Annotated in this window: 45 protein-coding genes and 1 riboswitch (2 of these 46 running past the window's edge); of the genes, 31 read left to right on the top strand and 14 right to left on the bottom strand. The window is 44.8% G+C overall.

Annotated elements, in window-relative coordinates; all coding sequences use genetic code 11:
- On the top strand, positions 1 to 1008 hold the 3' portion of the coding sequence (locus ASD24_RS26530; protein WP_056702339.1) for a putative polysaccharide biosynthesis protein. The gene continues 621 nt to the left of window position 1, outside the view; the window shows 1008 of its 1629 coding nt (coding positions 622-1629); its start codon lies off the left edge, out of view; its stop codon occupies positions 1006 to 1008.
- Between the two features lie 204 nt (positions 1009 to 1212).
- Here ASD24_RS26530 and ASD24_RS26535 read toward each other — a convergent pair whose 3' ends face one another.
- Positions 1213 to 2484 carry a DUF2515 family protein gene (locus ASD24_RS26535; RefSeq protein WP_056702341.1) on the bottom strand — a complete coding sequence of 424 codons (1272 nt, stop codon included), beginning with the start codon at positions 2482 to 2484 and terminating at the stop codon, positions 1213 to 1215.
- A gap of 116 nt (positions 2485 to 2600) precedes the next feature.
- Here ASD24_RS26535 and ASD24_RS26540 point away from each other — a divergent pair, with 116 nt between their 5' ends.
- From ASD24_RS26540 to ASD24_RS26565, 6 genes are all read left to right on the top strand, one after another.
- Positions 2601 to 2945 (top strand): thioredoxin family protein, encoded by a 345-nt coding sequence (locus tag ASD24_RS26540; protein WP_056702342.1) that lies wholly within the window; start codon positions 2601 to 2603, stop codon positions 2943 to 2945.
- 408 nt (positions 2946 to 3353) lie between these two features.
- Entirely contained in the window at positions 3354 to 4241 is an 888-nt protein-coding gene (locus ASD24_RS26545; protein WP_235540913.1) for a COX15/CtaA family protein, read from the top strand.
- A gap of 218 nt (positions 4242 to 4459) precedes the next feature.
- The gene (locus ASD24_RS26550; protein ID WP_056702346.1) at positions 4460 to 5200 is read left to right on the top strand and encodes a Cthe_2314 family HEPN domain-containing protein; all 741 of its coding nucleotides are present in this window, start codon (positions 4460 to 4462) and stop codon (positions 5198 to 5200) included.
- Between the two features lie 140 nt (positions 5201 to 5340).
- Positions 5341 to 5483, top strand: a riboswitch (SAM riboswitch).
- 125 nt (positions 5484 to 5608) lie between these two features.
- Positions 5609 to 6646 (top strand): methionine ABC transporter ATP-binding protein, encoded by a 1038-nt coding sequence (locus ASD24_RS26555; protein ID WP_056702348.1) that lies wholly within the window; start codon positions 5609 to 5611, stop codon positions 6644 to 6646.
- Between the two features lies 1 nt (position 6647).
- Complete coding sequence (locus tag ASD24_RS26560) at positions 6648 to 7307, top strand: methionine ABC transporter permease (protein ID WP_082560583.1); 660 nt, start codon at positions 6648 to 6650, stop codon at positions 7305 to 7307.
- Positions 7308 to 7389: 82 nt separating this feature from the next.
- Positions 7390 to 8226 (top strand): MetQ/NlpA family ABC transporter substrate-binding protein, encoded by an 837-nt coding sequence (locus tag ASD24_RS26565; protein WP_056702353.1) that lies wholly within the window; start codon positions 7390 to 7392, stop codon positions 8224 to 8226.
- 154 nt (positions 8227 to 8380) lie between these two features.
- Here the strand turns inward: ASD24_RS26565 and ASD24_RS26570 are convergent, their stop codons facing one another.
- Complete coding sequence (locus ASD24_RS26570) at positions 8381 to 9382, bottom strand: DUF2167 domain-containing protein (protein WP_056702355.1); 1002 nt, start codon at positions 9380 to 9382, stop codon at positions 8381 to 8383.
- Between the two features lie 321 nt (positions 9383 to 9703).
- Between ASD24_RS26570 and ASD24_RS26575 the strand changes: the two genes are divergently transcribed.
- Positions 9704 to 10468: an SDR family oxidoreductase gene (locus tag ASD24_RS26575; RefSeq protein WP_056702357.1), complete on the top strand. Its 765-nt coding sequence runs from the start codon at positions 9704 to 9706 to the stop codon at positions 10466 to 10468.
- Positions 10469 to 10597: 129 nt separating this feature from the next.
- Here the strand turns inward: ASD24_RS26575 and ASD24_RS26580 are convergent, their stop codons facing one another.
- Positions 10598 to 10843, bottom strand: a complete 246-nt coding sequence (locus tag ASD24_RS26580; RefSeq protein ID WP_053783253.1) for a NifU family protein — start codon at positions 10841 to 10843, stop codon at positions 10598 to 10600.
- Between the two features lie 80 nt (positions 10844 to 10923).
- Between ASD24_RS26580 and ASD24_RS26585 the strand changes: the two genes are divergently transcribed.
- The gene (locus ASD24_RS26585) at positions 10924 to 11178 is read left to right on the top strand and encodes a YuzB family protein (RefSeq protein WP_056702359.1); all 255 of its coding nucleotides are present in this window, start codon (positions 10924 to 10926) and stop codon (positions 11176 to 11178) included.
- Here the strand turns inward: ASD24_RS26585 and ASD24_RS26590 are convergent.
- Together ASD24_RS26590 and mqnE are read right to left on the bottom strand one after the other, a co-directional pair.
- Positions 11175 to 12236, bottom strand: a complete 1062-nt coding sequence (locus ASD24_RS26590; RefSeq protein ID WP_056702361.1) for an NAD(P)/FAD-dependent oxidoreductase — start codon at positions 12234 to 12236, stop codon at positions 11175 to 11177. The genes ASD24_RS26585 and ASD24_RS26590 overlap by 4 nt on opposite strands.
- Positions 12237 to 12534: 298 nt before the next feature.
- A complete protein-coding gene (mqnE, locus tag ASD24_RS26595; RefSeq protein WP_056702363.1) occupies positions 12535 to 13641 on the bottom strand; it encodes an aminofutalosine synthase MqnE in 1107 nt (368 codons plus the stop codon).
- 560 nt (positions 13642 to 14201) lie between these two features.
- On the opposite strand from mqnE, the gene ASD24_RS26600 reads away from it, so the two are divergent.
- Entirely contained in the window at positions 14202 to 14558 is a 357-nt protein-coding gene (locus tag ASD24_RS26600; RefSeq protein WP_056702365.1) for a HesB/IscA family protein, read from the top strand.
- Positions 14559 to 14669: 111 nt separating this feature from the next.
- Here ASD24_RS26600 and ASD24_RS26605 read toward each other — a convergent pair whose 3' ends face one another.
- Positions 14670 to 14987, bottom strand: a complete 318-nt coding sequence (locus ASD24_RS26605) for a hypothetical protein (protein ID WP_056702368.1) — start codon at positions 14985 to 14987, stop codon at positions 14670 to 14672.
- A gap of 255 nt (positions 14988 to 15242) precedes the next feature.
- Between ASD24_RS26605 and ASD24_RS26610 the strand changes: the two genes are divergently transcribed.
- The 3 genes from ASD24_RS26610 to ASD24_RS26620 all read left to right on the top strand — a co-directional run bounded on the left by ASD24_RS26610 (position 15243) and on the right by ASD24_RS26620 (position 18841).
- Positions 15243 to 15884 carry an NAD(P)-dependent oxidoreductase gene (locus ASD24_RS26610; RefSeq protein ID WP_056702370.1) on the top strand — a complete coding sequence of 214 codons (642 nt, stop codon included), beginning with the start codon at positions 15243 to 15245 and terminating at the stop codon, positions 15882 to 15884.
- Between the two features lie 333 nt (positions 15885 to 16217).
- The gene (locus ASD24_RS26615) at positions 16218 to 17915 is read left to right on the top strand and encodes a histidine kinase (protein ID WP_235540892.1); all 1698 of its coding nucleotides are present in this window, start codon (positions 16218 to 16220) and stop codon (positions 17913 to 17915) included.
- Positions 17912 to 18841, top strand: coding sequence for a response regulator (locus ASD24_RS26620; RefSeq protein WP_056702374.1), 930 nt, complete (start codon positions 17912 to 17914; stop codon positions 18839 to 18841). The genes ASD24_RS26615 and ASD24_RS26620 overlap by 4 nt, the downstream gene beginning before the upstream one ends.
- Before the next feature lie 350 nt (positions 18842 to 19191).
- Here the strand turns inward: ASD24_RS26620 and ASD24_RS26625 are convergent, their stop codons facing one another.
- Together ASD24_RS26625 and ASD24_RS26630 are read right to left on the bottom strand one after the other, a co-directional pair.
- A complete protein-coding gene (locus tag ASD24_RS26625) occupies positions 19192 to 20172 on the bottom strand; it encodes a glycoside hydrolase family 53 protein (protein ID WP_235540915.1) in 981 nt (326 codons plus the stop codon).
- Between the two features lie 501 nt (positions 20173 to 20673).
- Positions 20674 to 20901 (bottom strand): hypothetical protein, encoded by a 228-nt coding sequence (locus ASD24_RS26630; RefSeq protein WP_056702379.1) that lies wholly within the window; start codon positions 20899 to 20901, stop codon positions 20674 to 20676.
- A 247-nt stretch (positions 20902 to 21148) separates the two neighbouring features.
- Here ASD24_RS26630 and ppk1 point away from each other — a divergent pair, with 247 nt between their 5' ends.
- The gene (ppk1, locus tag ASD24_RS26635; protein WP_056702382.1) at positions 21149 to 23230 is read left to right on the top strand and encodes a polyphosphate kinase 1; all 2082 of its coding nucleotides are present in this window, start codon (positions 21149 to 21151) and stop codon (positions 23228 to 23230) included.
- Here the strand turns inward: ppk1 and ASD24_RS26640 are convergent.
- Together ASD24_RS26640 and ASD24_RS26645 are read right to left on the bottom strand one after the other, a co-directional pair.
- Complete coding sequence (locus ASD24_RS26640; protein ID WP_056702385.1) at positions 23190 to 24716, bottom strand: Ppx/GppA phosphatase family protein; 1527 nt, start codon at positions 24714 to 24716, stop codon at positions 23190 to 23192. The two genes, ppk1 and ASD24_RS26640, sit on opposite strands and share 41 nt — an antisense overlap.
- A 26-nt stretch (positions 24717 to 24742) precedes the next feature.
- Entirely contained in the window at positions 24743 to 24997 is a 255-nt protein-coding gene (locus ASD24_RS26645) for a hypothetical protein (protein WP_056702393.1), read from the bottom strand.
- Positions 24998 to 25455: 458 nt separating this feature from the next.
- Here ASD24_RS26645 and ASD24_RS26650 point away from each other — a divergent pair, with 458 nt between their 5' ends.
- Both ASD24_RS26650 and ASD24_RS26655 read left to right on the top strand, forming a co-directional pair.
- Positions 25456 to 26115: a YheC/YheD family protein gene (locus ASD24_RS26650; protein ID WP_056702396.1), complete on the top strand. Its 660-nt coding sequence runs from the start codon at positions 25456 to 25458 to the stop codon at positions 26113 to 26115.
- A 351-nt stretch (positions 26116 to 26466) separates the two neighbouring features.
- On the top strand, positions 26467 to 26610 hold the full coding sequence (locus tag ASD24_RS26655; RefSeq protein ID WP_024632651.1) for a sporulation histidine kinase inhibitor Sda: 144 nt from the start codon (positions 26467 to 26469) through the stop codon (positions 26608 to 26610).
- Between the two features lie 22 nt (positions 26611 to 26632).
- Here ASD24_RS26655 and ASD24_RS30085 read toward each other — a convergent pair whose 3' ends face one another.
- Entirely contained in the window at positions 26633 to 26884 is a 252-nt protein-coding gene (locus tag ASD24_RS30085) for a hypothetical protein (protein ID WP_082560585.1), read from the bottom strand.
- Positions 26885 to 27035: 151 nt separating this feature from the next.
- Positions 27036 to 28037: an NAD(P)/FAD-dependent oxidoreductase gene (locus ASD24_RS26660; RefSeq protein ID WP_056702399.1), complete on the bottom strand. Its 1002-nt coding sequence runs from the start codon at positions 28035 to 28037 to the stop codon at positions 27036 to 27038.
- Positions 28038 to 28605: 568 nt separating this feature from the next.
- On the opposite strand from ASD24_RS26660, the gene ASD24_RS26665 reads away from it, so the two are divergent.
- Both ASD24_RS26665 and ASD24_RS26670 read left to right on the top strand, forming a co-directional pair.
- The gene (locus tag ASD24_RS26665; RefSeq protein ID WP_056702401.1) at positions 28606 to 29799 is read left to right on the top strand and encodes an NAD(P)/FAD-dependent oxidoreductase; all 1194 of its coding nucleotides are present in this window, start codon (positions 28606 to 28608) and stop codon (positions 29797 to 29799) included.
- On the top strand, positions 29796 to 30044 hold the full coding sequence (locus tag ASD24_RS26670; RefSeq protein WP_056702403.1) for a hypothetical protein: 249 nt from the start codon (positions 29796 to 29798) through the stop codon (positions 30042 to 30044). The genes ASD24_RS26665 and ASD24_RS26670 overlap by 4 nt, the downstream gene beginning before the upstream one ends.
- Positions 30045 to 30132: 88 nt before the next feature.
- Here the strand turns inward: ASD24_RS26670 and hemQ are convergent, their stop codons facing one another.
- Positions 30133 to 30879 (bottom strand): hydrogen peroxide-dependent heme synthase, encoded by a 747-nt coding sequence (gene hemQ, locus ASD24_RS26675; protein ID WP_056702405.1) that lies wholly within the window; start codon positions 30877 to 30879, stop codon positions 30133 to 30135.
- 266 nt (positions 30880 to 31145) lie between these two features.
- Between hemQ and ASD24_RS26680 the strand changes: the two genes are divergently transcribed.
- Together ASD24_RS26680 and ASD24_RS26685 are read left to right on the top strand one after the other, a co-directional pair.
- Positions 31146 to 31439, top strand: a complete 294-nt coding sequence (locus tag ASD24_RS26680; protein ID WP_056702407.1) for a YuiB family protein — start codon at positions 31146 to 31148, stop codon at positions 31437 to 31439.
- Between the two features lie 413 nt (positions 31440 to 31852).
- On the top strand, positions 31853 to 33388 hold the full coding sequence (locus ASD24_RS26685; RefSeq protein WP_056702409.1) for a hypothetical protein: 1536 nt from the start codon (positions 31853 to 31855) through the stop codon (positions 33386 to 33388).
- Positions 33389 to 33543: 155 nt separating this feature from the next.
- Here ASD24_RS26685 and ASD24_RS26690 read toward each other — a convergent pair whose 3' ends face one another.
- Positions 33544 to 36300 (bottom strand): endo-beta-N-acetylglucosaminidase, encoded by a 2757-nt coding sequence (locus tag ASD24_RS26690; protein ID WP_056702412.1) that lies wholly within the window; start codon positions 36298 to 36300, stop codon positions 33544 to 33546.
- Positions 36301 to 36513: 213 nt separating this feature from the next.
- Here ASD24_RS26690 and ASD24_RS26695 point away from each other — a divergent pair, with 213 nt between their 5' ends.
- The 11 genes from ASD24_RS26695 to dnaI form a co-directional block, all read left to right on the top strand.
- Positions 36514 to 38343 (top strand): sensor histidine kinase, encoded by a 1830-nt coding sequence (locus tag ASD24_RS26695; RefSeq protein WP_056702415.1) that lies wholly within the window; start codon positions 36514 to 36516, stop codon positions 38341 to 38343.
- Between the two features lies 1 nt (position 38344).
- Complete coding sequence (locus ASD24_RS26700; RefSeq protein WP_056702418.1) at positions 38345 to 39862, top strand: response regulator transcription factor; 1518 nt, start codon at positions 38345 to 38347, stop codon at positions 39860 to 39862.
- 280 nt (positions 39863 to 40142) lie between these two features.
- Entirely contained in the window at positions 40143 to 41615 is a 1473-nt protein-coding gene (locus tag ASD24_RS26705; protein WP_056702420.1) for an ABC transporter substrate-binding protein, read from the top strand.
- A gap of 78 nt (positions 41616 to 41693) precedes the next feature.
- Positions 41694 to 42623, top strand: a complete 930-nt coding sequence (locus ASD24_RS26710; RefSeq protein ID WP_056702423.1) for an ABC transporter permease — start codon at positions 41694 to 41696, stop codon at positions 42621 to 42623.
- A gap of 24 nt (positions 42624 to 42647) precedes the next feature.
- Complete coding sequence (locus tag ASD24_RS26715) at positions 42648 to 43568, top strand: carbohydrate ABC transporter permease (protein WP_056702430.1); 921 nt, start codon at positions 42648 to 42650, stop codon at positions 43566 to 43568.
- A gap of 33 nt (positions 43569 to 43601) precedes the next feature.
- The gene (locus tag ASD24_RS26720) at positions 43602 to 45920 is read left to right on the top strand and encodes a glycoside hydrolase family 3 N-terminal domain-containing protein (protein WP_200956204.1); all 2319 of its coding nucleotides are present in this window, start codon (positions 43602 to 43604) and stop codon (positions 45918 to 45920) included.
- A gap of 3 nt (positions 45921 to 45923) precedes the next feature.
- Positions 45924 to 49031, top strand: coding sequence for an alpha-mannosidase (locus ASD24_RS26725; protein WP_056702432.1), 3108 nt, complete (start codon positions 45924 to 45926; stop codon positions 49029 to 49031).
- A gap of 255 nt (positions 49032 to 49286) precedes the next feature.
- A complete protein-coding gene (locus ASD24_RS26730; RefSeq protein ID WP_056702434.1) occupies positions 49287 to 50606 on the top strand; it encodes a glycoside hydrolase family 125 protein in 1320 nt (439 codons plus the stop codon).
- Positions 50607 to 50617: 11 nt separating this feature from the next.
- A complete protein-coding gene (locus ASD24_RS26735) occupies positions 50618 to 53776 on the top strand; it encodes a beta-galactosidase (protein ID WP_056702870.1) in 3159 nt (1052 codons plus the stop codon).
- A 4-nt stretch (positions 53777 to 53780) separates the two neighbouring features.
- Positions 53781 to 56645 (top strand): alpha-mannosidase, encoded by a 2865-nt coding sequence (locus ASD24_RS26740; protein ID WP_082560586.1) that lies wholly within the window; start codon positions 53781 to 53783, stop codon positions 56643 to 56645.
- A 223-nt stretch (positions 56646 to 56868) separates the two neighbouring features.
- Positions 56869 to 57671: the 5' portion of a primosomal protein DnaI gene (dnaI, locus tag ASD24_RS26745; RefSeq protein ID WP_056702437.1), read on the top strand. 148 nt of this gene lie beyond the right edge of the window; the window shows 803 of its 951 coding nt (coding positions 1-803); its start codon is at positions 56869 to 56871; its stop codon lies off the right edge, out of view.

The raw sequence follows: 57671 nt of genomic DNA on the forward strand, positions 1-57671 counted from the left end.
TTCACTTTGAAATTACGTCGCAAAGATCGTGAAGCCCAGTTTGAAATGGAGCGAGTTCAGCAATTGCCGATGCGCGGCATTTACTCAGATATCTTCAAGCTGTCTATTCCGATTGTTCTATCATCGCTGGCGGTTCCTGCAATTAACTTCATTGACTCATCCCTTGTCGTTCCATTGCTAAGTGGTCGTAATGGATTAGAAGAAGCGACAGCCGTGCTTGCGATCTTGGGTGCAAAGGCGCAAAGTATTGCGGGTATTCCGCCGATTCTAGCCATCGCTTTGAGTCAATCATTGGTGCCGGTTATCTCGGCAGCATTCGCTCGTAAGGATGAGACCCATCTGAAGAATCAGATTACGCTGGCATTGCGTATTTCGATTCTGACAGGTATGCCTATTGTTATTGCGCTCTGTACTGCGGCGTATTCTGTGAACGGATTATTATTTAGTTCATTGGATGGAACACCGATTATTGCGTTGCTTACCTTCGGTACCATATTCCAGATCACGATGATGACAACAAACTCCATCTTGCTGGGCGTAGGTAAACCACGAATTACGATGATCAGTGTAGCTATAGGGGTAGTCATCAAATTGGTGGCGAGTCTGATTCTTGCACCGATCTTTGGCATTTATGGCATCATTATTGCTACAGCGCTATGTTTCTTAGTGATTACGTATCTGAATCTCCGAGTGCTGAGAAAAATAGTAACCTTCTCGATCATGGGTGATCGTTGGAAAGGGTTCCTGTTGACTGTATTGCTTGCTGCAGGTGCTGGCTTCGGCACAAACTGGTTAGGAAATATGGTCTTTGGCTCATTCTTACCATCCCGTGTATCGTTCCTGATGACCTGCTTGGTTGTTGGTGCACTGGTTGTTGTTATCTATCTTGTACTCTTGATTGTGCTGCGTGTGCTGCGTAAGGATGAACTGGGAAGTTACCCACGTATTTTGCAAAAGGTTTTACGTCCACTGATGCGTCTGCAACGTGGAGTAGAGCAACAAGGGTAACCGATGGTGGTAACCGGTCATATGCCCTAAACTTAAGGGCATGCCTTTATCCAATATCTAAGCGTTGCATATAAGCCTGTTCGCTGTATTTATTCAGTGGACAGGCTTTTTGGTATGTGTACCAGATATGCTCGAAGGAAGAGAAAGCAAGCTCTGGATATAGATTGCTTTGCTATGTTGTTTCTTAATAAGATGTGATGAGACTTAATGTAATAAAGTTTTGGCATCATGAGCTGCCGCAGTTTTGAGCAACCCATATCGGTGTTCGTGACTCATCTCGAATAGCCATGGTCGACGTGGTGCGGTTAGATGGCCAAGGCAATCCCTACTCTGGAGCCAGTCCTGTCTTGTAATCGGTTCATAGGGTGTGTCTTGCCACACAGCGAGTAACTCAGGGCTGTATAGTCGCTGACCCTCTGGCAGCCATTCCAGCTCCAATAATTCCTTGCTATAAAACTCATTCTTTCCAGCATGCTCCTCGTGGGCTGTGAACAAGCCTGGCCAATATTCGGCACGCGATCCGCGATGGGGTACGGCACGGGCGAATTCTAGTACTTGCGTCAATACTTGCTGGGTACCGAACAGCATAGCATACAGGCTTTTTCCAAACATAATACGTTCATCAAGCTTGCCGAAATGTTCAATGACTCGACCCGTAAGTCCTTTGCCACGTCCGAGTGGAAATACGATATGATTAAGCCCAGCCAGGTTATGCAGATGAAAGGCAGGCTTGGACAGCACTTCTTTTTTGAAATAAGGATGCTGCACAACCCGGCTCTCAATATAGTTCTGCTCATTAATAATTAATGCCACACTAAGCAACGAGCTGCATCGTTCCAGCCAAAATCGTTCCCAAAAGGGAGTCATAAAGACGGAGATATGGAAATAGGGCAGGAGGTGAAAACAACTTCGTCCCAGTCTACGGCTGTTCATGTACAACAATAATTGAGGATAGGCATCTTGGAAGATAAGCGCATTACAACGCTCCAGCATGCGATACATATGTTCTCGATCGGTTTGACTTTGCAGGTTGTGCATTAGACCACTCTGTAGATCGGTCATATGGTATCCACCGTTGCGTGAAACCATATGAGCCAGCAGCGCCCAATGAAGCTCAGGATACTGTTCATAACATTCCAGATAGGCTGCTGTGCGGGTAATATTGCTTCGATTATGCTCTGCCGTCAGTCTATGGATTTCTTCTAAAATAATGCAGTCCTCTTCACATACAATCGCACTCCGGGCATGTCTAGCAGCAGCCGATTCCGTTCCAGACAATAATCGTTCAACTTCTTCTTGCAAGGATTGGGCGACATCAGATTGCCAAGCCAAATCACGTAAAGGATGACGTAGTTGATTGGAGGCTTGCCACGCCGCCTGTTTGCCACGCCAGACTTCCCTCGCCGCACCAGGAATGGAACGCACAATGTGAAAAAAGGACTCCAGTGGAGGCGAATCTGTTTTGTGAGTATGCATTGCTCGTCATCCTTTCTCATGATTGCTCTAACCTCAGTATGTACTGAATATTTGACTTCCACTCGGCAATTTGCTTCACTTAGGGTAAGACAAGGAAAAGAAAGGAAGATGTGATCATGGAACAAATAACTTCCAAACCTGAATTTGATGTAGCGATTCAATCTCCGAGATTGACCGTAGCTGTATTTAAAGCTGATTGGTGTGGAGATTGTAAATACATCGATCCATTTATGCCTGAGGTAGAGGACAAGTATGCTCATGAGCTTACACTGGTTGAGGTTGATGTTGATCAAGTGGGGACAGTTAGCGAAGAACAAAACATCCTCGGCATACCGAGTTTTGTGGCGTATACAGATGGACGCGAGCTGGTTCGTTATGTGAATAAGCTTCGTAAATCTAGAGAAGAGATTGAGCAGTTTCTTGATCGTGCTGTTGAAGTGTATAAAACTATCCACAAATAACACAATCCATTTTAAAGGTTACATATGTTAACAGCCACTTTTCCATCATCAGAGAGGTGGCTGTTGGTATGTTCGTTAAAGTTCAGGAGAACACTATTAAGATGTGGGTATGAACCTATACATACAGTATTCATACAAATTGCAGAAGCATGAAATAAACGCTTGTGTCTAAAATTTGAACTAAAATGACCTTCTGGTCATTTTTTAAACAGACGTTAACATTTTGTCACAAAGCGCGGCGTCAATGACACTTTTATCCGGTATAATGAGTTTAGTTGTGAATTACGTGTCAAAGTACTGAATCAAGCGAGAAACGATGTTTTTCGCCATCTTAAACCAACAGCAGGTGAGAAAAAATTGAAGCATTTAACCTTGTTTAAGTGGTTAACCGTATTAACTTGTCTTGTAATGTTCCTGGCGACATTCGGTGGGGGCATTGTTACTAAGACGGAATCCGGATTAGGTTGTGGCACAGAGTGGCCTTTGTGTAACGGAAAGCTTGTTCCAGCACATACGGTAGCATCCCTAATTGAATACTCACATCGTGCCGTAAGCGCATTGGCAGGTCTGCTGTCGATTGCCTCTTTTGTAGCATTTTTACGGTTTGGTAAGTCTCGCCGAGATCTACAATTGTTCTCATTACTAACGCTCATTTTTGTTATTGTCCAGGGAATCATGGGAGCCTTTGCCGTGGTGTTCTCCCAATCTTCCGCCGTTATGGCGCTGCACTTTGGATTCTCGATCATAGCCTTCGCAAGTTCTCTAATGATGGCGCTGGGAATAAGGCAGGAGGCGCGTCACGGAGGACTGGAAAGATTGAATAATTACCCTCGGGTAACCAAAGGCTTCCGTAATCTGGTCTGGTTTTCCACTGTTTACACGTATCTCGTTGTGTACACAGGTGCGTTCGTGAGCCATACCGACTCAGCGGGAGGCTGTTCTGGTTTCCCATTATGTAATGGACAGGTTGTTCCCGAGTTGTCCGGAGGGGTAGCTGTAGCATTCGCTCACCGTTTGGCTGCATTATCCTTGGTTATTGTCATCGCGATTTTGGGTCATTATGCATATCGCAAACACCCGGATAACACCGAACTTCGGAGATTAGGTGTTATCGCTGTAGTGCTCATCTTGCTCCAAGTTTTGATTGGATTCGTGATGATGCTTACGATCGGGCGCCCAGAAGTGTACATGTTCGTTGCGCTTGCTCACATGTTGGATATTGCCATACTGTTCGGAGTTCTAACATACATGAGTTTCCTTGTATACAAGCTGCATCGTCCAGTTAATCGTTTCTAAATCAAGTATACAGATTCAAGATATAAGAAGTTATATCGTTACAACGTACAGAGTCTGCCTTTCAATGATGTAGATCATTGGAGAGGTGGACTTTGTTTGATGTTAGGCATGACAGGGCAACCTAAGCGAAGCAGCATTCATGCATTTACTCTGATCCCGATTTTGTTTAACATGATTAAGCATCCCATGATCAGCAGAATGCAAAGAGGAGGCTGTATATGCTGCGAACGTTGCTAGGCGAACCGCCGCGCCAAAATGAGGGTATTTTGGAGGAAGCTATTGACTCAATGGTGGAGACTTTGGAGTTACTGCAACGACAACTGGAGAAGAACCAAGACCCATCGCATGATTATAGGAAGTTATATGTATGGACGCAGGGGTTAATTTCTTCGTTGGATGAACTGGAGCAGAGTTGCTTTGCAGCATCTCATTTTCGGAAAAAGGTAAAAGCAGGTTCTACAGAAGACATGACCAGTGAAGAAAAGGCGGAATACGCACGGTATGTTTATTTTTACAAGGATGGATTCATTCGTTGCTTTGCCATTTTGGACAAGACAGGAACGGTGCTGAATGAACTGTTTCAGCTCAATACAACCAAAGTAAAAACGCATTTCTCTTATTTTACCGTGTTGCGACAGTTTGGATATGCGAAGCAGCATTCGGAACTAGCTGTTAAGCTGACTGAGATCAAGGATGTATACCGAGAGCCAATGAGCAAATTACGTAAACGCAGAAACATGGAGATTCATTACATGAATTCTGAGATGCAAGATGATTTGTGGCAACTGCATCAGACGTTACAGGGGAAAGTGAAGCTGGAGGACTTGGATCAGCATTTGAATGAATTGCGTCAAGGATTAGATATGGTGTGTATTACTTTGAAGGCGTCTTATGGATACATTAATAAAATGTGGTATCAACAAGGTTTTAGAGAGCTTACTAACGGGTTAAAAGCATAATATTTACCTTTGACAAATCGGAATACTTGGATTATACTGAGTTCCTAATAGGACATTAAATGTAACATGTTTCAACATGAATTATCTGAACAGTATAACTGCGGAATTACACGAACTTATACAATCTTACAATATCATATTTCTTATCGAGAGCGGCGGAGGGACAGGCCCGATGAAGCCCGGCAACCGATTTATAACGACAATGGCAAACGTGTCATTCTTTATAGATGTTAGGTGCTAATTCCTACAAAATGGCGTTAAGCGCGATTTTGGCAGATGAGAAGGTATATTCTTTCAAGCGAAGAACCCTTTCAGTTTCTGCAAAGGGTTCTTTTTTTATTGCATGAATGGGAGTTTTCCTCTCTTTCGGGTAAAGATAGGTGTAGGCAGTGGGAAGGAGAGTATTACTTGATTGAATTAAAGGGAATAACCAAAACATATGGTAGGGGCGCAAAGGCGACGACTGCGCTTGCGGATCTGAATCTGAATGTACGCAAAGGCGAGATCTTTGGAGTCATTGGGCATTCCGGTGCTGGTAAAAGTACATTGATTCGATGTATCAATCTATTGGAGCGACCTACTGAAGGTGAAGTGTGGGTTAATGGAGTGAACTTGACCAGTCTGAGCAAGTCGGAATTGCAGCGTCAGCGGGGTAAGATCGGCATGATCTTTCAGCATTTCAACCTTCTCTCATCTGCTACGGTCTACGACAATGTTGCATTTCCACTGAAATTGGTCAATACGCCCAAAGCGGAGATCGACCGTAAGGTAAAGGAAATGCTCACCTTGGTCGGACTTGAACAGCATAGCAACAAGTATCCTGCACAATTGTCAGGAGGACAGAAGCAACGGGTTGGCATTGCACGTGCACTCGCCAGTGATCCAGATGTCCTGCTCTGTGATGAAGCGACGTCTGCTCTTGATCCACAGACAACAAGTTCTATTCTAAAGCTGCTTCTTGATATTAACCAGAAGTATGAATTAACGATTGTGCTGATCACCCATGAAATGCACGTAATCCAGAGTATCTGTGATCAGGTTGCAGTTATTCATCAGGGCGGCATCGTTGAACAGGGGCCAGTTACGGAAGTATTCCTCAAGCCGCAGCATGCCATCACACGAGATTTCATGCAACAAGGTCAGGCGACTGATTTATTGTTACTTGAAGAGGAAGGTTTGGCAAGCTCAGAGAATAGCCGTAAGAATGGCGAACAATCACAGTTGGTGAAGATTTCGTTCTTGGGGCAGAAGACGTATGAAGCTATTCTGTCACGAACCGTTCGCAAAACCGGCGTTGATTTCGCGATTCTGCAAGGAACAATCTCTACGATCAAACAAGTCCCTTATGGACAGCTTATCGTTCGTTTCGAGGGAGATTCTGCTGCGATTAGCTCAACTACCCGTGAATTAGTTGAGCAGGGACTTGATGTGGAGGTGCTTCGTTAACATGGATTTTTCAACTGTACATTGGGAAGAGGTCGGCAAAGCGTCTATTGAGACACTGCAGATTCTTCTTGTATCAGGTCTGTTTACTGTAATTATCGGCTTACCATTAGGTGTGCTACTCTTCATGACGGCAAGATCCCAATCGGCAAAATCAATTCTCGTTTACTCGATTCTGTCGGTTATTGTCAATATATTGCGATCTGTTCCATTCATCATTCTAATTGTTGCTCTACTTCCCGTTACTCGCGCACTTGTTGGGACGGCTACAGGTGTACTAGGGACAATCCCACCACTTGTCATTGCAGCAGCACCTTACTTCGCGAGGATTGTGGAGACGACTTTACGTGAGGTAGATCGTGGTGTTATAGAAGCTGCACAAGCGATGGGAGCCTCTACAGGGCAGATTGTAAGACGTGTTCTGCTACCAGAGGCACTGCCCGGTTTGCTTGCAGGTATAACCATTACCATTGTTACGTTGGTTTCCTATACGGCGATGGCAGGTATGGTTGGTGGTGGTGGCCTTGGAACACTGGCGATCAACTATGGTTACTATCGTTATCAGACAGAAGTCATGCTTGTCGCGGTAGTATTGATTGTTATTTTAGTACAGGTACTTCAGATGTTTGGAGATCGTCTAGTTAAATTGTTCACCAGGAAATAACACATAGACAGCATGACTCGCTCTTATCAAATTGGATAAGGATGCTGCATGCAAAAAAATTATTAGAGAAGGGGTTTTACAAATGAAAAAATGGTCATTTGCTCTACTAAGTATTATGCTGATTGCAGTACTAGCAGCATGCGGAAACAACAAGGATGCAGATAGCGGTGCAGACAATTCTGCTGGCGCACCACGTACCGTTGAACTGAAAGTGGGAGCATCCCCTACACCTCATGCTGAAATTCTAGAAAGTATCAAGCCTGAACTTGAAGCAGCAGGCATTCGTTTGCAAGTTGTAACATTTAATGATTACGTTCAACCGAATCAACAACTGGCTGACAAACAATTGGATGCTAACTTCTTCCAACACCAACCTTATCTAGATGCAGAAAATGCAGCACGTGGCTTTAATCTCGTTACTGTAACTCCTGTACACGTAGAGCCTTTTGGTGGTTACTCCAAAAAGATCAAATCACTGGATGAATTGAAAGACGGCGCAAAAGTTGCAATCCCGAATGACCCATCCAATGGTGGCCGTGCATTGTTGTTGCTTGCAAAAGAAGGTCTGATTACGCTTAAAGACAATACAAACATCTCGTCAACACTGCAAGACATTACTGAAAATCCGAAAAACTTGGAGATCATTGAGTTGGATGCAGCGATGATGCCTCGTCAACTGGATGAAGCAGATCTGGTATTCATTAATGCCAACTATGCACTGGAAGCGAATCTGAATCCAGAAAAAGATGCTCTTCTAATCGAGGATCTGCAAGGTAACCCTTATGCTAACATTCTTGTAGCTCGTGAAGATAATAAAGACGCAGATGCTATTAAGAAACTGGCAGAAGCTCTGAATTCCGAAGCAGTAAAAACATTCATCAAAGAGCGTTACCAAGGTGCAGTTGAACCTGCATTTTAAGGGATAACTTAACGAACGAAACATAGAGAGTCGAGCACGTATATCATTGATGTTGAATGATATTACCGAGTGCCGTTTAAAACAGAAAAGCCCTACACCTTATAAACAAGGATGTAGGGCTTTTGCGTGTGATACATTAGTGTGGGTGGAGCGATTAGCGCTTATTCGGGTCATTCTCTGAATGATCGGCAGTGGATGAATGGGTGTGCTCAATGGATTCCTGCCCAGCGGCATGCTGTTGATATGCCTGTTCAGCAGGAGAAGGAGAGATTTCATCCGTAGGATGCTCACCATCATTTTTTTTGCGTCTAGTCAGCTTATTACGTAGCCATCCGAATGCACCAACGACTAGAGCGACGATCACAAACCATCCTTTTTTGAGCAACAATAACAATCCTACTTTTTTGGCAACAGCAACTCCTGCACCACCAAGGATCAGGCTGGTAAGACCGAGTTCTGATTTTTTGTCGATAGAAGCATCAAATTCTTCATACTTGTTCCCCGCAGTGACGGTAAGATTGGAGAGAACACTGTCCTCAAACAGTCTTCGGTTTTCCTCGAAGTTAGCACTGTCGGTAACTAAAATAACTCCGATATAGCCTTCACGTGTCAGTACATTCACATTGTAATTAACGAGGGCTTCCTGCTGAGCATCCTTCAGACCAATGGAGTACAGCAGATGGTGTTTGGAACTATCATATGTCGGTTCAATGTCCCACCCAGTAATAAACAGTTGGTTATCAGGAGTGGTTCGCTCATTCTGTTCCTCTGTACCTCGTTTGTAACTGTCTAGGAGCTCTTCAGCATCGAGATTGTCCTTGTCACTGTCGTCAATATGTCCAGGGTCGTTGTACTCGAAGATCACGTACCAGTTCGAATTCTCGCCGGCTCCATAGATACTACCGATCTCTGTCCCGTTCGGGAAGGATTCAGTGTCTTCCATGAAACGTTGCGTGTTGGCTGCATCTAAAAAGGTAAGTCCTTCAACCAGTTTTAGGGAGGCTTTGTTGTCGAGAACGACATCGCGTGGTCCGTCTAACCATTGATAATCTTCGATGGTGCTGTCACTTTCTGCTGAGGCTATGATGGAGAAGGGGGCTTGTAATGTAAATACCAGCAGTATTGCGATAAGGGATGCTACACATTTTTTCATCATTACTATAAGTCCTTTCAGAGGTGCCATGTAATGCTTATATTTACATGATCATATGTATTGTGTCATTACTTTCACAGAAAGAAACGACTTATAGACATTACCATAGGCACCCTTAACAGACAAGGTATATATGGTTATTTAGGGGGTATTTTACTTCTTAAGACCTAATTGATATCAAAGTAAAGGCTGGGAATATAAGTATTTAGTCTGAGGTTTACACTTTTTTGCAAATAAGATGGGCAAGAGAAAATATGCAAGTTGTGAGGGGATGATAAATCTTTTATACTAATGAATGACTGCTCTTTGAAGAGGGGGATGGACGTGAAGGGGAAGATTGCCCTCATAACGGGAAGTGCCAAAGGCCTTGGAAAAATGACAGCCCTCAGTCTGGCCGATCAGGGATGTCATATTGCCCTGAATTACGTGAATAGCCGACTCGAAGCAGAGGAGCTTCAGGCGCAGATTATAGCCAAAGGCGTTAATTGTATTGCAATCCAGGCTGACATTTCGAAGACCGAAGAGATTACATTTTTGGTTAAACAAGTGGAAGAACAGCTCGGCAGCATTGATATCCTTGTGAATAATGCAGGGCCATTTGTCCGTGAGCGCCGTTTGTTTGCCGAATATGCAGAAGCGGAAATACAAATGTTAGTACAGGGTAATTTGCTTGGACCCATGCTGCTTGATCAGTATGTGCTGCCAGAGATGCGCCGTAAGCAGTGGGGACGCATAATCCATTTTGGATTCAGTCATGCCGGAGAAGCTAGATCATGGCCTCATCGAGCTGTATATGCGGCCGCGAAGGTGGGCTTGGTTTCTTTTACCAAAACATTAGCTGTTGAAGAAGCACCTTACGGAATAACCGTGAATATGGTATGTCCTGGTGATATTCGCGGCGCCAATAAAGAGAAAACAATAGATGAGATTGCCGGGATTAGGGACGAGGAAACACCAAGAGGACGTCCTGGCAGTGGAGAAGATATTGCACGTGTCATTACGTACCTCTGCTTAGACCATTCGGATTTTATTACAGGTAACATAATGGATGTGTCTGGAGGACTTGATCCGATTCGTCCAACGATCTAGAGAACAATGAGATATGAAGCGGTAGAGCTAAGAATGTGAACTATACTAAGTAAGAAATAGACACAAAAAAAGAGCCCTCCGCTTCAAGTGAAGCGAAAGGCTCTTGAGGTTTATTTCGTGAAGGATTGATTAGAATACTTGTACGACTTCTTGTACACCCTCAACTTCTTCAAGAAGGGCGCGTTCAATCCCGGCTTTTAAGGTAATGGTGGAGCTTGGGCAACTGCCGCAGGCACCGACCAGTTTCAGCTTAATGATGCCATCCTCCACGTCGACCAGTTCCACGTCACCGCCATCGCGTTGCAGGAACGGACGAAGTTTATCAAGCACATCAGATACCTCATCATACATGGTGCTTTGTGCGTTTTCGCTCATATTGTTCAACTCCTTTCCTCTATATATTATATTACAAATGACCATAAATTAAAATGGTCAAACAAAGCAGGTGAACTGAAATGAGACCAATTATTGAATTTTGTGCTAACAATATGCATTTTGGCACCGATGAAATCATGGATCAACTGGAGGAGAATCCAGATTATGATGTGATTGAATACGGCTGCCTCAGCAATTGTGGCCAATGTTACATGACTCCTTTTGCACTGGTGAATGGCGAATTAGTCATTACCGACAAGGTCGAAGATCTGTACAATGCCATCTTAGCCAAAATTGCTGAAGCCGATGCTTGGAGTGAGCTGGATCTCGATTAACCGAGATGACGCTTGGACATCCAGAGCACACCGCTTTTCAAAATACGAGGCACACGTCCCATCATGGACGTTTTGCCCATCAGCCCAAAACCAGCCTTCTTACCGAGCGCACCTAACGTGCCGCGAAGCTTAAGAGGGTGTGGATTGGGCTTTTCACCTTTCCAAAGGGCATGCTGAATATGAGCGATCTGTTCACCCTGTACTTCTGCTGCTTGACCGCTTGGAGCGTAAGGTACGCTAGCGCAGTCACCAACAACATAGACATCTGTATATTCAGGAATTTGATAATATTCGTTAAGAACAACACGGCCTTGGGGGTCTTTAGTGACATCCAAGTCTTGTACAACTTTGACCGGCTGGATTCCTGCAGTCCATACTACGGCGTCCGTCAAAATTTCTTCATCCCGATTATAAATTCCATCTGCTTCAAGACGGGAAATGGCAATATGTCCACGGGTCTCGACCTGATGTTCGCCAAACCATTCATGAACATATGCAGATAGACGTTGTGGGAAGGCGGACAATACACGTTCACCACGGTCGAGGATGCTGATATTCAGATCGGGTCTGCTCTCACGAAGCTCTGCGGCTATCTCTACACCACTTAGACCGCCACCAACGATGTGTACTTGTCCATAAGCTTTTACTTCGCTGAGACGAAGATACGTTTCTCTTGTTTTGCTGAAGCTCTGAATGGTGCAGCTAAATTCCTCTGCTCCTGGTGTGTTATGGAAACGGTCGGTACAACCTAAACCAATCACCAGTTTGTCATATTCCAAAGGGTCTTGGCCTTCAAATTCAATCTGACGCTGTTCCAGATCAATCGCCGTTACTTCTCCATAACGGTACGTAACTTTTTCGTGAACTGGAAATTGGATGCGCAGGTCGTAATCGGATACGGTGCCTGCTGCGAGTGCGTAATATTCAGTCTTTAGTCCTTGAAAAGGGCTGCGATCCACCAATACGATTTGTGTGTCTGCTGGAATTTTACCTTCAAGAAGTTCTTTGATAATCGTGAGGCCACCATAACCGCCTCCGAGAACGACGAAATTTTTCATGACTCGGCTTCCTTTCTGCATCAGTCCCGTTAAGCGGGGCTGCAACCTGTGGAGCAGCTATGCTTCCATAGCTGCTCCATTGTTTTTATTTTGATAATTAGAAAATATGCATTTCAAATTACAGATATCGTGCAGCACGATTGTACCGTGGGTACAACCCTGGAGATTACTTCAGGAATGGAGATATAGTCGAAAATGCTGACCTAGACAACGAATTGTTGGGAAGAAGCAGCCGAGCTATATCCTACCTGAATGCGATTCAATGCTTGGATTTGGCTGAGAAAAGTAAAATGAGATATTACTCGTATACTTGAATTTCATTATAGAATGTATCACGTTCAACAGGGATGCGCCCAGCACCCTTAACTAACCAGATCAGCTCTTTACGAGTTAATCCCTCTGGTGTGAGTGCACCTGCAGCATGGCTGATCTTCTCGCGTACAATTGTACCGTGAACATCGGAAGCACCGAAGCTGAGAGCCACTTGTGTTAATTGTGGACCAATATTAATGAAGTACGCTTTAACATGGTCGATGTTATCGAGCATCAGACGGCTGATCGCAATGGTCTTGAGGTCTTCGTAAGCAGAGTTACGACGCATGATGCTTGCGCTTTTGCTCTTAGGCTGCATGGAGAGCGGGATAAACACCATAAAACCATTTGTCTCATCTTGAAGCTCACGAATTTGAACCATGTGATTCACACGATCCTCGTAGGATTCAATGGATCCGTACAGCATGGTCGTATGAGTACGCATGCCTAGGTTATGAGCAGTGCGGTGTACTTCGAGATAGCGATCAACATTGGCTTTGTCTACACGCATTTTTTTGCGATACTCATCAGACAGAATTTCCGCGCCGCCACCAGTCAGTGATTTCAGACCTGCTTTTTGCAGCTCTTGCAGAACTTCCTTAATGCTCAGACCACTGATGCGAGTGAAGAAATCGATCTCTGCAGCTGTGTAAGCTTTTAGCGTGACATCCGGATATTTTTCGTTTAAAGCACGCAAAGAGTCGACATAATATTGAAAAGGAACATGATTATTATGCCCGCCTACGATATGAAACTCACGTACGCCTGGATGAATATGTTCTTCCACATAATCAATCATTTCCTGACCGGACAACGTATAAGAGCCTTCTTCACCTTGGTCTTTACGGAAATTACAGAATGCGCAGCGAGCTTCGCATACGTTGGTGAAATAAAGGCTCATGTTCTCGATGAAATATACTTTCTTACCGTTCTTCCGCAGGTTGGCTTCGTTAGCCAGTTGACCCAGCGTGAGCAAGTCATCTGTCTCATACAGATAGACACCGTCTTCCACGCTCAATCTTACGCCATTTTGAACCTTCTCGACGATCTCGGCCATTCTTTTGTCTGTAAATGGTGTAACTAATGTAGACATTTGTTATTCCTCCTGTTCTTAACCGGATTAAGTAGTATAGGACTGTTTGCAGGGCTACATCAGTATAATGAAGCTTGAAACCACTAACTGGATGGATGCAAAAGCTCACATAGAAAAAACGCGGTCAACTACCGCCTTCTATTGTTAAACTAACTCTTATTTACCCGGTGCAGCATATGCTGCATTGTGCAATGACTTATTTGTTCGAGAAAAAGGAGTCTAATGACTCTATATGCATTGGGGACTGCGTTGCAGTCTCGAAATGTGAAAAAAATTACAACTCCAATTATGACCATCATCTGAATAAGTCATGACAAAATATCGACATTTCAGAGCGACCACCTATCCATTATAAACCTCGTGTCCCGGGGGTTCAATACACTGGGAAGAAAAAGGAGTTCAGGAGGAACGCGGAAACGGGCAAACTTCACTTGAGGCCCTTGACGGGGTGGAGTATAATTTAGGAAGAGTTAATGTAAAGTTGTTCAAAAAGTTCGCTTACGATTACGAAGGATGTCTTTTTGAACATGATTATATATGAAAAAGGAGAGTGACCTGGCATGATTAACATCAGCGAAACGGCTGCTGACCGATTGAAAGAAATGCTTGCACAGCAAGAGACACCTGGCATGTTCCTGCGTCTTGGCGTAGCACCGGGGGGTTGTACCGGATTTTCGTACGCCATGGGCTTTGACGATAAAGAATCCGATGAGGATCTCTATATGGATATTCAGGATATGAAGGTTGTCGTGGAGAAAGAGAACCTGAAATATTTGAATGGTCTCGAAATTGATTTTGAAGAGTCTGGCATGACCGGCGGATTTACCATTCATAACCCGAATGCAGTAGCAACATGTGGCTGTGGATCTTCTTTCCGTACACGTGAAGAAGCGGGCGTACCGGATAAAGATTGCTAAGATTTAGCTAGATCATACCTCTATGGCGTAGTTCAACTGCGCCATGGAGGTTTTTTTGTGTGCAAAAAAAACGATGCCCCTTAGGACATCGATATACGTACACTAATTTTTTTACTCGCCAGAAACAGCATGCTCAAGTTCTTGGATAAAGAGTTCCTCGACAACCGCCTCGATATAGTCTTCATTCTCTTCAGCCGCCTCCAAAATATCTGATGAAAATAAAACGAAGGAAAAGTCTCCAACTGTAACCTCCCAGGTGTGAGGCGAAGTTTCTTCCCTGCGGTCAACCGTTGCTTGAGTACCTGTCTGAATTAATCGCTCAATCAAATGATTGAGGGTTGTATCTATCTTTTGAATAAGTGCTTCAGTGGAAATAGCGGAACGATTCGCCTGTCTTAATATCATGGCGACTTGATCTTCAAAGCTCATATCACTCAGCTCCTTCTCAACAAGCTGTTGCTCGACGTAGGTAAAGTTAATTAGTAATCACAGACACGTATATTCGACATACTAAAGACAATCCCTTCTTCTATATATAGAAAGCAATGCTTCGAGGAAGTGAGCAACGAACAATATTTTTCTGTTCAACTAATGAAATTTAAGGTGTTGACAAGATTAGTTGTAACAACTATAGTTACATTATAAGTTTTAGGAAATCAACACATAGCCGAAGGAGAGATTATGATGAAAATTGGAATTATCGGTGCAACGGGTAAAGCAGGAAGTGTAATTTTGAAAGAAGCAGTAGACAGAGGGCATGAAGTCACAGCAATCGTTCGTAATGCAGCGAAAGTGGAAGATAAGTCCCTTAACGTTTTGGAAAAAGAAGTTTTTGATCTTACGGCAGAAGATATCAAAGGTTTTGACGTTATCGTTAACGCATTCGGCGCAGCTCCAGGCCAAGAACATCGCCATGTTGAAGCAGGACAAGCATTGATTAACATTTTGAAGGATGCGCTTAATACGCGCTTAATCGTTGTTGGTGGTGCAGGAAGTCTGTTCACAGACGAGTCCAAAACATTGCGTGTATTTGAATCCCCAGGTTTCCCTGATGCTTACAAAGCAACAGCTACGAACCAAGGTAAAAACCTTGAGGATCTGCAAGCATCCTCTGGTATTCAATGGACATTCCTGAGCCCAGCTGGATTCTTCAACCCAGAAGGTGTTCGTACCGGTAAGTATCAAGCAGGCAATGATGTGATCATGGTGAACAGCGAAGGCAACAGCTACATTAGCTATGCAGACTATGCCATTGCGTTGGTAGATGAGATCGAGAATCCGCAACACAAAAACGAACGCTTTACTGTAGTTGGCGAAGCGAAGTAATACGCTATAGTTATAGATTAAACATAAAAAACGGACGCTGATCTCCATAGATCGACGTCCGTTCTTTATAGTATATAAGTGAATTTCAGGCGTGACGAAGCACCAGCTCGTACAATACGTTATAACAAATCCTTTTGTAGGATAGACAGAACCATGGTAAAATTACCCCATAAGTCGACAGCGTTCGAGTTTACTGAGGAGTTGTTTATGAGATCCGAATCCACTACATTTTTCATGAAAGTAATGACTATATTTATAGCCATATCACTTTGCACCGCTTTTGTTTTCATCATTTATTTTCAGGATCTGAACCAATCCAAAGGTACGATCAGTATGGAAATATTACGAGACCAATCAGGAAACATGACCTTGTCCGATGTTAAAGTCAGCGAGCACTTTGAAGCTTTACCGAGCAACTATTCTAAGGTTGGCTACTCCCCGGTTCAATTATGGTTCAAAATAAAATTAAACCGGTATAATGGGGATGAAGTTAATTACCTCACGATAAACAACCCTCTTTTTGAAGATGTAACGATATACCTCCCGACAAGTAACGATTACATACCAAAGCATTTTGGATACGCCTATAAGGGCAATTCCGATGAGATCAATTATGTCTACCCTGCAATTAAAATTCCATCTAATTTTGATCATAATCAATACATATACATGACAAGCAAATCTCTGTACGGACAAAACTTTGTTGTAGGGATCTTAAATGAGGATCTCTTTAGAAAGAATAGTATGATTAATGTCTGGGCTGGGGGCATCTTGGTCGGCATTGCTGTGGCCTTGTTTTTTTATAACTTATTCATGGGCGTAGCGATAAGAAATAAAACATTTATCAAATCCTGCTTTTATGTATTCACAACTTTGTTGTGGAATGCAGTAATGACAGGGCTTGTGAACATTACCGGCTTTAAATACGCCTACTGGCTTGCGGAATATTCGACGGGCATCGGTATATTCATGTCGCTTGCCATCGCGATTTTTATGAGAGCCATTTTTCAGACCCAAACCAGGTTCCCCAAGATCGATTTTTGTTTGAAGCTGCTCATTGGTTTCTACCCCATCACGTTATTGCTGTTTCTTTTCGTCAGTAAAGAGTTGGGGGCATTTGGTGCAGGTGCGTCTACTTTGATGTACGTATTTTATTTTATTATTATGTTTAAAGGAATAAGGAACAAAACCATTCGTTCGCCGCATCTCATTACCGCATGGCTCTTATGTTTGGTGTCAGTACTCATATTTTATATGATGGTTCTGGGTATGTTGCCTCAAAGTTACATTATGAATTATTACTTATTTTTTCTTTCTTGTGTTTCGGCGATCGCTTTTGCTCTTTCGCTCGCAGAGATCATTAATGCTCTTAATGAAGAGAAGCACCGCAATCATGTTTTATATATAAATTCGGAGATTCAATCCAAGCAGTTTGAGCTTGCTTTTATACGCGCACAGATGGATCCACATTTTATTCACAATACCTTGAACGTGATCGAAGGCGTTATTGCTGAAAATCAAGAAAAAGCGGGAAACCTGGTCAACGATTTATCCCATTATCTAAGAAATATATTCGATTACAGTAATTCGGAAAGATATATTTCTATTGATGAGGAGCTGGATGCAGTCAAGTTTTATGTTCGCATTGAGCAAGCCAGATTCCCGAATAAAGTCATGGTCAATTATGAGATTGATCCAAATATTCAATTAAAAGTGCCACGTATGGTGATCCAACCATTGGTGGAAAATGCGATTAAACATGGTATACGTAAACGGAAAATCGCAGGTACAGTCACGATTAGGGTCAATGAGCTTGAACAGGGCTACTTCATAGCGGTAGAAGATGACGGTGTTGGTATAGAAGAGGCGGACAAAGATAAACTGCTTGAATATTCGGCGGGTAAGGGCATAGGGCTTGCCAGTATAAACGCACGGCTTGTGGCCGAGTATGGAACACAACTTCAAATCGTCAGTGAGAAGGGTAAAGGAACGGCGGTTCGTTTCATTATGCCCATTAAGGAGCAGACATGAAGGTTATAATTATAGACGACGAATATTATGCGCTGCGGAACTTGAAAAGCAAGTTGGAGAAAATTGCTGGTGTCGAAGTGGTTGCAATGTATGAAGATCCTGCAATAGCCTTGGATGAGTTGAGCAACACACAGCCTGACCTAGCTTTTCTGGATATCGAAATGCCGGAGACTGATGGCATAACTTTGCTCGGGATGATGTTTAAAAAAAGACCAGATATGGATTTTGTTTTTACATCTGCTTATCATGCTTATGTGACCGAAACGCTTGAAACAAAAGCGTTGGATTTCCTTGTGAAGCCGGTGAAGTTCGAACAGCTTTATGTCACATTAGAAAAAATAAAGAAGATTAGAACCAAAAGTAGCATTGGACACAAAATTGAGGTCAAGTGCTTTGGTGATTTTGCTGTATTCATTGACGGAAAAATGATCGATGAACATTGGAGAACTAAAAAAACAGAAGAGTTGTTCGCCTATTTGTTATGCATGAACGGCAAATCTGTGTCCAGAGAACGAATCATCAATGACTTATGGCCGGAGCTATCGATGGAAAAGGGTTATGCAAACTTATATACAACGCAATATTACTTAAAGAAGCGACTCAACACGTTTGGAATCCAACATGTGCTTAAGAGCAGACTAGGGAATATTAGTCTGAGCCTCGAAGACATGAAATTGGATTTGCTTGAGTTCGATCATTTCAGTGAACGTTACAATGAAGATAAGAGTAAAATGGAAATGCTTGAGCAAATGGTGGAGCTATATAGAGGCTTGTTACTTGAAAATAAGCCGTATTCATGGACGTTAAGCATACAGCAGCCTTACGAGGTGAAGTTCGAAAACGCATTGAATAGCCTGATCCAGTTTTATAGCGAACGCGGCGATGAGAAAACAGCGGAGTACTATGAAATGAAAAAAATGTTCTGAACAAGAAATCGCCCGCAAGCTGAGAACAGGTGCGGGCGATTGTTGTGATGTAATTTGTTTTTACTATGCATTTACTGGTATGAACAAGTTGTTCAATAGCGCTTCCATTAAATGATTCTACCCTGCCTCTCCAATAATCGACTCAACATGGATTGCAGAAGTAGCCCATGAGCAGCGACGTAGTGGAGGGGACGGAATCGATTCTGGAGAAGCGAAGCGCTCGCGTTTGTCCGCGGATTTTCCCCTTAAGAGGGGAATCCAAGAAATCCGGGGACAACCAGCGATCGGAAGAACGATCCGTCCCCGGAACGACCACGAAGCTGCTCCAACCCCTACTCTGCTCCCGTGGCTTAGTCGATAAATCCTTCCATGATTATGGTTGGCACACCATTAGCCTGCCAAGCGCCTTTGCCGTAGCCACTGTTATAACCTGGTGTGGCCTGAGGCTCCCAGTAGAACACACCTTTACCTTTGCCATTGGGCAAATTACGAATTTGATTTTTCATCGATGCCACAAAACTCTTTCCAATTGCCGGTTGATTGTTATCCATACCGATTTCGGAGATCATGATCTCCTTACCATAACGAGTAATCAGATTTTTGGCATTGTTTATCGTATTGGTTACCGCAGTATTCCATCCGGATGGAGAAGGGTACAGGGACATAGCAATCATGTCAAAATTAGCACCGTTACTGATCAGACCTCCAATATTCCATACATACAGATTATTGTCGTCCCCATTGGCGAGATGAACCGCTGTTTTGGTGCCGCTGCTAATGGACTTTACAGCGTTATGACCTGTATTCACAAGCCATGCGTAGTTTTTCATATTGTTGGAGGCTTTGCCATCCTCCCATAACATACCGTTATTCGTTTCATTACCGATCTGTACCCAGTCAGGAGTCACGCCCTTGCTTTGCATCGTAGTCATTACATCGCGTGTATGATTCCAGACAGCGTCCATTAGCTGTTGGAAGGTATAGTTTTTCCACGCAGCCGGTTTGGTCTGTTTGCCCGGGTCTGCCCAAGAATCACTGTAGTGTAGCGTCAACATTACGCTCATGCCTGCATTTTTGGCACGTTGCGCCAGAGCGGCAGCACGATCCTTATTCATGTAACCGTTACCATAATCATTTGAAGGATTAACGAATACACGGATGCGAACCGAATTGATCTGATAATCTTTTTTCAAAATATCAATGATGTCTCGCTGAACACCGTTCTTATCTTTCCATTTGTAACCTTGGGCTTCCATCCCGGGAACCCAACTAATGTCCGCACCTTTGGCAAAACTAGGTGCCGCGCTAACTTGCTGACCAACAGGCAGCATAATGGAGGTGAACAACAGCACAAAAGCCAAAGCAATGGATGTTTTGAAACCCCTTACAAATTTAAACATTACAAAATCCCTCCTTGTATTGGGTATCTAAGATACGTCCTTATTATAGTGGGGGTGGATTGTTAAACTATAGGGTTTATTTCCAATATTTTGGTTGTTTTCTCAACTTCTCTACGAAAAAAAGGCAAACAAAAAGCCGTCCGAAGACGGCTTTTCTACCCGTGGCGCTTTTTGAAACATTGATCCGTATCCCGCGCCTCCAACTAGGCTCTTTTATTTTGAGCTAGTGGATCGGGTAAGGGACACGTTCAACATGTGATTAGAAATGTTGACGCACCTCCTTTCCTTGTGGCAAGAGTATACAATACTTTGTTTCGGAAAGCTAGTCTTTTTTTCATCTTTTTTTAGGAAATATTCCAAATATCTGCTATGGCTCACGAAGGTGCCTAATGACACCATTAGCAATGCAGTGGTAACTCATTCAACGAAGCTTTATTTCTCCGTTTGGAACATCGTAATATCGCGCGCATAATGACTCTTCGTACCATTATCATTGCGGATACGTACGCTCTCTTCACCGATGCGTTCGACGATTCCCCGGCCAACCTCACAGTATACGCCTGCTGGATCCTCCTGCCATGCTGTTACGACACATTGGGAGAGGGCTGCAGTGAAAAATTCTATATTTTTTTGTAACGTTCTTGGTTTGTTCGATTTCATTATATACTCCTTTAAGATATGCTTATTTATAAGAGGACAGTTGCCGACCTATTTCACACTGTCATCACTTTACTCTGTCTGCTGATCTTTGTAAAGGGATGGAAAAAGTTCGGTTAATCAGGTATCATTTACATAAATTTTACACTGCATTTACATTGCGCTGACGCTTATATCCAATCACGGATAGTACAATTAGTGAAGAACATCTAACCAAGGATTGATATGCAACATATTCGGAGGGGCATTCATGCATAGAGATATCAAAACAGGCAACTATGTTAACCGTGATTTAAGTTGGGTCGAATTCAATCGACGTGTACTTCAAGAGGCTCAAGATCAGACAACTCCTTTATTGGAGCGTTTAAGATTTCTCGGTATTGTCGCCAGCAATCTGGACGAGTTCATGAGTGTAAGGGTAGCAGAGACCAAAGAAAAGATCAAAGCTGGATTTACGCAAAAAGATTTCTCAGGGTATACCCCTGCTGGTTTATATCGAAGACTGATTAAACGAACTGGAGCGATGGTTACCGAGCAGTATAAAACCTATCGGGAGCTCATTCGTCTCCTCGCCAAAAAAGGTGTCGTTTTACAAGAATATATTGATCTGAATGCGACGCAGCAGCGTGCGATGGATCAGTATTATCACGAGATCATTTTTCCTGTATTAACCCCAATGGCAATTGACCAGAGTCGTCCGTTTCCATTGGTACACAATAAATCGGTATATCTGTCCGTGATGCTGCAGAAGGAAGGGGAGCAAGAGGACGAGCCGTTCTTGGCGATTGTTCAGGTACCTTCTAATCTGCCACGGGTTGTGCCTATTCCACTTCGAGCCAATAGTAAAAAGAAAACGTTCATTCTGATTGAAGATCTAATCAAGCATCATATTCATACGCTCTTCAGCGGATATGTACCGCTTGCTGTACAAGAGTTCCGGGTAACTCGTAATGCGGATTTATCCATTAATGAAGAAGAGGCTGAGGATTTACTTGAAGCGATTGAGAAAGAACTGCGGCGTAGACGCCGGGGATCACCGGTACGACTGGAAGTCTGCAAGGATTTTAGACAAGATGCCCTGGATGAGTTGCAGGAAGAATTCGAGATCCAAGATCCGGTATACGAGATTGATGGACCACTAGACCTAAGTTTCCTGGCTGGATTTGTGGATAGTTTGGAAGGATTCACCCATCTGAAATATAGCCCTGTCAAACCGGTGTATCCGCCTGAGTTCCTTCCACGTGAAAGCCATTTTGAATTATTGCGCAGACGGGATGTACTTGTTCATCATCCTTATGAATCGTTTGAGCCTGTTACCGACTTTATATTGGAAGCTTCGGAAGATCCAAAAGTAATGGCGATCAAAATGACATTATATCGGGTTAACGGTGATTCTCGCTTAATACCAGCGCTAGCTTTAGCGGCAGAGAGTGGAAAGCAGGTTACGGTCGTTGTAGAGTTGAAGGCTCGCTTCGATGAAGAACGTAACATTGCTTGGGCTCGTAAGCTGGAGAAGGCAGGGTGTCACGTCGTCTATGGACTAGTTGGTTTGAAGACCCATGCCAAGATTATTCTTGTGGTGCGAAGAGAACAACATGGCGTACGACGTTATGTTCACGTTGGAACAGGTAACTATAACGAGAGTACCGCCAAAGTATATACAGATGTAGGGCTGTTCACATCCAATCCGATCATTGGTGAGGATGCGTCAGGACTATTTAATGAAATTACGGGATATTCTGGACCTAAGGCATTACAAGCATTTAGAGTGGCGCCGGACGGCATGAAGGATGAGCTCTTTGCCCTGATTCGCCGAGAGAGAGAACATGCTCAGCAGGGGCGCAAGGCTCGAATCATTGCCAAAATCAACTCACTTTCTCACCAGGATATGATTGATGAGTTGTACATTGCATCTCAAGCTGGTGTGCAGATTGACCTCATTGTGCGCGGCGTATGTTGTTTACGCCCTGGGGTAGAGGGGCTGAGTGAGAATATTCGCGTGATTAGTATTGTAGACCGTTTCTTGGAGCACTCGAGGTTGTTCTATTTTGAGAACGCCGGCAACCCGGATGTATTTCTCTCCAGTGCGGATTGGATGACACGGAATCTGCAACGTAGAATTGAATTGATGTGTCCGGTGTTTGATCCTGAACTGAAGCGAATGCTGGTCGACATTCTGAACTTATCTCTTAACGATAACGTCAAGGCTAGAGAGCTTATGCCTGGCGGTAACTATGTATTTGTAAAAAACGAAAAACCCCCGCTGAGAAGTCAGACGGAGGCAATGGGTATTATTCCTTGGAAGCCTGCTGAATGGAGTATACTGACGTAACTCCCCAAGCCTCTTCCAGATCTTTGAGGGCGTCTTCTAGACCGCTAAGTTCCATTAACGGCTCTGCTGCACAGATGAAATGCATCTGCAGCGAGCCGTTTTTTGTCGTGGCCGTAACAGCAGAGATACTCTCTGAGCGATTAATGGCTTCCGATGCACGTAAAATCGAGCCGAGTCGATGGGCATGACGCTCATCTGAATCATTTAGAATGTCCTTATGCTTATTCAGCAATTGGGGCGTTCTTTTTTTGGGGTGGTAATCAGCTGCAATTGCAGTCAGCACCGTCTCTCGGTGAGAAAGTCCGTAAATCCCTGCATTCATAATCCAATAGGAGGAGTGCTGGGTATACCGGAAATAATTGATCTGCTTACCTGCGCCATGCAGCATGGAGGCTGTATATAGAATCCGTGCATCCGCTGGTTCTGGAGCTTCACCCTTTAAGGCACGGTATAGAACAACCGCATCCTGATGCACGCGTTTCAGGTGCTTCTCAGGAACCGGGGGGCCAAAATGGATGAAATTACGAACGCTGATTTCCAGTGCATTAGGTGCTTCAGGACATAGCGGTGACATCAAATCTCGAAGGATTCCGTCACGCAAGCCTGCTCCACTAACCACATAATGATCCCCTTGGATCATATCGAAGACCGTACGTAAAATAAGAATGCCTGGAACGATGATATCTGCTCGGTCCTTGGCTAGACCCGGTACCTTTTTGCGCTGTGCTGAAGTGAGATGAGGCAGGGATTTGCACATGTTATCCATAGAAGCAGCGCTGATCTCGTAGTGATGGCTTACAGGCAACGAATATTGTGTTCGCTTTTGCTCAATTTTGGCCAAAGTACGCATGGTGCCACCAAGACCGATTAAGGGAAGTCCGGGATGCTGTCTTACCCAATCATGTTCGCTTAGTGCCTCAGCAACTTGATTACATAGTGCCTCAATATGATCGTTTGACCAAGTATCCTCGCCACCATAGCGTGCATAGGAGTTAACAGCACCGATGGGAAGGGAGATGCTATGTAGTCTTTTTCTGTCTCGAAATACTGTGATCTCTGTACTGCCGCCGCCAATATCCACGACATAACCATCAGCCAGATCAATGGACTGGATGACCCCAAGGAATCCATAATAGGCCTCTTGATCTCCGGATACACATTCAACTTCAAGTCCTGTTTCCTGTTCGATCCACCCGATAATCTCTTGAGCATTCGTAGCATTACGAATAGCTGCAGTAGCCGCGGCACGGATACGATTGGTTTGGAATGCTTCACATTTCGCTTTGAATTGCTTCAAAACGGTAATAGCCTTATCCAATGAAGGACGATGAATCTGTCCGTTTGCTTCAACTGCATTGCTCAGGCGAGCAGCATATTTATCTTCATGGATATTCCGGTATGCTCCATCTTGATCCAGTTCGTAGATGACGAGACGGATCGAGTTCGAGCCAATATCGATAATGCCAAGCGTTTCGTTTTCTTTCATATGCATCTCCTTCTATTAGAGGTGATCTACCCGAAATGAAGCAGGGCAGCCAAAGCTTCCGGTGAGCCTGGAGGCGTGGCGGAGAAGGGCGTAGTTAGCATGACAACAATGATGAAGACGATAAAACAAGCAAATAGAATACAGCTTAGGGCAAAGCCGCGGTTACGTTTCTTCATAAACAGTCGAATGCCTGTTACAAACAGCAGTATAGTTACAGCTACCAGAACGATGGACATTGCAACATAAGCTACGCCATATAGTGATTTGAAAAATGACTCCATTTTCTTCTGAACGCTCCTTAGACCCTCATATTTAAGCCTTGCTAAACCATTCTTTAGTAGCATACGACAGATTGAAGCGTTTGAAAAGCAACCCGGGCGTCTGTTCGTTTCCTTGAAGAGGTTGTTCAAAAAGTCCGCTTTTGATTACGAAGAATGCCTGAAGGCATCTCAGCATCGAATATGGAATTCAGCCGAAATAAGCGGGCTGCTTACGAAGCTTGTTTCCTTCGGAAACATGTAGTTGCTCACGTAGTCCTGCCTACGCTCCGCTACTCCATTTCTAGCTTCATCCCATCTTCTCGGTACTGAAAACCGTCCTTTTTGAACATTCATTTGAACAAGCCTATAGACTTTTTCACTACAAAAGGGGCCTTAGCCTTGGACAGACATCCAAGAAAAGAGGTCTCCTGTTGAGTATGTATAAAGAAGAACCATGGCACAGGAAAGGAGATCAATCGATGTCGAGACAACTTGCGAGCAAGTGGCTAAAGACAGCAGCCCTATTGAAATATCCAGTAGCAGCCGTTCATATTCCACAGACGATGGCGTTCAATGCAAGAAATCTACAACTTATGCTTGGCCGTTATGGCATGGTATATATTAAACCGATTGTGGGTGGAGGAGGTTACGGTGTAATCAGAGTATCCACAAGCGGAGGAAGTTATCGTTATACCCATATGAAAGTAACAAGATCATTTACCAACTACGGTCAGATGTATCGTTCTCTAATGCGAGTAAAAGCTAAACGCAGATACTTGATTCAACAAGGAATCCATTTAGCTACGATTCAAGGTAGACCTGTAGATTACAGGGTGAAAGTAGTTAAGACCAAACGAGGCTGGGTTTTCCGAGCAGTAGTGGGACGTTTGGCTCGTCCAGGGCTGTGCGTTACCAATATAAGCAAGGGAGGAACCATGCTGTCTGGCAGAAGGGCATTACAGATGTCACTCCCTCATATCTCGAGCAGACATAAACGCCGTGAAATGCGTGCTTTAACCCTCACATGTACACGTATTATGGAAGTTCAATTTCCAGGGGTAGGACAGCTTGGGTTTGATTACGGTCTAGATTACAGCGGAAAGATATGGATTCTTGAAGTGAATACCAGACCCCAGTGAATTGTGAAAAACACTAAATAAATCCAAATGTGAACCCGATAATATTAATAGATAAAACTGTCAGAAAACGTTTGAAATGACATCACTTCGGGTAAAGTACACGCAACTACTCCTGAAACTATGAATTATTGCCAAAAAAATTCGATGTTAAACGTTCTGGTAGAAACGGACAAATCCTGTGCATAAATACTATCCACATTATCCACGTTGTTTAATCAACATTTTCACCATTTATCAACAAACTATGCACAGGATTTCCACAAAACCTTGTGGATAACAGAACGCTTGTTCTCTATATGAATCTCTGATATGATAGTTTTGAGGAAAATAAAGGAAAGGTTGTGGCGGGAAATGGCTATGTTATCCGATGAGATGTTGTTGGATTCCTACCATAAGGCGATTGAACTTGATCTCGAGAGAGATTTCATCGCGCTGCTTTTGGCAGAAATTCATAAGCGCAAACTGGGTACTGACGTATCTGCCATTCTTCACTAGAGATCCTCATTGCAGGCAATGTTTACAGGTTTCCGGACATGTCCCACATTGCGACAGGTTGTAAAGTGCCTGTCTGACAGTGGTGACAGTACATGAGATGAATGCAACTGCTTCCTTCTTCATCTGAAGTGCTGGAAGTAATTGAAGTCGCATAAGGACTATATGGTCCGGTGTAGTCGTTTAATTTGCCGCATTCTGATAGTCCCTGAAGGCAGTGGGGACAAGCCTGCTCCGGTACAACCAGACCGTTACACAGCGGGCATATATAAGACAAGGGTATCCCTCCTGAATATGTAGTGTTCAGGAGTAAGATACCCTTTTTTGTAGCTTTTATGTTATTCAAAAAGTCCGCAATTACCCTAGTGCTTCTCAGTAAGGATAACGATCCTTTTTGAACTTGATCTATTTGGTCTGTCTGAATGGAATTAGCGTTTCATATTACTGCTATGTCCTGGGGACAATTTAGCATCTGGATCGAAGTATACCTTGGCGTTATTGACTGCTGTTGGCGCTTCGCCAAATCCTACAGCAATCAGTTTAAGCTTACCAGGGTACGTTGTGATGTCGCCAGCTGCGAAGATACCTGGGATCGATGTTTCCATCCGTGAGTCAACTACGATGGAATTGCTATCAATCTCAATACCCCATTCTGCGATTGGACCGAGGGAGGACACAAAGCCGAAATTAACGATAACATCGTCTACTTCGATTTCTTGAGTTTCCTTCGTTTTGACATGAGCAAGCGTAACCTTAGTGATCGTTTCATCTCCATGAAGCTCAGTGATCTCGGTAGGTGTAACCACATTAACCTTAGAGTTCATGAGGTTCTCTACACTGTGCTCGTGTGCACGGAATTTATCACGACGATGGATCAGAGTTACTTGCTCTGCGATCGGCTCGAGCATAAGTGCCCAGTCTACAGCGGAGTCTCCGCCACCACTGATGAGCACTTTTTTGCCAGCAAAGGCGTTCAGATCGCTGATGAAGTAGTGCAGGTTCGTTTTTTCGAACTTCGCAGCGCCTTCAAGCTCCAGACGACGTGGTTCAAATGCACCTACACCTGCTGTAATGATAACAGCTTTCGCGTGATATTCATTCTCATCGGTTTTTACGATGAAATGCTGTTCTGCTTTTTTCTCCACGGATACCACTTTTTCTTCAAGGCGGATATTCGGGTTGAAGTGACTCATTTGCTCAATCAGGTTGTTTACGAGTTCTTGAGCAGTGACTTTCGGGAATCCAGCCACATCATAGATGTACTTTTCCGGATACAAAGCTGCAAGTTGTCCACCAAGCTGGGGCATACTTTCAACCAGAGTAACGGAAGCTTGACGCATTCCACCATAAAATGCGGCGAATAGTCCTGCAGGGCCGCCACCAATAATAAGTAAATCAGTCATTTCATGACCGTTAGTTTGTGCAGTCAACAATCAACAACACCTTTCGTATTTTAATAGGTAGTTAGCAGGAAGAAATATGCACGATACATATTGTAACCAGCGTAGGTACCGAACTGTCTTTCCTATTATAAACGGTGTATTCTGGGTTGCAAAGTTAGCTGCATCACTAATCTGAGAAGAAATGATGAAGATCACATGAGAATAGGGTGAAATTGGAAATGAAAGGTTATGAAAAATAACAAAAAAACCCTTGATCTTTACCAGAAATACAGATATCCTTGACCTGTACTATGTGTTTTTTTGTCTAATATAAATCTTCTTTTTTTTGTGAGTTGAAGAATAAGTACAACATGTTGAATCTTGTGTATAATTTCACAATTTTGTGGAGCTTCATGAGTGGTTATTCCATTTAAAATACAATTTTCGCATGACAATATAAATTGTTGTAGAATGCTGGAGTAAAAATTCAAATAAATTCGCGAAGTTAACATTTGTCGTCATAATGGATAAGACCTCATCCATATTTTTAATTAAATGCATGTTGTAATGATCCACACGAATGGCTGATGCGAGCGAAACCGGAAGGGGTAAAGACATGAGCAGTATTCCCAAAATCGTCATCCTTGGCGCGGGTTATGGCGGAATCCTGACAGCCCAAAGGCTTCAGAAAGAATTAAATTATAACGAGGCCGACGTCACATTAGTGAATCGGCATGATTATCATTATATAACTACACATCTACATATGCCGGCAGCCGGTACAGATACAATTGAACACGCAAGGGTTTCCATTTCGAAGCTGATCGATGAATTCAAAATTGATTTGGTCAAATCGAATGTGAAAGAGATTCGTTTACAGGATCGCAAGATCATTTTAGAGGACGGTACATTATCCTATGATTACCTCATTATTGGTCTAGGCGGTGAACCGGAGACGTTTGGCATTCCAGGTATGCTGGATCATGCAATGACTATTCGTAGCATTAACTCGGTCAGATTGATCCGTGAGCATATTGAGTATCAATTTGCCATGTACAAAAATGACAACAAACGTAATCGAATCAATTTCGTTGTAGGTGGGGCAGGCTTCAGTGGTGTCGAATTCGTAGCTGAGCTTGCGGATCGTATCCCTAAGTTGTGCAAGGAATTCGACGTGAATCCCAAAAATGTGCACATTTATAATGTGGAAGCAGCGCCTTCGGCTCTACCGGGCTTCGATCCGGAACTTGTCGAACATGCAATGAACGTGCTGAAGAAAAAAGGAGTTACCTTCAAGATCGGCGTTCCGATCAAACAGTGTCTACCTGACGGCGTTATTGTCGGCGAAGGGGAAAAGATCGATGCTGCTACCGTCGTTTGGACGGGTGGTATTCGAGGGAATGCGTTGTTGGAGCAGGCAGGTCTTGAAGTTATGCGTGGACGCGTGAAAGTGGATGAATATCTGCGTGCACCTGGTCATGAGGATGTCTATGTGATAGGAGACAACTCGCTGGTATTCAACAAGGAAGGACGTCCTTATCCTCCGACAGCTCAGATTGCAATGCAGCAGGGAGTAAACTGTGCAATTAACGTCGTTGCAGCCATTCGCAAAAAAGAGCGGCAGCCTTTTGTATTTACGAGCAAAGGTACGGTGGCATCCCTAGGAAAAGGTGAAGCAATCGCTGTTGTGGGCGGAAAGAAATATAAAGGCTGGAAGGCAGCACAGCTGAAGAAGCTGGTCGATCTCCGATATTTGTTAATTATTGGTGGTATTCCCCTGGTTCTGAAGAAAGGGCGGTTCTTTGGATGAGACATTGCAGTGTTCAAGTTCGAGGGCTATTAACACGTGATGAGCTGGATCGGTATAACGCCTTAATGCAGGTTGGGGGTTATCTGGAGGATCAGAATCAGTATGATCTAGCCTATATCGTGCAAAAAGAAGTAGATATTCTTATACTACCTGCAATCGAGCGCCTGAAGGAGAAGAGCCGAGACCGAGATCGTGCAACGGCTGAGTTTCTGGAGTCATTGAAAGCGGTTGATGATGAGGATTGAATAGTGTAGTTTACAACCGTTACGAGTAAGAAATAAAAGCACCGCGTTCCATTCTGATGAAGGATGGCTTCGCGGTGCTTTGTGTGTTTTACAGTTTCAACATATCTTCCAGTGATGACTCATTCAGCAGACTACCAACATAGAAGGAGCCGAATTCACCATAACGAGCACTTACTTCATCAAACCGCATCTCGTAAACGAGTTTCTTGAATTGCAATGCATCGTCCGCAAACAGGGTAACGCCCCATTCCCAATCGTCAAATCCGACGGAACCGGTAATAATTTGTTTAACTTTGCCCGCATAGCTGCGACCAATCATGCCGTGACTGCGCATCATCGTACGGCGCTCATCCATGGACAGCATATACCAGTTATCATTCAACTCGCGTTTTTTGTTCATTGGATAGAAGCAGATATATTGGCGTTGTGGCAGGACAGGTTTTAGGCGAGCGATGATCTCTGGGTTCTGCATTGGATCTTCGCCTTCCTTGCCGAGGTAGTTACTAAGCTCAACTACGCTGACATAGGAATAAGATTTGGTCGTATATTGAGCGAACATCGTTTTGTTGAACGCATTTTCAACGGCCTTCAGGTCTTCCAGTGTCTCACGCAGGTGCATCATGACCAGGTCAGCTTTTTGTCCAACAACGGTATACACGACGGTGCTGCCTTTGGATGAATCCTCGACCTCTTTCCATTCTTTCCAAAATTCTTGAAGCTCGTCCAGAGCGACAGCGCGCTCCTCGTCGTCGGCTGCTTTCCAAGCGGCCCAGTTAATAGATCTGAAATCATGCAGGGCGTACCAGCCCTCCAGAGTTGATGCTGCTTCGTTCATGGGTATTGTTCCTCCTGCAGAATATATTTCCAAATCCCTATAAGAGGTTGCTCAAAAGTCTGCTTTGAACGCGCATAATAAGGGATGGTTAAGTTCTTAATCGTTTACATTGTATCCCAACAAGAAGCAGAAGGGCAAATGAACAGAGCGTGAAGATAGGAAAATTTGTCCAGAAAGTTCGTTGCTTCGCCACATTTTTTACGGTAAACTAACTACGAGTTAGACAGTAACACGAGTCGGCCGAAAGATGAGGTGAACGTCACCCGATGCAGTTTATACCTGTGCTGGTATTAATGGTATTATTTTTCGTAATGATGTTCGGGATCGGTTTCATTCTGAATATGTTGATGAAGACAACCTGGTTTCCCTCATACTTGTTTGTGATCGTCATTCTGCCTATAGTCGTGTATTCGTTATGGGATCAGACTGTGCCGCTTACGTCACATCTAGGATCATTTCAGATCGTAGATTATCTTACAGGTGTGGCTGGACTTGCTGGAGCGGTCATCAGCGGTTGGACCATACGTAAACTCCGTCTAGGCGGGTACAAAATGTTCTAAGAGATGTTGTTTTAGAGAACGATCAGGAAGCGTTGAATACGGATGTAGATGAAAAGCTCTGACCTTTGTCGTAACCGCTTACGTGGGCGAAAGGTGGGGCTTTTTGGCTTGGCTAAAAAAGTGGAATAGTGAAGGGAGACAACTCCATATACATGGAAGAGCATGTTCTCAAGATGTTCGTTTGTATTGTCACCATTTGATTTTTATATTATTCTAGCAACTCTACGAAAACGTGAATGATGTCGACGTAGGACGAAACGGAGCGAGAATGGGTTCGTTTTTTACCTGTTTTTGAACATTTGATCATTCTATATTTGTGATAGAATAGATAAACACCACTTTTGGCGTTGTTCGAAAGATCCGCTTTTGAACATATATTTGAACATGACTTTTGGGGAGAAGGAGATCAAGCCATGCGCATGAAGAATCTGCTGCATTATACTGAACATCATCGATACTGCGTATACAGGGAGTTTGGACTTAGTGCCCTGGATGACCGTATGCTTACCGGAGCGTACCAGCCTATGGTAGGTGCCTTTGCGGTTGGCTTGTATCGACTGTTATTTCAGCATCTTCCCGGTGAACAGGTTGGCTATTCCCCCCTTGAACAACAACGAAGATTGTTCATGACGCTCGGGCTTGAGCCCAGTGAGAAGGGGCGTAAATATTTGATCGAACAAGCTTCCAAATTGGAAGCAGTAGGTCTGCTTCAGACCTCGCGTTTATATATTCCGGAAAATGATGATTACATCTATGAATATGAGCTACAGCCACCACTTTCGCCCTCGGAATTTTTCCGTACACAGCATTTGACACTGCTACTTCGTGACAAAATTGGCAAGTTTGCCGTGCTTTCCCTACGTTCTGGATTCTCGGCAGTAGAGAATGGGGATGCGCCTTATCCGGCAGCGAATAAAGAGAATATTTCCGTACCTTTTTACGATATATTTGAACTCAATACTCATGTTATTGATTATGAGTTAGAGCAAGCCTTGTCCGAAGTATCTACTTCGGCTCAGCGTAGCGGGACAACCCTTGCTGCAGAAGAGAACAGCTTGAATTATGCCGACATTATTTTACGTTTTCCACGCGAATCCGTGAATCGGCGTCATGTGGAGAAACTGAGGTTTGATCATGAACAGCTTGGCATTGTGAATTATGTTGTGAACAAGTTTAATCTCAGTGTGCAGGATGTATGCCGTTTATTGGATGAAGATGATATCTTCAGTCCACAGGGACAGCTACTTCTGGATGATCTTCAGCATAGGGCGAGCTTGATGTTCAGACAGACGAAGAAACGTCAGGAACAGCAGACCGTGCAGGCAGCGAAGGTCGTTGCACTTCGCCAGCATATGGATGAGCCAGAACAGCAGAATGATTCGGAGGAACCACCTGTAGAGCACGTGGTGCAGATGGAGTATTACGTTGAAGTCCCTCCACAATTTGCAACCAAATGTGATATTCACCAATATAATATGATGTTGCGTAACGAACCATATACACGGCTGCTTCAGACATTCTTTCCTGGAGCCGTGCCGGATAATCTAGTGGATATTTTTGAGAAAATTGATCTAAGCTACAAATTGCCAGGAGAAGTCATTAATGTACTGATTCATTACTTGATGCAGCTTCTTGTTTCTGGCGGTGAGCAACGGATCAACCGTAATTTTGTTGAGGCCATCGCGTCCAACATGTTGCTGAAGCAAGTGAATTCGTACGAGAAGGCGGTTCAATATATTCGCGATCAGTCGAAGGTGAAAGGCAAGCAGACTGCTGGTGCAGCTGGAACCCGTACCCGTACATACGGCAAAGGAGCCAAAGCCAAGCCGGAAATTCCGATTGTGCAAGACATGACAGCCGACGGCGATGCCGTGTCTGAGGAAGAATTTGAAGAGATGATGAGGTTCGCTCAGCAGATGCAGGCGAATAAACAAAAAGGCACTTCATAACAGGATAATATAAAGGCAGATTCCTCGTGAGAGGAACCGCCTAATATAAGAGCAAAACATACAGCCCTTCAACTTCCTGATCGAAGTGAAGGGCTGTATGTTTTCTCTCGTTATACAGGGTGCTCGAAGTATATCTCAGACAATCTCATATCATGCTACCTCAGAATTGTTGTCGCCTGATTACCTGCGTAGTCTTCAATAACCAGCTTCAATGAGCTACTACTGGATGAAGGGGTGAAGGTCAGTTCACTGAGCTTCGTTCTGCCCCGAATGATATACGGGAACTTCTGCGTAACATAAGTGACTCCGAATTCACGTGCTACCCCATTTTCATACACATAGATTTTGTACCAGTCCTCCAAGTCAGGCAGGGCAAGTGTGTATTTGCCTTCTTTTATCGTAACTTTATCTTTGGGGTATGGGGTAACCTGGAGATCTGCCAGTTTACCAGTATAGGTTACCGGAGCATGATCGCCAACGGCGATATTTAATACGTAATGTTCACCATTGGTCGGAAGTCCTGTCAGTTTGGCAGACGGTTTGCTATTTCTAATTTGGAGTGTCTTAGTAAAAGGTTCATTGGTATATTCCGTTTCCAGTGTAAGCTTGATGGGATCATTACCTTTAGATTTCTTAGGTTTCTTCCAGCTAACGATAGCATCACCATTCGACTGGAACTTCACGTCAATATCTTGAACTGCAGTATTTAAATTATAAGGTAGAACGGCTGCTTCACTCTCGGTACCGTCTGCCCCTACAGCTCGTATGGATAGTTCACCAGACCGCTGTTGAAGTGATTTAATGTAAAACGTGGAATCATAAACACCGCCAACAAATGTACCATTTTCATATATATTGTATTGCTTGACCTCTGAATAGTCCTTCATATCCCATGCGACGACCAGTTCATCGGTATTGGTTAATGCTTTGGTAATATGGAAGCCAGTAGGAGCGTCGGGTACAATCGCTGAACCGTCAGTAATTCGGATCTGACCAATGTTCATCTGATAATTTTCAATTGTTGTATGGTTCGGATCAAAGGAAAGTCCGAAAGCGGCAATCGTCTTACCTTGATATGCATTTAAATCCAGTGAAACAGTCTCCCAGCCTGCGGTACGTTTACCCGAATTAGGCACATTAACGTAGACTACGTTCTCGGGTGCGTCTTGGAAGATTAACCCTACGCGTAGAGAGGAAGCATCATCAGTAGACGGCTTGTTATATGTCAATTCCAGTTTCGATTGCGCGTTGACGGACAGATCAGTCTTATACAGACGAAGGAAGTTGTCTGCGCTGAGTGTACCGTTTACCACAAGAGAGCTGCCACCTTTGAATGCGCCAATGGCGTCATAGTTATATCTAGCGCCTTTTTCATAGGTTGGACCATAGTCGAAATCTACACTGAGTTTGCTGCCCTGACTATCCATCCACCATTGCCAGGTGACAGGAATGTCCTGAATGTTGATGTTGGACCACTCTTTATCATTGGATACAGCACCATTCAGATAATATTGTAGGCCATGCCCAGTATTGAAGCTGGTTGCAAAGTTGGAGCCGTCGATGACGGAGCGCTCTGTAAGGTATGCGGCAATACCATCCCAGTTGGCACCAGATGCATACACATCCGATAGGTTAGCTGTGGCGTTGCGTCGTGCATTCGTAGGATCCTGATTCGGGCCAGACCACCAAGCACGATCACGAACAAAGGTCATCCATTGGTACTCATCCTCTGCCCGATGATTGGTGCTACCGTCGCCCATCTCTTCATCTAGAGCGTTATGGGTGAAGTCCGCACCTAAGGTTGCAATGCTGTTCATCGGTTGACCGTTCTCATCCAAGTTGTTACGTAGATCATAGGATTGCTTCCAGCGTCCAAACTTGTCATGTCCACCTTCAACACCAGCGAATACTGTTTCTAGTGGGTCAAGTCCTAGGCTGATGGCATGGTCTCGTGAATCGCGAAGCATATTGTGGTTCCACACATAATTCAAAAAGATTGAATCAGAGACTCTACCTAGAATCGAATCTTGGACAAAGGGACTGTTGAGTCCGTTAAATTCGTTCTGATATTGAATTTTGCCGGTCGTATTAATAGTGGAATCGTACCACTGCACATATAAACCTTGATCTCTTAGATACTTCATGAATTTTTTGTACGATGGGATATCCTCTGGAGCTACACCACGGGCAACCTCCTCCTGATTGAAGAAATATCCGTCATAGTTGTAGTATTCCGCCATCTCGGCTAATTTCTCAGCTACAGGGAAGTTACCATTTTCGTCTTGGATCAGCATTTGTTTATAAGTCTGAGGGCCGCGGTCATTATCGGAGAAAAAGATGTTGGCAATGGACTTCACGCCATTCTTGTGAGCTGCGTTGGTGTAAGCTGGGTTGGGAATGTTCAGAATGCCAAATTCAAAATACTTTTCCGTCCATTCCTTGCTTGGGTCGTATAACTCTTCAGGAACTCCAGCTGACGCCATGCCGTGCCAGTAGCTGTAGTAGTCCGTATATTGCCAATAATTAAAGAGGTATTGACTGAATTCGTTGGTATATGGCGTGCTATCAAAGAAAGCATTACCATAATCACCACTCATCGTGAATAGTTGGGTGTCTGGATTAAGCTCGGGATAAGCTTGTGTGGCAGCAAATGCCTCATTCCGCGGTTGCAAGGGAACATGGGCACGAAGTAGTTCTCCATAGATATCACTTTCGGGTGTCCAGTTCAGAATCTGAGCAGCGGTATACCCATGCTGATAGGGCTGATTAACCCCCTTGGCACTTTCGCCAGTATAAGGGAGCGTGTCTCCTGCATACACAGACGAGGCTAGAACCTGTCCGAGCAGTGCAGTTGTGAGCATCATGGACGTTACTTTGGGCATGAAGCCTTTCGGTTTGATTTTACGTGTCATGCTGTTCCTCCTTCAAGTGGGATGAATGTAAGGCTTTCTTTTACAGAAAGCTAAACTTACTGGTTAACGATAGTGTATAAAAGCGTTTTCAAATAGGGCGAAATTAAAGAAACACATGTATAAATTAAAGAAAAGTTCAAGGTGTTCGGTCTATGTGAGGGGGCGAATGATATAATTCAATACAGAAAAACAGCATCGGAGGGAACCCGTGAGTTGAAAATTGTTAGCGTTTACAATAATTTCTTCAAAAATAATATGTTTATGAAAATGCTGTTAATCTTCTCGATGATTTCGATTGTTACGATCATAACGCTGTCTTATCTTATCTTTCTATCTGTATCTGATTCGACCATTCGCCGGGAGCTGGCCATTCAGAAAGCCGCGATGGAGCATGTGGATCGAACCATTCATCAGCAATTTGAAGCAGTGCAAAACATGGTGAGGGACATGCATCAGAATGAGGCATTATCCACCAATATCACCTACCTGATGAACCACACATATGCGGAGTATGTTCAACATTTAACGAATGGTTATTATGCCAATCAAGATGATTATTCGGCAGATGTGCTTAAGCATTTTCAGAATATCATGGATCGCAATGCAGAGATTAATCATCTGATGTTATACAGTGCTGAGCAGCAGGATCTGTCTGTCTTTAATCAAAACAAGCAGTTCCGCAAGCTGAGTACCAATGCTGCTCACTCTTACATCCCTGACGTGATGGCGATGGAGACGCCTAATATCAGTGCCCCGAATCTATGGATTCGTAAAGAGATCAAGCAATGGGATCCTGCGCTGTATGCCATTCGTGTTCCGATTAATGACTCGCATACGCTTCGTAATCTCGGGCAGTTTCTCGTGTTCTATGATTCAAAAGGAATCGGTAATGCGCTCGATAACTATGACAGCAATCTAAAGGGAGACATCGTGGTGCTATCAGCCAAAGGCACAGTGTTATTTGACTCCAATAACAATTATTACGGGAAGAAGTACCCTTATGTGAATATGGCTGATTCACTGTTTGACCAGACAGATATGGACGAGATGAAAAAAGAGCAGAACATGTATGTCAATAAGTTCGTCTCGGCAGATCAGGGCTATGTCGTCATTGGCACGGTTCCTGTGGAAGAAATGGCTGAAGCCTATGCGGGTATTCGAAATACCATCGTCTCCATTAGTATCGTATGTCTTTTATTCGCTGTACTCGTTCCGGCATTTTTCATTATCAACTTTGCGAAGCGTACCCGGCGGATTATTCGCTTCACCCAAAAAGTAAAATACGGGAATTTGCAAGCGCGTATTGATGATGCAAGGGATGATGAGCTTGGGCAAATTTCGCATAGCTTCAACGATATGTTGGACGAGCTTAACCTATATATTGAGCGAGTGTACAAAGCTGAGATCAAACAGAAGGAGACCGAGCTCGTCGCGCTACAGGCACGTATTAATCCGCATTTTCTCTATAATACGCTTGAAGTCATTCGGATGAGAGCCATATCTCAGGGGGCTAGAGATGTGGGTGAGATGATCTACAGTCTATCTGTACTATTCAAGAGCTTGGTTCAACAGAAGAAAAATTACACATTGAAAGATGAGATGGAGGCTTGCCGTTTATATCTGGAGCTGTTTCGTATCCGCTACAAGGATATATTCATCTATACAATCCAGATGGATTCTATTTTTTATCAGCATCCCGTGGTCAAGCTTTCTCTACAGCCAATTATTGAAAATTATGTCGTTCATGGAATTCGCACAGAACGCTCGGACAATCGGTTATCCATCGTTGTGCAAGAGAAGGGCGATATCGTACAGGTAGAGGTCAGGGACAACGGAAAGGGCATTGAGTCTTCACGTCTGACAGAGATTCTGGAAGAGTTGGAACGTCCTGAAGAGTCAGGTCAGATGTTTGGACTGCGAAGTGTCCATAGTCGGTTGCGCTACTTATACGGGCCCGAGTTCGGAATTACGATAGAGAGCACTTTAGGAGAAGGGACACGAATCACGGTACGTTATCCACATACAGAAAGGAAGGGTGTGTAATATGTATAAAGTATTTATTGTAGATGATGAGCCATTCATCATTGAAGGGTTATACGATATTGTGGACTGGTCTTCATTTGGGTTGGAGATCGTGAATCATGCGGGTAATGGGCAAGCAGCCCTCGAAACACTATCTTCTCAATCTGTGGACATTCTCATTACGGATATATCGATGCCCATGATGAATGGCTTAGATCTAATTCGCGAAGCAAGACGACTGCAGCCTGAGGTTAAAGTGATTATTCTCAGTGGTTTCAATGAATTCGAATACTTAAAAGAAGGCATGAAACTTGGCATTGAGAATTATTTGCTTAAACCAATTAATGTGGAAGAATTGGAATCGACACTGGCCAATACGGCTTCCAAACTAGATCGTGCCGTTTCACCTAAACTAAATAATGATGCCTATGGTATCCAGATTCTGAAGGACAATATCCTGCACCGCTGGTTAACAGGACAGATTGCAGATACTGAATTTGAGGAACGTGCCCGGTTTATGAACATTTCGCTGGGAGCGTCAAATGTTGCCGTTGCTATCCTGCGTAATAAGGATCAAGGGCCAACCTCAGACGTATTTGAACAAGTAGAGCAGTTGCTAAGGGATAAGCCTTATTTCAGCGTGTTTCATGATATAGATGGAGATATTGTCATTGTCGCCAATGTTGATGGAGATGATGAGCAGAGCTTGATGGAGAGGATAAAGGAACTATATGAAGCGATCTCGGTAACACATCCTGCACTGCGAATAGGGATGGGACGATTGATGCAAGGGTTATATCATGCACCGTCCAGTTATGCAGATGCCAAGACAGCACTTCAGTATGTCATGATCTATCCTGATCTGAAAATTATTGATTATGCCGTGTTAGACAAATGTGGAAATCAGGCGGCTACGTTCTTTATTGATTGGAGGGATTATGCCAAGCTTATTCTGTCCCGCAATGTCGAACAGCTTGCTAACCGCATTCGCACAGATTTTGAACAACACCGTGATGGACTTACGCCAGGGGAGCTTCAGAATACCGCATTGGAAGTAGTTATTCGTTTCAAAATGGAGCTAGAGGCGATTAAACATTCGGATGAAACGGCGATGTATCAAGAGGGGCTTCGTCTTGTATTAGATAGTGATACCTTTGATGAACTGGTGTTAGCCATTCAGCAGGTGGGTCTAAAGACCATTCAATCCTTGCTACAGGATTTGAAAAATCCGATCGTGAATCAGGTGCTTCAGCATATCGACAAACATTACGCAGACGAGCTCTCCTTGAAGCTGCTAGGAGCCCATTATCATTTGCATCCCGTATATCTGGGGCAATTGTTTCATAAGGAGACAGGTGAGACGTTTGCTGAATACCTCAATAAATACCGGATTGAACGTGCGAAGGAGCAATTACGCAATTCCAATCTGAAGGTTCATGAGATCGCCCGGAATGTAGGGTATTGGGAGACCGGATATTTCTACAAACAATTCCGCAAGTATGTGGGGATTTCACCGACTGATTTTAAAGTGTTTGGATGATGTAGGATTAGAGAATTAAGCTGCGAAATGACAGAATAAAAAAAGGCATTCAGATAAATAGTGGCATGAAAAGAATTAAGTGCCATATGTTACCTGGCATGTCTCTTTTGTGTAAGCGTTTTATTGAAATGAGAAAAAATTGAATGATATAATCTGTTTCTCTTTAATTTGTACCTCGAAACCTTAAGTTTATCTTCTTTTTGTAAATGCTTTCATTCGATAAGGTTAATGTAGTTAGTTTGTAACGCTGAAGGGAACACGAAAAGGGAGGGTCATAAAAATGAGTAAATCAAAAAAACGTTTCTCACTCGTTCTTGCATTGTTAATGGCTGTTACGCTTGTTCTTAGTGCATGCGGGGGGAGCAAAGAGGCCTCAGAATCCGGAGGAGCGGGAGATGACTCGGTCGAGTTGATCTGGTACACCATTGGTACACCGCAAAAGGATGTTAATAAAGTTATGGAGGAAGTTAGCAAGTACACCAAAGAAAAGATTAATGCCACAGTGACAATGAAGATGGTTGACTGGGGTGATTATCCACAGAAGATGCAGGTTAACGTAGCGTCTGGTGAACCAATGGATATCTTGTTTACTGCTTCTGGTGGATTCGATTATGTCCTAAATGCGAGAAAAGGTGCATTCATGGAACTAGATGAGTTGCTTCCTGAGTACGGTAAGGAGCTGATGGATACAATCGATCCGGCATTCCTTAGTGGTTCCAAGGTAGACGGACACAATTACGGTATTCCAGCCAACAAAGAGTTGCCACAGCAAGAGGTATGGCGTTTCAACCAGACCTTACTAGATAAATACAAGCTGGATATCTCCGGCATTCGAACGTTAGACAGTTTAGAGCCTCTGCTCAAAACGATCAAGGAAAATGAGCCAAGTGTTACACCATTTGCTATGGATAAGAACTATGTCCCTTATGTGCCATATGACTATGTCATCCAGAACCTCCCAATGGCAATCAAATTGGACACAACAGACTACAAAATCGTGAATGTCTTAGAAGCACCTGAGATGAAAGAAGCACTTACCACCATGAATAAATACTATAAGGCTGGTTATGTATCGGCAGAAGCTGCAACGACAGGCTCTACGAACGATCTCACGACATCCGGTAACTGGTTCCTTGATCGTGCACAGACACAACCAATGGCAGATAACCAATGGTCTGCAAGCTATGGATATCCGGTTGTTTCCACACCAGCAAGTGATGCAATTATTACAAATACATCTGTACAAGGATCAATTATGGCAATCTCAGCGAATTCGGAATATCCAGAGAAAGCAATGGAATTCTTGAACCTTCTGAATACAGATCCGGTTCTCCGCAATATGGTTGACTCCGGGATCGAGGGCACGCATTACAAAAAAGTAGATGACACCCACATGGAGAATCTGCCTGAATCGAAAAACTACGATATGCCTTCATACTCCCTCGGGAATAACATGCTGCTGTATCTGAACAGCAATGACCCGGACAACAAATGGGATGAGTTCAAAAAGTTTAATGCTGAAGGTGTGAATTCTCCGATCCTCAGCTTCAACTTTGATGCGAGCAATGTATCCGCTGAACTTACGGCTGTACAGAACGTGAAAGAGCAATATTGGGCAGCTTTGATGACAGGTACACTAGACCCGGCAACCAATCTGGATCAAGTGATTGAGAAATTCAATCAAGCCGGACTGGAGAAAGTAATGGCTGAAGCCCAAAGCCAACTGGACGCCTGGAGAGCGGAAAACAAGTAAACGTAATTTGTAAGGATCGGGCGGCTGCTTATCGCGTCCGATCTTTTTTTATTCAGAGCTTGAAGGAGGATATCCACAATGACTACATTTTTGAAAAATCTGATTAGAAACCGAGTCATGTTGTTTATGGTACTGCCTGGTGCCATCTGGTTTTTCTTCTTCTCTTATCTTCCACTCGTGGGCACGGTGGCTGCTTTCAAGGAATATCGAGTCAGTCGCGAAGGCTTTTGGGCAAGTCTGATCAAGAGTGAATGGGTAGGCTGGGACAATTTCAAATTTCTATTCAGCACAAATGACGCATGGCTGATTACGCGAAATACCCTCTTTTATAATATCGCCATTATTTTTTTAGGGCTGGTTTTTGCAGTAGGGTTAGCGATTCTACTCTCGGAACTCATTAATAAACGGTTAGCTAAGTTATATCAAACAGGGATGTTTCTTCCCTACTTTTTGTCCTGGGTTATCGTTGGTTACTTCGTCTTCAGCTTCCTGAGCATGGATCGAGGGATGTTGAATCAGATTATTGGCTGGTTTGGAATGGAGCCGATTCAGTGGTACTCCGAGGCTAAGTATTGGCCGTATATTCTAGTTTTTGTCGCATTATGGAAAACCATTGGTTACAACAGCATCGTGTACCTAGCATCTATTCTGGGGATTGATCGTTCGCTGTATGAAGCAGCCATGATCGATGGAGCGAACAAATGGCAGCAGATTCGCAACATTACGATCCCATTGCTGTCACCGATCATTACCATTATGACCTTGCTGGCCGTAGGCCGCATCTTCTATGCCGACTTTGGACTGTTCTATCAGGTGCCAAGGGACTCGGGTACGCTCTTCTCGGTTACGAATGTTATTGATACGTATGTCTATCGTGGCTTGAAAACAAGCGGAGAGATTGGAATGAGTACAGCTGCTGGATTGTATCAGTCCATTGTGGGCTTTGTGCTTGTAATCATCTCCAACTATGTCGTTCGCAAAATCGATAAAGACAGCAGTTTATTCTAGAACCAGAGAAAGGAGTGAACCATTATGGCTCAAGCTCAACTTGTTAAAAAACGCGACTTCCACCATGTATCTAGTGGCTGGAACGTGATGATGAACCTCATTGCCGGTCTATTCGCTCTGATCTGTGTGTTTCCTTTTATTTTTGTCGTTATTATCTCGTTTACGGATGAGAAGGTGCTGGCTCGTGACGGTTACCGACTGATTCCTGCTGAGTGGAGCCTTGCGGCCTATCAGTTTGTCTGGCAGAGTGGCGACACATTGCTACGTGCTTATGGTGTGACTATTTTGGTGACCGTGCTTGGTACGATCATCAGTCTAATTCTGATGTCTCTGTATGCTTATGCGATTTCACGTAAGAGCTTCCGTTATCGGAGATTCTTCTCCATTTTTGCTATTCTGACGATGTTGTTTAACGGCGGGATGATCCCGACCTATATGGTTGTATCCCAATTGCTTGGACTAAAGGATACCGTATGGGCACTTATACTGCCACTTGCGATGAACGCCTTCTACATTATGATTCTTCGTACATTCTACTCTACGAGTGTGCCTGATGCCGTTATTGAGTCAGCACGAATTGATGGTGCAGGCGAATTTTATACATTTATGAAAATTGTAATTCCATTGTCCTTGCCAGGTCTGGCGACCATTGGACTCTTTAGTACACTCGGCTACTGGAACGATTGGTTTAATGCGCTCTTATACATTGATAACCCCAATCTGGTTCCTCTGCAATCGATGCTGATGCGGATTGAATCAAGCATCCAGTTTATCCAGCAAAACTCGGCCAACAGTTCAATGAGTCTAGCAGCGATGCAGTCCATTCCACAGGATACGTCGAGGATGGCGATGGTTGTGCTTGCAACATTGCCGATTATATTCGCATATCCATTCTTCCAGCGTTATTTCGTGCAGGGATTGACGGTGGGAGCAGTCAAAGAATAACCGAATCACGCGATAGGATTGGAGAGATGCAGGATGATGATTTATAAGGACGCTAGTAAATCGGTAGCTGAACGGGTAGAGCATTTGCTGAGTCTTATGACAATCGAGGAAAAGATAGGGCAGCTTGTCCAACCCTTCGGTTGGCAGACCTACACGAATAATGAGGGAAACATCACACTAAATGAATCCTTCAAGCAGCAAGTAGAACAGGGGGGCATCGGCTCCCTCTATGGTGCACTTCGGGCAGACCCATGGACTGGCGTTACGCTAGAGAATGGGTTATCTGCGAGAGAAGGGGCAGAAGCAGTTAATCTCATCCAACGTTATGCTATAGAGCATTCTAGACTGGGCATTCCCATTCTTATCGGTGAAGAATGCTCGCATGGACACATGGCGATTGATGGAACCGTCTTTCCAGTTCCTCTTCTGCTGGGGAGCACCTGGAACGTAGATCTGTATCGAGAGATGTGCCGTGCAGTGGCACGAGAGACTCGTGCCCAAGGCGGTGCAGTTACGTATTCACCAGTACTGGATGTCGTGCGTGATCCACGCTGGGGACGTACTGAAGAATGTTTCGGAGAAGATCCGTATCTCATCGGGGAATTGGCCGTTGCTTCGGTGCAGGGACTTCAGGGTGAGAGCCTTGACCAAGAAGACACAGTGGCTGCGACATTGAAGCATTTTGTTGGTTATGGCAGCTCAGAAGGCGGGCGTAATGCAGGGCCTGTGCATATGGGCTGGCGTGAACTGTTGGAAGTTGATCTGTATCCTTTTCATAAAGCGGTGGAGGCTGGTGCGGCCTCTATTATGCCGGCTTACAACGAAATTGATGGTGTACCTTGCACGGTAAATAGCGAATTGCTCGATCGCATATTGCGTAAAGATTGGGGCTTTGAGGGTCTGGTCATTACAGACTGTGGTGCCATTAACATGCTGGCCAGCGGACATGACGTTGCATCCGATGGATTGCATGCATCGGTGCAGGCGATTCAGGCAGGTATTGATATGGAAATGTCTGGCGAGATGTTTGGACAATATCTGAAGCAGGCTGTGGCAGAGGGAAAGCTTGAAGTACAAGTTCTAGATCAGGCTGTCCGTCGTGTACTGGCATTGAAGTTTAGATTAGGGCTATTCGAACAGCCGTATGTGGATGCTGATCAAGCGGCTGAAGTGATTGGAAATGAGCAGCATATCAAGCTTGCTCGTCAATTGGCCGCGGAGGGGGTTGTATTACTCAAAAATGAAGCCGCTACACTCCCGTTATCTATAGCAACGGTAGGACGGATTGCCGTTATTGGACCCAATGCGGATCAAGCATACAATCAACTTGGCGATTACACATCGCCCCAACCGAAGTCCAAGGTACAGACGGTACTGGATGGTATTCGAAGCAAGTTCATGTGTTCTGAGACTGTGCAGTCCTCAGAGCAAGTGCTATATGCACCAGGTTGTCGTATTAGAGGTGATTCAAGGGAAGGATTCGAGCGGGCTATAGAAGTTGCAAGTAAGGCAGATACGGTCATTATGGTCGTGGGTGGCTCCAGTGCCCGTGATTTTGGAGAGGGCACGATTGACCTGAAGACGGGAGCTTCGAAAGTGTCCGATAACACATGGAACGATATGGAGTGCGGCGAAGGGATTGATCGGATGACCTTAGGACTTGCCGGTGTACAACTGGAACTCATTCAGGAGGTCCATAAACTTGGAAAAACACTGGTTGTGGTCTACATCAATGGTCGTCCTATTGCAGAACCGTGGGTTGACGAACATGCCGATGCCATTCTGGAGGCGTGGTACCCAGGTCAAGAGGGAGGACATGCAGTTGCTGACATTCTGTTTGGCGACGTGAATCCTTCAGGCCGTTTGACAATCTCCATCCCTAAGCATGTGGGTCAACTACCAGTCTACTATAACGGTAAACGGTCTCGTGGCAAGCGTTATCTAGAAGAGGATCTGCAGCCGCGTTACTCCTTCGGATATGGCCTCAGCTATACGACCTTTGAATACAGCGAGCCGAAGCTTAGTGCGAATTCCATGACTACGGGTGAATCAGTCACTGTATCGGTGCATGTGACCAACACAGGCAGCTGTGCAGGCGCCGAGGTAGTACAACTGTACATTTCCGATGTCATAAGCTCAATTACCCGGCCAGCGAAGGAACTCAAGGGGTTTGTCAAAGTGAATGTAGAGCCGGGTGAGACACGGAATATTGAATTTTCTATCGGGGCAGAGCAGCTTCAATATATTGGACGCGAGCTGAAGCCTGTTGTTGAAGCGGGACAATTCCACATTCATATCGGTCGCAACGTAAACGATACCCAGATGGTCGAGCTGACCGTAGAGGAGGCGTAAATCTTGGAACGTATCAGACGATTTATTCGTGAGTTATCGGAACGGCAGTGGCTGGAGCAATTGCAGTTGCGCAGTTGGGACATTCACCGCGCTTATTATAATGTACCGGGGGACTACAAGGATCAGGGTGTGTATCTGGAAGGGCAGGATTTCGAGCGGTTTCCAAGCAAGCAGGGAACAACCTATTTCTTCAGAGCACGTTTAGAGATTCCTAACTCTTGGCGGGATGCGCCGTACGGACTGGTCTTTGAAACTGGAGGAGAAGGTTTGTTACGGGTAAATGGACGCTCATATCAAGGGCTGGATCGCAATCATACCTACGTTACGCTTGATCCGTCCCAAGTCGGAATCTCCCCTGAACTGGAAATTGAGATGTTCGATCCAGTTCCTGAACCTGTAGATCCCTTGAATCAACAGGCAGTTATTCAACCACCGATAACTTCGATTACCAGCTTGCTGGTGAGACCGAATGAAGCGGTTCGTAGTCTGATGTACACGGTCACTATTGTACGTGATTCGGCTACATTGCTGCCGGAGAGTGACTTTCGACGGGTACGGTTGCTGGAAGCATTGTATCAGTCCATGGATCAATTCGTTGGCTTAACGGATGAAGAGATTAGGCAAGGAGATCACATTCGTCAGATTGAGAAGAGCTTGAGGCATCAAGTCCATCAGATCGGCGGTAATGCGGAAGGGCTGGAGCATATGGTGGGACAATCACACATTGATATCGCTTGGCTGTGGCCTGTACGCGAGACGGTGCGCAAAACAAGTCGGACCTTCTCCACCGTGGATGCACTAATGAATGAATACCCTGGATATGTCTATTCCCAGAGTCAGCCTTTGCTGTATGCCTTCCTGAAAGAGCATGACCCTGAACTATATGAACGGGTGAAGCAGCGGATTGCGGAGGATCGGTGGGAGTTAGTTGGTGGCATGTGGGTTGAGCCGGATCTAAACATCCCAAGCGGTGAATCCTTGATTCGTCAGATGTTATATGGTCAACGTTTTTATATGGAGGAGTTTGGCAAGACATCGAATATTGAGTGGCTGCCGGATACGTTTGGATACTGTGCGTCTCTTCCCCAGATTCTGAAGCATGGGAATGTCGATTATTTCATGACCACGAAGCTGGGTTGGAACGACACGAATGTATTCCCCTATGATCTCTTTCACTGGGTTGGTATAGACGGAACAGCGATTTTGTCCTACCTCAATCATGGCGTCAATGAACACACCTTGCCGAAGGATATCCACGACCACTGGCAGTCATACCGGGAGAAAGCAGCACATCCCGAGCAAATGCTCTTATATGGACACGGTGATGGTGGTGGCGGGGTAACACGCGAGATGCTGGAGTACGTGGATCGTGCGAGTCTTATGGTAGGCCAGCCTGCAAGTCGATATAGCACAGCCGGAGCCTTTTTTGCTGGAATTGAACAGGAACAGCCCGTTCTTCCAAAGTGGCATGGCGACCTGTATTTGGAGCTTCACCGAGGAACTTATACCACCCATGCACGCAACAAACGCAATAACCGCAAAGCAGAAGTGCTGTATCGTGAAGCCGAATTATGGAGCACTTTCGCTTTTCCGGATATGAGCGTAGACACGGAAGCTGAGATGCGTTCGACACTACATGATGGCTGGAAGCTGATATTGCTGAATCAATTCCATGATATTATTCCAGGCTCGGCCATTACAGAATCTTACGTGACTTCAGATGAGGAATACAGGCAAGTATTTGAACTGGGTACGACTGCTCTACATCAAGGTATCACAGCACTAATGAAGAGAATCGACACACAAGGGCCAGCTGGCTCTGCAGCCTACGTTGTGTTTAACAGTCTCGGGTGGAAACGTAATGCACTCGTTCGTCTTCCATTCCATGATGGCTTTGATCGATATGTTATAGATGGAGAAGGTCAGCGTCTGCAATCAGATCTGGAAGAGGATGGCATGTCCATTCTATTGACAGATATCCCGGCGTTTGGATATAAGACGATCTGGCTGGTACCGGAAAATACAAGGGATACCCATGTACGAGAACTGACGAATCATGCTGGGCAACCGAGTTTTAACGATACATGGGAAACGGCATTTTACCATGTACAGTTTAACGAACGAGGAGAGATCACTCGTTTATGGGATAAGCGCGCAGAGCGAGAGATACTGAAACCAGGTGAACGAGGCAACCAATTTCACTTTTTCCATGACCGTCCGACACTCTGGGATGCTTGGGATATTGATACCCGTTATGAAGATCAGGTCGCTGGTGAAGTGCAGCTGTTGAAGAAAAAGCTGGTGCTAGCGGGAACAACGAAGGATGTGCTGCACTTCCAATGGAAGCTTCACCAATCGGTGATTACGCAGGATGTTGTCTTTTATCATGATTCACCTCGGATCGATTTCGAGACCCATGTGGACTGGAATGAAGAACATAAGCTGCTGAAAGTGAGCTTCCCAATTGATGTAGTAACGTCCAAGGCTACATTCGAAATTCCGTTTGGCGCATTGGAACGGCCAACCCATCGTAACACGAGTTGGGAGCAAGCCCAATATGAAGTCTGTGGACATCGCTTCGCAGATGTATCGGAATACGGATATGGCGTGAGCCTGCTTAATGACTGCAAATACGGCTATGACGTGCAGGGTAGCACGATGCGTTTATCTCTGCTGCGTGCTCCGAAATGGCCTGACCGAACAGCTGACCTTGGAGAGCATACATTCACATATTCACTGTACCCGCATGAAGGAGATTGGCAGCAAGCACATATCGTCCGTCAAGCAGCCGAACTGAATCATGAACTAACTGTCCAGCATACAGAACAGAGTGAAGGTGATCTTCCGGCAAGAGGAAGCTGGATCCATTTGGATAGTCATCATGTCGTGCTGGATACCGTTAAACCGGCAGAGGACGGCTACGGACAGGTGCTTCGTTTCTATGAATCTTCAGGTACCCGGGAACGTGTAACTCTGCAATGGTCGCATGGGTTGGAGCAAGCCTGTCTCTCCAATGCTTTGGAGGAGGTTGGCGAGCCGTTAAATATCACCAATGGTCAGATCACACTGACCTTTGACCCTTACGAGATTAAAACGGTGCTACTGCGCTAAACGTTTTTGAAATACTCTCTGGGCTATGTATGTTCAGCTCTTTATTCACACGTTAACGAAGAGGACAGAAAAAACCTGAAGAAGCGTAGCGGTCGCCTTTATCCCCGGATTTTACCCTTTAGAAAAGTGAATCAAAAATCTGGGGGTAAGAGCGATCGTAAGGTTATTCTGTCATCGCAGTGCCTGGTGTGAGTATTACTGGTGAGTTTACATAGCTAAACATCATTCAATTTATTTAGAGGAGTGCATTCATCTATGGAACAATTCAGATTACCGAAAATACCGATGCCACCTGTTGCTTTGCCACAATCCATTCAGGCGGTATTGGAAGAAGCGGAACAGAAGCTGGCTCACCGACCGAAGCTGCTTCAGTTATTCAAGAACTGTTTTCCCAATACCATTGAGACAACAACGAAGTTAATGGAGGATGGTACCACGTTTGTTATTACTGGGGATATTCCAGCTTCCTGGCTGCGTGATTCTGTGGAACAGGTGATACACTATCTTCCGTTTGCCAAGGAAGACGAGGATCTGCAACGCATGATTGGTGGGCTGATTAAGCGTCACATCCAATATGTGCACATTGATCCGTATGCGAATGCCTTCAACGAAACCGCTAATGATTGGCACTGGAACACAACGGACGAGACGGACATGTCGCCATGGGTATGGGAACGCAAATTTGAGATCGACTCCTTATGCTTCGTTGTGAGATTGGCGTATTTATATTGGAAAGAAACGGAACTGACGGATATTTTCGATACCAGCTTCAAGGCAGCGATGCGTAAAATGATTGATCTGTTCAAAGTCGAACAGCACCATATGGAGCAATCCCCTTATCGTTTCACACGTAATAATGGCATCCCAACAGACTCTCTCCGTAATCAAGGGAAGGGTATGCCTGTAAATTATACGGGAATGATCTGGTCAGGCTTCCGTTCCAGTGACGATGCGTGTGACTTCCACTACAACATTCCAGGGAATATGTTTGCGGTTGTTGCTTTGCGCCAGATGCAGGAGTTTGCGGAATGGGTGTTCAGAGATATGGCATTGTTGCAGGAGCTTAAGGATCTGGAACAGGATGTAGATCATGGTATTCAATTGTACGGTATTTATCGACACCCTGAATTTGGACCGATCTATGCGTACGAAACGGATGGCTACGGGAACTATTGTCTGATGGACGATGCGGGTACACCTGGACTCATGTCTATTCCATATCTCGGTTACGTTACAGCGGATGATCCAATTTATCAAAACACTCGCCGGTTTGCTCTAAGTAAAGAGAATCCTTTCTATTATGAGGGCAAAGTTGCCAAAGGAATCGGCAGTCCGCACACACCACCGAATTACATCTGGCATATGGGCTTGTCGATGCAAGGATTGACTGCACAATCAGACGAGGAAAAGCTGGAGATTATTCGCATGCTTGAAGCGACAGATGCGGACAGCGGTTATATGCATGAAGGGTTTCATGCGGATGATCCAACCATTTTTACACGAAAATGGTTTGCATGGTCGAACAGCCTGTTCTCCCAGTTGATTTATAAATCGATGAAGGCCGGCCTGCTATGAGCAATGCACAGATGAATAATTCCAAATGGATCATTTTTGCTGACCCGAATTTTCCGGTAGAGAGCGCTCTACCTTCTAAGCAGGCTGTGGATACATGGCAAGCGACACAAGAGATTGTTGTTGCAGATGCGCATCAACTAGCTGAGCTGCTAAATTCCACCGCAGGTGAAGGCTGTCTGGTGAATCTGCACGCGCCCTATTTTCCCAAATCAGCATGGACAGCAATTATCGCCTATCTACAGCAGGGAGGGAGCCTGATCAGTGTCGGTGGGGCGCCTTTCAAGCGACCTGTACGAGATGAGGCTGGAGCATGGATCGTGGAATCGGAGCAAACAGCATATCATCAAGAACTGTACATCCATGAGGCATTAAGTGTATCTTCAGCCAAAGTTCAAACGATCACTGCCACAGAACAAATTCCTCTTCTTGCTGGCAAAGAGGGACTGTTTCAGATCGCTGACACATGGAATCTAGTTCCGCACACGACAAAAAACAGTGATCTACCTCACCAGATGGGTTCGGCTGGAACGATGAGTACACAGATCTACCCGCTGCTGTGCGGATGGAGTAAGGACGAACGTAAAATCTCAGCTCCTGTTGTGTTATGGGAAAATTCACGCAGTACGTTTAGTGGTTCACGCTGGATGTTTGTCCATGTGCCACTTACGACCTCCTTTTGGGAGCAGGATGGTGCAACGGAAATGTTGAGATGGGCACAGTTCTGTGCCAAAGGAGTAACCGAGCTGTCCTTGAAACCGAATTATGCTACTTACGAGCCTGGTGAACTACCCGTTTTGACCCTCCAAAGCCAGATCTTAAAACGTACTGGGCAAAGGCGTATGTCGACAGAGTGGTGGACGTTTGATGTAACGATTGAACGGGAGATTCGTGCAAAAGGCACATCTGAAAACGTATGGAGTCATCAGATCGAGACGGAGATTTCTGATGAACAGCAATTCATTCGCCTGCCCCTTCCAATGGCCGTGAAGCCTGGACTATACCGCATCATATGTCGAGCACAGGCAGCGAACGGGGAAGTTCGAATTTTGCGCCAAGGCTTCTGGGGACACGATGCTCCATTGCTAGAAGAGGGAGAGGTCATCACCCGCAGTAGAGATTATTTTGTAAAAGACGGTCGGCCATTGCCTGTGGTTGGTATGACCTATATGACCTCTGATGTAGCACGTAAATTCCTGTTCTTGCCGAATGCAGACGTATGGGATCGGGATATGGCACAGATGGCGAAAGCGGGCATTAACTGGATTCGGACAGGTATCTGGACAGCCTATCGCAATATGATGCAGGTGGATGGTCATATGGCAGAGGATGTGCTGCGTGCGATTGATGCCTTCCTGTTAACGGCTAAGCGTCACGGCTTGCAGGTAACTTTCACTTTCTTCTCTTTTACACCGGAGACCTGGGAAGGCGCGAATCCATTTTTGGATCCGCAAAGTGTTGAAGCACAGAAGCGGTTTATACGCAGTATCGTCAGTCGGCATAGACATACCACACATGTGGATTGGGATCTGATTAACGAGCCATCGATGTTTGACCCAGTACGTATTTTCTCGGATGGTCCGCGCTCGGCTAGGGATTCGCATGAACAGCAGGCTTTTGTGGAGTGGCTACAACAGCGGCATGAATCGATTGAAGTGCTTCAGGAGGCATGGAACATGTCGCCTCAGCAGCTTCCCCGTTTTGCAGCCGCAGTCATTCCAGAGCCGGAAGACATTAATTTTGACGTACAGGATATGCACAAGGCAAAGAAAGGAACGCGCTGGCTTGATTATTGCCTCTTTTCTATGGAGATGCACAATGCATGGGTTCAAGAACTTGTTCATGCAATTAAGGATCTGGTGCCCAATCATCTGGTCACGGTTGGACAGGATGAATCCCTTGGTGCACAGCGCCCTTCGCCATTCTTTTATGAGCGTGAGGTGGACTACACAACGGTACATTCCTGGTGGCTGAACGATGATCTGATCTGGGATGGCATTTTTACCAAAACGCCACATAAGCCCAATCTCGTCCAGGAGACGGGCATCATGTATGTGGAAACACCGGACGGAAGAGCCAAACGCACAGAGGCGGAACTCCATAACATTCTTGAACGCAAATACGCTTATGCGTTTGCTACAGGGGGGGCAGGAGCGGTGCAATGGATCTGGAATACCAACTTCTATATGGATAATGCGAATGAGTCCCATATCGGAGCACTTCGTGCAGATGGTACGGAGAAACCGGAGGCAGATGTATCGTACGCTTACGGTCGATTTATTGATCAGGTTCGTGATCTCTTCGAGGATCGGGAGCTTGAGGAGATTGCGGTAGTGTTCCCCTATTCTAACGACTTCTCGAACCGTTCCCTGGCTTATGATGCTACAACCAAGCTCACTCGTGTGATATCCTATGATCTCAAATTGCCATTTCGCGCCGTATCGGAGTATCACCTTGAAGCGTTGGAGCAGCAACCACCGAAGCTAGTGATCGTACCGAGCCCACACAATATGGATCGTGATGCATTACGTCAATTGTTTGCGTATACGGAGCAAAAAGGAATAAGTTTGCTCATCACTGGGCCGCTGGGACTGGACGCCTATTGGAAGCCAAATGACTTCGCAGACCATGTCGTGGGTACACGAACATTGGGTAACGTACAGCGTGAAGAACTACTAAATATAAATGGGATGAATCATCGGGTAACTTATGGACGACGTCGCATTGCTGAGGTGGCGAAGGAGACATTATCTGGTCGGGATTATGGCAAGCCGGATGAGGTAACCGTTAAGACCTGGGGAAAAGGTAAATTGATCTGGACGCCGCTACCGCTTGAATTAAACGGACGGGATGAGCCACTGGCAGCGTTGTATCGTTATGCGACCGGTATTGCCGGTGTGCATGAGGAGCTGGAATGGAGATCTGGCGGAGACATTGCGGGCATCTACGGTCGGAAGCTGAGTTTCCCAAAAGGGAATGTATTTGTGTTTGTGTCAGAATCTTCGATAAATCATCAAGTTCAAATAAGAGATAAACGTACCGGCGTTTCGTATACGTTCCAACTGGAGAAAGATCGTTCTGTGCTGTTTGCCACAGGCTCTGATGGCAAGTTGCTTGCCGTGTATCGTCCTGATGAGGTTGAGATTATACAACAAGATGGAGAGGTAGGATAACACGATGACCCAACAACATACAGAACCAACTACACAAGCAGACCAAGATCTAACTACGGAATCAGGAAGTAGACCTCCAAAATCAAAGAGAGCACATATTATCTCACATACGCACTGGGATCGTGAGTGGTACCTGCCGTATGAGAAGCATCATATGCGTTTAGTACAACTGGTAGATTCGCTGTTGGATCAATTGGATGAGGGACTGGATTACAAAAGCTTTTACTTGGATGGGCAGACGATTATTATTGAGGATTACCTTCAGGTTCGTCCAGAGCAGAAGGAACGACTGGAGAAACATATCCGTAACGGAAGAATTGTCATTGGTCCTTGGTACATTTTGCAGGATGCATTCCTGACGAGTGGGGAAGCCAATGTGCGTAATATGCAGGTTGGGCATCAGGATGCCAAGCGTTATGGCACACCCTCGAAGATCGGTTATTTTCCTGATACGTTTGGTCTGGTTGGACAGACCCCGCAGCTCATGCTGCAATCGGGGATTGATAATGTCTTCTTTGGTCGTGGCGTTAAACCTACAGGTTTTAACAATACGGTATCGGATGAAGGATATGAATCCAGTTTCTCCGAGCTGATGTGGGAAGGACCGGATGGATCGAAAGTGCTCGGGGTTTTGTTTGCTAACTGGTACTCGAACGGGAATGAGGTTCCGGTGGATGAGGCGTCAGCTCGGAAGTTCTGGGAAACCAAGCTTGCAGACGCAGAGAAATATGCTTCGACCAATGAGTTGTTGTACATGAACGGTTGTGATCATCAGCCGATCCAGCGGGACCTGCCAGAAGCCATTCGGATGGCGGAACAATTATACCCTGATATTGAGTTTGTTCACTCCAATTTTCCAGATTATCTAGAAGCACTGAGAGGAAATGCTGAACATGAGCTATCCACGGTAAAAGGGGAACTACGTAGTCAGCGTACCGATGGCTGGGGAACCCTTGTGAATACGGCCTCCGCTCGTGTGTATCTCAAACAGATGAATCAATTGGGGCAAGCGATGCTGGAAAAAGTGGCTGAACCACTGGCGTCCTATGCATATATGCTTGGACGTGCCTATCCGCATGATCAACTGACATATGCTTGGAAAACGTTAATGCAAAATCATCCCCATGATAGTATCTGTGGATGCAGTGTGGACGAGGTACATCGCGAAATGGTCACCCGATTCGACAAGAGCCGTCATGTAGCCGAAGCTTTGGTTGAGCAGAGCAGCAGCGAGATCGCTAGCATGGTGGATACATCCATCTTTAGCAGCTATGGCGGGGATGCACGGCCACTCATTACCTTCAATACAACAGGTTGGGAACGTAGTGGTGTGGTACAGATGGAGCTGGATGCTGCGCGTAGATACTTCCGTGATGGCTATTCCTTGGAAGAGATGGCTCTTCAGATGAACGAAATCGATCTATCCAATCGTATTCTAGTTGATGAACATGGGGCATCCGTCCCGTGCACAGTAGAGGATCTTGGTCTGCAATTCGGTTATGATCTACCAGATGATCGCTTTCGCCAGCCATACAGCTGCCGACGGGTCAGAATCACTTTCGAAGCCGAGAAGGTGCCTGCACTTGGCTTGAAGACATATGCCTGGGTTCGCAGTGAAGGGATATTTAATGAAGAAGTTCATGATGGACAACTTTCAAATGAAGCCACATTACAGCATAAAGAGCGTGGTATGGAAAATGAATATCTATCGGTAGTCATTGCAGACAACGGTTCGTTCTCGATCACAGATAAACAGACAGATCGCACATATCATGACCTTGGTATATATGAGGATGTTGGCGATATCGGGAATGAGTATATGTTCAAACAGCCAGAAAACGAAGTGGCTAGGACAACACAAGATCTTGTGGCGGAGATTCGAGTCATTGAGAATACACTCTATCGTATCTCCTACGAAATGGTTCATCATTGGGAGGTTCCTGAGTCGGCAGATGAATTATTGGATCGTGAGCAACGGGAATTGATCTATTATCCATACCGCAAAGCAAAGCGTTCGGGAAGTATGATTCCTTTAGAGATTCGTACTGTTATATCGCTCAGTCGAAGTGGAAAAGGAGTTCACATGGAAACGACGTTTAACAATCAAGCGAAGGATCATCGGGTTCGGGCTCTTTTTCCAACAGATCTGAAGACGGCTGTTCACCGTGCGGATTCCATGTTCGAGATCGCTACAAGGGATAATATACCTGCACCAGAGTGGCAAAATCCTAGCAATACGCAGCATCAGCAGAGCTTTGTGGATGTGAGTGAAGACCAGGCAGGATTAGTCGTTGCCAACTTGGGTCTGAACGAGTATGAAGTCCTTCAGGATGGACGCAATACGATTGCCGTTACCTTACTGCGAGCTGTCGGTGAACTCGGAGACTGGGGATTGTTCCCGACACCAGAAGCCCAATGTCTGGGAGAGCATTCGTTTCAACTGGAGATCATCCCGCATCATGGACATGCTGCAGCTGCAGATGCATACATCGAGGCCTATCAGTTCCAAGTGCCGTGGACACGGGTACAAACTGAAGTACATCCGGGTGATCTCACACCTAGTCATTCCCTACTTGCGTGGCAAGGAGAAGGATTGGCATTTTCATCACTCAAGGTCAATACGGATTCAGGAGATCTGATGCTTCGCTGGTACAACATGACAACAGAAGCGACTACACTGAGACTTGCTGCAACTCCGACAAGCTCACTTTCATGGGAAGCCATGTATAAGAGCAATGTACTGGAGGAAGAGGGAGAGACGTATGAGGCTAGCCAGATTGAAGGGGCTTCATCTGTATCCTTTGCAAGCAAGGAATGGATCATGCAGACGGGAGCATGTGAAATTGTAACCGTGGGTCTTCGGCGTTAATAAGTGCAGGCTTCTAGTTTGTAGGATCTGACAACTGTATCGTATAGAGGGATTGTGCTATTTTCCAGAGGTATCCGCTCAGTTTCAGTTGAGTTATTGGTTGCTTTTCTATAGAATGAACAGTAGAATTACAAAGCGATTGAAGGTTACTGTGCCATCGTAAATGTATAAGTAACTGTTCATTGTTCATTCTATACAGACACCATTAAGGGGGCTTGAAGCCATGGAATCCTTGGGAGGACTGCTTCAGCAGCTTAACCCTTCCTTTCGTGAGCAGTCTCGGCGAATTGCGGCAGAATTGATGGATGATCCATACGTACGCGAGTTCCGTGCGAGTCATCCTGAACTGAAAGATACACAGATGATGACTGATCTGAGCAAGCTGTTTCAGTATGCCAAAGATTCTAAGAACTGTGCGAACTGTCCGGGACTGGACAACTGTCCTAACGATTTTCAGGGTCATTTTTGCAAGCTGGAAGTAGAACATTTTAACGGCAAACCCGAAATTATAGATAAAAAAGCACCTTGCTCCAAACATATTGCTCGGCAGAATGAACATCTGATTAAACAAAGAATACGTAGTTTCTATGTGGATGAGCGTGCCCTAAATGCGGGTTATGATGATGTGGAAATTATGGGCAAGGATCGGATGCGTGCACCAGCGGTAAATCGTGTTCTGCGTTATATTAATGAGACCAAGGAGAACGGATTGTCTCCTCAAGGGCTGTTCCTTGAAGGATCATTTGGAACAGGCAAGACGTTTCTCATGTGTTATTTGTTGCACGAACTGGCAGTCGCCGGTCATACAGGTGTTATCATTTATATGCCTGATTTTGTAGAGGATCTCAAATCGATGATTACGGATGGACAGAAGGTTAAGGAAACGACAGATATTCTGAAGAGCTGTGACCTGCTGATCTTTGATGATATTGGAGCTGAGAATCTGAATCCATGGGTTCGTGACCATGTGATGGGTTCCATACTGAACTACCGTATGAATCGCAAGCCTACGTTCTACACGTCGAA

Source organism: Paenibacillus sp. Root52, from assembly GCF_001426865.1.
Classification (GTDB): Bacteria; Bacillota; Bacilli; order Paenibacillales; family Paenibacillaceae; genus Paenibacillus.

Bases quoted from the DNA above. Each gene is read 5' to 3' on its own strand.
- ASD24_RS26535 (WP_056702341.1), bottom strand. From the start codon at position 2,484: ATGCATACTCACAAAACAGATTCGCCTCCACTGGAGTCCTTTTTTCAC.
- ASD24_RS26540 (WP_056702342.1), top strand. From the start codon at position 2,601: ATGGAACAAATAACTTCCAAACCTGAATTTGATGTAGCGATTCAATCT.
- ASD24_RS26545 (WP_235540913.1), top strand. From the start codon at position 3,354: ATGTTCCTGGCGACATTCGGTGGGGGCATTGTTACTAAGACGGAATCC.
- ASD24_RS26550 (WP_056702346.1), top strand. From the start codon at position 4,460: ATGCTGCGAACGTTGCTAGGCGAACCGCCGCGCCAAAATGAGGGTATT.
- ASD24_RS26560 (WP_082560583.1), top strand. From the start codon at position 6,648: ATGGATTTTTCAACTGTACATTGGGAAGAGGTCGGCAAAGCGTCTATT.
- ASD24_RS26565 (WP_056702353.1), top strand. From the start codon at position 7,390: ATGAAAAAATGGTCATTTGCTCTACTAAGTATTATGCTGATTGCAGTA.
- ASD24_RS26570 (WP_056702355.1), bottom strand. From the start codon at position 9,382: ATGATGAAAAAATGTGTAGCATCCCTTATCGCAATACTGCTGGTATTT.
- ASD24_RS26580 (WP_053783253.1), bottom strand. From the start codon at position 10,843: ATGAGCGAAAACGCACAAAGCACCATGTATGATGAGGTATCTGATGTG.
- ASD24_RS26585 (WP_056702359.1), top strand. From the start codon at position 10,924: ATGAGACCAATTATTGAATTTTGTGCTAACAATATGCATTTTGGCACC.
- ASD24_RS26590 (WP_056702361.1), bottom strand. From the start codon at position 12,236: ATGAAAAATTTCGTCGTTCTCGGAGGCGGTTATGGTGGCCTCACGATT.
- mqnE (WP_056702363.1), bottom strand. From the start codon at position 13,641: ATGTCTACATTAGTTACACCATTTACAGACAAAAGAATGGCCGAGATC.
- ASD24_RS26600 (WP_056702365.1), top strand. From the start codon at position 14,202: ATGATTAACATCAGCGAAACGGCTGCTGACCGATTGAAAGAAATGCTT.
- ASD24_RS26605 (WP_056702368.1), bottom strand. From the start codon at position 14,987: ATGAGCTTTGAAGATCAAGTCGCCATGATATTAAGACAGGCGAATCGT.
- ASD24_RS26610 (WP_056702370.1), top strand. From the start codon at position 15,243: ATGAAAATTGGAATTATCGGTGCAACGGGTAAAGCAGGAAGTGTAATT.
- ASD24_RS26615 (WP_235540892.1), top strand. From the start codon at position 16,218: ATGGAAATATTACGAGACCAATCAGGAAACATGACCTTGTCCGATGTT.
- ASD24_RS26620 (WP_056702374.1), top strand. From the start codon at position 17,912: ATGAAGGTTATAATTATAGACGACGAATATTATGCGCTGCGGAACTTG.
- ASD24_RS26625 (WP_235540915.1), bottom strand. From the start codon at position 20,172: ATGCTGCCTGTTGGTCAGCAAGTTAGCGCGGCACCTAGTTTTGCCAAA.
- ASD24_RS26630 (WP_056702379.1), bottom strand. From the start codon at position 20,901: ATGAAATCGAACAAACCAAGAACGTTACAAAAAAATATAGAATTTTTC.
- ppk1 (WP_056702382.1), top strand. From the start codon at position 21,149: ATGCATAGAGATATCAAAACAGGCAACTATGTTAACCGTGATTTAAGT.
- ASD24_RS26640 (WP_056702385.1), bottom strand. From the start codon at position 24,716: ATGAAAGAAAACGAAACGCTTGGCATTATCGATATTGGCTCGAACTCG.
- ASD24_RS26645 (WP_056702393.1), bottom strand. From the start codon at position 24,997: ATGGAGTCATTTTTCAAATCACTATATGGCGTAGCTTATGTTGCAATG.
- ASD24_RS26650 (WP_056702396.1), top strand. From the start codon at position 25,456: ATGTCGAGACAACTTGCGAGCAAGTGGCTAAAGACAGCAGCCCTATTG.
- ASD24_RS26655 (WP_024632651.1), top strand. From the start codon at position 26,467: ATGGCTATGTTATCCGATGAGATGTTGTTGGATTCCTACCATAAGGCG.
- ASD24_RS26665 (WP_056702401.1), top strand. From the start codon at position 28,606: ATGAGCAGTATTCCCAAAATCGTCATCCTTGGCGCGGGTTATGGCGGA.
- ASD24_RS26670 (WP_056702403.1), top strand. From the start codon at position 29,796: ATGAGACATTGCAGTGTTCAAGTTCGAGGGCTATTAACACGTGATGAG.
- hemQ (WP_056702405.1), bottom strand. From the start codon at position 30,879: ATGAACGAAGCAGCATCAACTCTGGAGGGCTGGTACGCCCTGCATGAT.
- ASD24_RS26680 (WP_056702407.1), top strand. From the start codon at position 31,146: ATGCAGTTTATACCTGTGCTGGTATTAATGGTATTATTTTTCGTAATG.
- ASD24_RS26685 (WP_056702409.1), top strand. From the start codon at position 31,853: ATGCGCATGAAGAATCTGCTGCATTATACTGAACATCATCGATACTGC.
- ASD24_RS26690 (WP_056702412.1), bottom strand. From the start codon at position 36,300: ATGACACGTAAAATCAAACCGAAAGGCTTCATGCCCAAAGTAACGTCC.
- ASD24_RS26700 (WP_056702418.1), top strand. From the start codon at position 38,345: ATGTATAAAGTATTTATTGTAGATGATGAGCCATTCATCATTGAAGGG.
- ASD24_RS26705 (WP_056702420.1), top strand. From the start codon at position 40,143: ATGAGTAAATCAAAAAAACGTTTCTCACTCGTTCTTGCATTGTTAATG.
- ASD24_RS26710 (WP_056702423.1), top strand. From the start codon at position 41,694: ATGACTACATTTTTGAAAAATCTGATTAGAAACCGAGTCATGTTGTTT.
- ASD24_RS26715 (WP_056702430.1), top strand. From the start codon at position 42,648: ATGGCTCAAGCTCAACTTGTTAAAAAACGCGACTTCCACCATGTATCT.
- ASD24_RS26720 (WP_200956204.1), top strand. From the start codon at position 43,602: ATGATGATTTATAAGGACGCTAGTAAATCGGTAGCTGAACGGGTAGAG.
- ASD24_RS26730 (WP_056702434.1), top strand. From the start codon at position 49,287: ATGGAACAATTCAGATTACCGAAAATACCGATGCCACCTGTTGCTTTG.
- ASD24_RS26735 (WP_056702870.1), top strand. From the start codon at position 50,618: ATGAATAATTCCAAATGGATCATTTTTGCTGACCCGAATTTTCCGGTA.
- ASD24_RS26740 (WP_082560586.1), top strand. From the start codon at position 53,781: ATGACCCAACAACATACAGAACCAACTACACAAGCAGACCAAGATCTA.